General features: G+C 69.8%; 50 protein-coding genes and 9 pseudogenes (1 of these 59 only partly in view). 31 read left to right on the top strand and 28 right to left on the bottom strand.

What is annotated here, in order from left to right:
- Positions 1 to 359: pseudogene (locus ACFYPS_RS31640) on the top strand (PE family protein); the annotation flags it as partial.
- A 571-nt stretch (positions 360 to 930) separates the two neighbouring features.
- A complete protein-coding gene (locus ACFYPS_RS31645) occupies positions 931 to 2160 on the top strand; it encodes a hypothetical protein (protein WP_387329274.1) in 1230 nt (409 codons plus the stop codon).
- Between the two features lie 167 nt (positions 2161 to 2327).
- Here the strand turns inward: ACFYPS_RS31645 and ACFYPS_RS31650 are convergent, their stop codons facing one another.
- Complete coding sequence (locus ACFYPS_RS31650) at positions 2328 to 4052, bottom strand: hypothetical protein (RefSeq protein ID WP_387329277.1); 1725 nt, start codon at positions 4050 to 4052, stop codon at positions 2328 to 2330.
- Between the two features lie 364 nt (positions 4053 to 4416).
- Between ACFYPS_RS31650 and ACFYPS_RS31655 the strand changes: the two genes are divergently transcribed.
- Complete coding sequence (locus tag ACFYPS_RS31655) at positions 4417 to 4908, top strand: GDSL-type esterase/lipase family protein (RefSeq protein ID WP_387329280.1); 492 nt, start codon at positions 4417 to 4419, stop codon at positions 4906 to 4908.
- 870 nt (positions 4909 to 5778) lie between these two features.
- On the opposite strand, the pseudogene ACFYPS_RS31660 reads toward ACFYPS_RS31655, so the two are convergent.
- Positions 5779 to 5940 (bottom strand): annotated as a pseudogene (locus ACFYPS_RS31660) (winged helix-turn-helix domain-containing protein); the annotation flags it as partial.
- A gap of 928 nt (positions 5941 to 6868) precedes the next feature.
- Between ACFYPS_RS31660 and ACFYPS_RS31665 the strand changes: the two are divergent.
- Positions 6869 to 7495 carry a zinc ribbon domain-containing protein gene (locus ACFYPS_RS31665; protein WP_387329283.1) on the top strand — a complete coding sequence of 209 codons (627 nt, stop codon included), beginning with the start codon at positions 6869 to 6871 and terminating at the stop codon, positions 7493 to 7495.
- Between the two features lie 196 nt (positions 7496 to 7691).
- Positions 7692 to 8714, top strand: a complete 1023-nt coding sequence (locus tag ACFYPS_RS31670; protein WP_387329286.1) for a zinc-dependent alcohol dehydrogenase family protein — start codon at positions 7692 to 7694, stop codon at positions 8712 to 8714.
- Positions 8715 to 9181: 467 nt separating this feature from the next.
- Here ACFYPS_RS31670 and ACFYPS_RS31675 read toward each other — a convergent pair whose 3' ends face one another.
- From ACFYPS_RS31675 to ACFYPS_RS31700, 6 genes are all read right to left on the bottom strand, one after another.
- Positions 9182 to 11599 carry a low temperature requirement protein A gene (locus ACFYPS_RS31675; protein ID WP_387329289.1) on the bottom strand — a complete coding sequence of 806 codons (2418 nt, stop codon included), beginning with the start codon at positions 11597 to 11599 and terminating at the stop codon, positions 9182 to 9184.
- Positions 11600 to 12320: 721 nt separating this feature from the next.
- Positions 12321 to 12803: a ribonuclease E activity regulator RraA gene (gene rraA, locus ACFYPS_RS31680; protein WP_354967815.1), complete on the bottom strand. Its 483-nt coding sequence runs from the start codon at positions 12801 to 12803 to the stop codon at positions 12321 to 12323.
- 157 nt (positions 12804 to 12960) lie between these two features.
- On the bottom strand, positions 12961 to 13278 hold the full coding sequence (locus ACFYPS_RS31685; protein ID WP_354967816.1) for a universal stress protein: 318 nt from the start codon (positions 13276 to 13278) through the stop codon (positions 12961 to 12963).
- Positions 13279 to 13356: 78 nt separating this feature from the next.
- Entirely contained in the window at positions 13357 to 14859 is a 1503-nt protein-coding gene (locus tag ACFYPS_RS31690) for a tripartite tricarboxylate transporter permease (RefSeq protein ID WP_387329293.1), read from the bottom strand.
- Positions 14859 to 15587 carry a tripartite tricarboxylate transporter TctB family protein gene (locus ACFYPS_RS31695; protein ID WP_354967818.1) on the bottom strand — a complete coding sequence of 243 codons (729 nt, stop codon included), beginning with the start codon at positions 15585 to 15587 and terminating at the stop codon, positions 14859 to 14861. The genes ACFYPS_RS31690 and ACFYPS_RS31695 overlap by 1 nt, the downstream gene beginning before the upstream one ends.
- Positions 15588 to 15592: 5 nt before the next feature.
- Positions 15593 to 16600, bottom strand: coding sequence for a Bug family tripartite tricarboxylate transporter substrate binding protein (locus ACFYPS_RS31700; protein ID WP_387329296.1), 1008 nt, complete (start codon positions 16598 to 16600; stop codon positions 15593 to 15595).
- A 99-nt stretch (positions 16601 to 16699) separates the two neighbouring features.
- On the opposite strand from ACFYPS_RS31700, the gene ACFYPS_RS31705 reads away from it, so the two are divergent.
- The 6 genes and pseudogenes from ACFYPS_RS31705 to ACFYPS_RS31730 all read left to right on the top strand — a co-directional run.
- Positions 16700 to 18367, top strand: coding sequence for an ATP-binding protein (locus ACFYPS_RS31705; protein WP_387329299.1), 1668 nt, complete (start codon positions 16700 to 16702; stop codon positions 18365 to 18367).
- Positions 18364 to 19035, top strand: a complete 672-nt coding sequence (locus ACFYPS_RS31710; RefSeq protein ID WP_354967821.1) for a response regulator — start codon at positions 18364 to 18366, stop codon at positions 19033 to 19035. Before ACFYPS_RS31705 ends, ACFYPS_RS31710 begins: the two co-directional genes overlap by 4 nt.
- A 675-nt stretch (positions 19036 to 19710) precedes the next feature.
- Positions 19711 to 19917, top strand: coding sequence for a hypothetical protein (locus tag ACFYPS_RS31715; RefSeq protein WP_387329302.1), 207 nt, complete (start codon positions 19711 to 19713; stop codon positions 19915 to 19917).
- Positions 19918 to 19933: 16 nt separating this feature from the next.
- Positions 19934 to 20614, top strand: coding sequence for a YdcF family protein (locus tag ACFYPS_RS31720; protein ID WP_387329305.1), 681 nt, complete (start codon positions 19934 to 19936; stop codon positions 20612 to 20614).
- Positions 20615 to 21089: 475 nt separating this feature from the next.
- Positions 21090 to 21755, top strand: a pseudogene (locus tag ACFYPS_RS31725) (ISAs1 family transposase); the annotation flags it as partial.
- Between the two features lie 137 nt (positions 21756 to 21892).
- Positions 21893 to 22120, top strand: a pseudogene (locus ACFYPS_RS31730) (ISAs1 family transposase); the annotation flags it as partial.
- Positions 22121 to 22450: 330 nt separating this feature from the next.
- Here the strand turns inward: ACFYPS_RS31730 and ACFYPS_RS31735 are convergent.
- On the bottom strand, positions 22451 to 23575 hold the full coding sequence (locus ACFYPS_RS31735; RefSeq protein WP_387329308.1) for a TIGR03118 family protein: 1125 nt from the start codon (positions 23573 to 23575) through the stop codon (positions 22451 to 22453).
- Between the two features lie 397 nt (positions 23576 to 23972).
- Between ACFYPS_RS31735 and ACFYPS_RS31740 the strand changes: the two are divergent.
- Positions 23973 to 24382: pseudogene (locus ACFYPS_RS31740) on the top strand (transposase); the annotation flags it as partial.
- Between the two features lie 71 nt (positions 24383 to 24453).
- Here the strand turns inward: ACFYPS_RS31740 and ACFYPS_RS31745 are convergent.
- A pseudogene (locus ACFYPS_RS31745) lies at positions 24454 to 24582 on the bottom strand (MerR family DNA-binding transcriptional regulator); the annotation flags it as partial.
- A 231-nt stretch (positions 24583 to 24813) separates the two neighbouring features.
- Between ACFYPS_RS31745 and ygiD the strand changes: the two are divergent.
- The 5 genes from ygiD (at position 24814) to ACFYPS_RS31770 (ending at position 30802) form a co-directional block, all read left to right on the top strand.
- Complete coding sequence (gene ygiD, locus ACFYPS_RS31750; RefSeq protein ID WP_387329311.1) at positions 24814 to 25692, top strand: 4,5-DOPA dioxygenase extradiol; 879 nt, start codon at positions 24814 to 24816, stop codon at positions 25690 to 25692.
- Between the two features lie 98 nt (positions 25693 to 25790).
- Positions 25791 to 25973 carry a hypothetical protein gene (locus ACFYPS_RS31755; RefSeq protein ID WP_387329314.1) on the top strand — a complete coding sequence of 61 codons (183 nt, stop codon included), beginning with the start codon at positions 25791 to 25793 and terminating at the stop codon, positions 25971 to 25973.
- A gap of 18 nt (positions 25974 to 25991) precedes the next feature.
- A complete protein-coding gene (locus tag ACFYPS_RS31760) occupies positions 25992 to 26195 on the top strand; it encodes a hypothetical protein (protein WP_387329317.1) in 204 nt (67 codons plus the stop codon).
- Between the two features lie 347 nt (positions 26196 to 26542).
- Complete coding sequence (locus ACFYPS_RS31765) at positions 26543 to 28102, top strand: esterase/lipase family protein (RefSeq protein WP_387329320.1); 1560 nt, start codon at positions 26543 to 26545, stop codon at positions 28100 to 28102.
- A gap of 357 nt (positions 28103 to 28459) precedes the next feature.
- A complete protein-coding gene (locus ACFYPS_RS31770; RefSeq protein ID WP_387329323.1) occupies positions 28460 to 30802 on the top strand; it encodes a lysylphosphatidylglycerol synthase domain-containing protein in 2343 nt (780 codons plus the stop codon).
- A 114-nt stretch (positions 30803 to 30916) separates the two neighbouring features.
- On the opposite strand, the gene ACFYPS_RS31775 is transcribed toward ACFYPS_RS31770, so the two are convergent.
- Positions 30917 to 31081, bottom strand: coding sequence for a hypothetical protein (locus ACFYPS_RS31775; protein WP_354967832.1), 165 nt, complete (start codon positions 31079 to 31081; stop codon positions 30917 to 30919).
- Between the two features lie 118 nt (positions 31082 to 31199).
- Here ACFYPS_RS31775 and ACFYPS_RS31780 point away from each other — a divergent pair, with 118 nt between their 5' ends.
- Both ACFYPS_RS31780 and ACFYPS_RS31785 read left to right on the top strand, forming a co-directional pair.
- A complete protein-coding gene (locus ACFYPS_RS31780; protein WP_354967833.1) occupies positions 31200 to 32489 on the top strand; it encodes a low temperature requirement protein A in 1290 nt (429 codons plus the stop codon).
- Between the two features lie 878 nt (positions 32490 to 33367).
- Entirely contained in the window at positions 33368 to 33595 is a 228-nt protein-coding gene (locus ACFYPS_RS31785; RefSeq protein ID WP_387329404.1) for an integrase core domain-containing protein, read from the top strand.
- A gap of 327 nt (positions 33596 to 33922) precedes the next feature.
- On the opposite strand, the gene ACFYPS_RS31790 is transcribed toward ACFYPS_RS31785, so the two are convergent.
- On the bottom strand, positions 33923 to 34918 hold the full coding sequence (locus ACFYPS_RS31790; RefSeq protein WP_387329328.1) for a helix-turn-helix domain-containing protein: 996 nt from the start codon (positions 34916 to 34918) through the stop codon (positions 33923 to 33925).
- 126 nt (positions 34919 to 35044) lie between these two features.
- Between ACFYPS_RS31790 and ACFYPS_RS31795 the strand changes: the two genes are divergently transcribed.
- Complete coding sequence (locus ACFYPS_RS31795) at positions 35045 to 38761, top strand: S8 family serine peptidase (protein WP_387329331.1); 3717 nt, start codon at positions 35045 to 35047, stop codon at positions 38759 to 38761.
- Positions 38762 to 38893: 132 nt separating this feature from the next.
- Here ACFYPS_RS31795 and ACFYPS_RS31800 read toward each other — a convergent pair.
- Positions 38894 to 39064 (bottom strand): annotated as a pseudogene (locus ACFYPS_RS31800) (IS256 family transposase); the annotation flags it as partial.
- Between the two features lie 142 nt (positions 39065 to 39206).
- Here ACFYPS_RS31800 and ACFYPS_RS31805 point away from each other — a divergent pair.
- The 5 genes from ACFYPS_RS31805 to hypF are packed head-to-tail and all read left to right on the top strand — an operon-like array spanning position 39207 to position 43458.
- Positions 39207 to 39584 (top strand): helix-turn-helix transcriptional regulator, encoded by a 378-nt coding sequence (locus tag ACFYPS_RS31805; RefSeq protein ID WP_387329334.1) that lies wholly within the window; start codon positions 39207 to 39209, stop codon positions 39582 to 39584.
- Positions 39585 to 39594: 10 nt separating this feature from the next.
- Positions 39595 to 40209, top strand: coding sequence for an SIS domain-containing protein (locus tag ACFYPS_RS31810; RefSeq protein WP_354967839.1), 615 nt, complete (start codon positions 39595 to 39597; stop codon positions 40207 to 40209).
- Positions 40206 to 40448, top strand: a complete 243-nt coding sequence (locus tag ACFYPS_RS31815) for a HypC/HybG/HupF family hydrogenase formation chaperone (protein ID WP_354967840.1) — start codon at positions 40206 to 40208, stop codon at positions 40446 to 40448. The genes ACFYPS_RS31810 and ACFYPS_RS31815 overlap by 4 nt, the downstream gene beginning before the upstream one ends.
- Positions 40449 to 40503: 55 nt before the next feature.
- Complete coding sequence (locus ACFYPS_RS31820) at positions 40504 to 41169, top strand: SIS domain-containing protein (protein WP_387329337.1); 666 nt, start codon at positions 40504 to 40506, stop codon at positions 41167 to 41169.
- Between the two features lie 9 nt (positions 41170 to 41178).
- Complete coding sequence (gene hypF / locus ACFYPS_RS31825) at positions 41179 to 43458, top strand: carbamoyltransferase HypF (RefSeq protein WP_387329340.1); 2280 nt, start codon at positions 41179 to 41181, stop codon at positions 43456 to 43458.
- Between the two features lie 61 nt (positions 43459 to 43519).
- Here hypF and hypE read toward each other — a convergent pair whose 3' ends face one another.
- The 13 genes from hypE to ACFYPS_RS31890 are packed head-to-tail and all read right to left on the bottom strand — an operon-like array spanning position 43520 to position 53471.
- Positions 43520 to 44671 carry a hydrogenase expression/formation protein HypE gene (gene hypE, locus ACFYPS_RS31830; RefSeq protein ID WP_387329343.1) on the bottom strand — a complete coding sequence of 384 codons (1152 nt, stop codon included), beginning with the start codon at positions 44669 to 44671 and terminating at the stop codon, positions 43520 to 43522.
- Positions 44668 to 45795: a hydrogenase formation protein HypD gene (hypD, locus tag ACFYPS_RS31835; RefSeq protein ID WP_387329346.1), complete on the bottom strand. Its 1128-nt coding sequence runs from the start codon at positions 45793 to 45795 to the stop codon at positions 44668 to 44670. Before hypD ends, hypE begins: the two co-directional genes overlap by 4 nt.
- Positions 45796 to 45808: 13 nt before the next feature.
- Positions 45809 to 46081 carry a HypC/HybG/HupF family hydrogenase formation chaperone gene (locus tag ACFYPS_RS31840; protein ID WP_354967845.1) on the bottom strand — a complete coding sequence of 91 codons (273 nt, stop codon included), beginning with the start codon at positions 46079 to 46081 and terminating at the stop codon, positions 45809 to 45811.
- Between the two features lie 21 nt (positions 46082 to 46102).
- A complete protein-coding gene (locus tag ACFYPS_RS31845) occupies positions 46103 to 46204 on the bottom strand; it encodes a DUF6893 family small protein (RefSeq protein ID WP_387329349.1) in 102 nt (33 codons plus the stop codon).
- A 29-nt stretch (positions 46205 to 46233) separates the two neighbouring features.
- Positions 46234 to 46437 (bottom strand): hypothetical protein, encoded by a 204-nt coding sequence (locus tag ACFYPS_RS31850; RefSeq protein WP_387329352.1) that lies wholly within the window; start codon positions 46435 to 46437, stop codon positions 46234 to 46236.
- 14 nt (positions 46438 to 46451) lie between these two features.
- A complete protein-coding gene (locus ACFYPS_RS31855) occupies positions 46452 to 47066 on the bottom strand; it encodes a DUF5947 family protein (protein ID WP_387329355.1) in 615 nt (204 codons plus the stop codon).
- Positions 47063 to 47674, bottom strand: coding sequence for a hypothetical protein (locus ACFYPS_RS31860; RefSeq protein WP_387329358.1), 612 nt, complete (start codon positions 47672 to 47674; stop codon positions 47063 to 47065). Before ACFYPS_RS31860 ends, ACFYPS_RS31855 begins: the two co-directional genes overlap by 4 nt.
- Positions 47667 to 49466: a nickel-dependent hydrogenase large subunit gene (locus tag ACFYPS_RS31865; protein ID WP_387329361.1), complete on the bottom strand. Its 1800-nt coding sequence runs from the start codon at positions 49464 to 49466 to the stop codon at positions 47667 to 47669. Before ACFYPS_RS31865 ends, ACFYPS_RS31860 begins: the two co-directional genes overlap by 8 nt.
- On the bottom strand, positions 49463 to 50584 hold the full coding sequence (locus ACFYPS_RS31870; RefSeq protein WP_387329363.1) for a hydrogenase expression protein HypE: 1122 nt from the start codon (positions 50582 to 50584) through the stop codon (positions 49463 to 49465). Before ACFYPS_RS31870 ends, ACFYPS_RS31865 begins: the two co-directional genes overlap by 4 nt.
- Positions 50581 to 51120: a hemerythrin domain-containing protein gene (locus ACFYPS_RS31875; protein ID WP_354967851.1), complete on the bottom strand. Its 540-nt coding sequence runs from the start codon at positions 51118 to 51120 to the stop codon at positions 50581 to 50583. The genes ACFYPS_RS31870 and ACFYPS_RS31875 overlap by 4 nt, the downstream gene beginning before the upstream one ends.
- Entirely contained in the window at positions 51120 to 51476 is a 357-nt protein-coding gene (locus ACFYPS_RS31880) for a hydrogenase maturation nickel metallochaperone HypA (RefSeq protein WP_354967852.1), read from the bottom strand. The genes ACFYPS_RS31875 and ACFYPS_RS31880 overlap by 1 nt, the downstream gene beginning before the upstream one ends.
- A complete protein-coding gene (locus tag ACFYPS_RS31885; RefSeq protein ID WP_387329366.1) occupies positions 51469 to 52065 on the bottom strand; it encodes a hydrogenase maturation protease in 597 nt (198 codons plus the stop codon). The genes ACFYPS_RS31880 and ACFYPS_RS31885 overlap by 8 nt, the downstream gene beginning before the upstream one ends.
- A complete protein-coding gene (locus tag ACFYPS_RS31890; RefSeq protein WP_354967854.1) occupies positions 52062 to 53471 on the bottom strand; it encodes a hypothetical protein in 1410 nt (469 codons plus the stop codon). The genes ACFYPS_RS31885 and ACFYPS_RS31890 overlap by 4 nt, the downstream gene beginning before the upstream one ends.
- Before the next feature lie 194 nt (positions 53472 to 53665).
- On the opposite strand from ACFYPS_RS31890, the gene ACFYPS_RS31895 reads away from it, so the two are divergent.
- The 4 genes and pseudogenes from ACFYPS_RS31895 to ACFYPS_RS31910 all read left to right on the top strand — a co-directional run bounded on the left by ACFYPS_RS31895 (position 53666) and on the right by ACFYPS_RS31910 (position 54873).
- Entirely contained in the window at positions 53666 to 53800 is a 135-nt protein-coding gene (locus tag ACFYPS_RS31895; RefSeq protein WP_354967855.1) for a hypothetical protein, read from the top strand.
- 1 nt (position 53801) lies between these two features.
- Positions 53802 to 54110: pseudogene (locus tag ACFYPS_RS31900) on the top strand (IS5/IS1182 family transposase); the annotation flags it as partial.
- 11 nt (positions 54111 to 54121) lie between these two features.
- A complete protein-coding gene (locus ACFYPS_RS31905; protein WP_354967856.1) occupies positions 54122 to 54379 on the top strand; it encodes a hypothetical protein in 258 nt (85 codons plus the stop codon).
- On the top strand, positions 54355 to 54873 hold the full coding sequence (locus ACFYPS_RS31910; protein WP_387329371.1) for a hypothetical protein: 519 nt from the start codon (positions 54355 to 54357) through the stop codon (positions 54871 to 54873). Before ACFYPS_RS31905 ends, ACFYPS_RS31910 begins: the two co-directional genes overlap by 25 nt.
- 132 nt (positions 54874 to 55005) lie before the next feature.
- Here ACFYPS_RS31910 and ACFYPS_RS31915 read toward each other — a convergent pair whose 3' ends face one another.
- The gene (locus ACFYPS_RS31915) at positions 55006 to 55488 is read right to left on the bottom strand and encodes a transposase (protein WP_387329407.1); all 483 of its coding nucleotides are present in this window, start codon (positions 55486 to 55488) and stop codon (positions 55006 to 55008) included.
- Positions 55489 to 55545: 57 nt separating this feature from the next.
- Here ACFYPS_RS31915 and ACFYPS_RS31920 point away from each other — a divergent pair.
- Positions 55546 to 55698 (top strand): annotated as a pseudogene (locus tag ACFYPS_RS31920) (hypothetical protein); the annotation flags it as partial.
- 149 nt (positions 55699 to 55847) lie between these two features.
- Positions 55848 to 56294 (top strand): class I SAM-dependent DNA methyltransferase, encoded by a 447-nt coding sequence (locus ACFYPS_RS31925; RefSeq protein ID WP_387329374.1) that lies wholly within the window; start codon positions 55848 to 55850, stop codon positions 56292 to 56294.
- A 239-nt stretch (positions 56295 to 56533) separates the two neighbouring features.
- Here ACFYPS_RS31925 and ACFYPS_RS31930 read toward each other — a convergent pair whose 3' ends face one another.
- Positions 56534 to 57187 carry the 3' portion of an NADP-dependent oxidoreductase gene (locus tag ACFYPS_RS31930; RefSeq protein ID WP_387329376.1) on the bottom strand. It continues 258 nt past the right edge of the window, so only the last 654 of its 912 coding nucleotides appear in the window; the start codon falls outside the window, past its right edge; the stop codon is at positions 56534 to 56536.

Genomic DNA, 57187 nt, shown 5'->3' on the forward strand with positions numbered 1-57187 from the left:
TCGGCGGGCTCGGTGTCGGTGGTGTGACGGGCGATCTGGGCGGCACGGTGCATGGCGTGACCGGCCTGGCTGGCGGCGTCACCGGTGACCTCGGCGGGACTCTCGACGGCACGGTCGGCGGGCTCGGTGTCGGTGGTGTGACGGGCGATCTGGGCGGCACGGTGCATGGCGTGACCGGCCTGGCTGGCGGCGTCACCGGTGACCTCGGCGAGACTCTCGACGGCACCGGCGGGCTCGGCGTGAGTGGCGTGACCGGTGACCTGGGCGGCCCGTTGCACGGCATCGGCAGCATCGCGGGGGACCTCGGTGTAACCGGCGACGCGCATGCCAGCGTGGATGGCGGGCTCCTGGGCGCCTAACCGGAGGCCTGCTTTGAGCTGGGACTTTGAGTAATGCGGGGGCCGGGGTCGCGTTCCATCGCGCCGTTCCCGGCCTCCGCAATGGCTTTGCCGGGGCCTCGTTGACGTGCGGTGCGGCTGGCGGGCGAAACCCGGCCGGCCGTTCGCTGCGTCGGGCCGGCTCTCTACGACCCAGGGGCGTCACCGTACAGGTCGCCGCACACGTCCAGAACGTCAAGCCGCGCCTGGGCGATGCCAGCGCTCGTGTCCGGCCCGGGCGCTGCACTGGCCGCTCCCGCCACCATTACCAAATCCCGTGTCAAGCGTCCGTTTCGGCTGACAACCCCGGCAGCCAGGCGACTGTCCACTGGCTGGCAGTGATCGCTTGCGAAGGCAGCGCCCTCACGGTCGCGCGCTCGCGACCGTTGCGCTCGATCCGTCCACGCATTCTCCAGACCTTGTCGGGTGGTCGGGGCCACGAACGGGAGTCGCCTGCCGCCTGTTCGTGCCATCGGCCGGGTGGACTTTTGGCTGATGGTGAGTAAGGTCGGCTAGCTGTCCGCACCTGTGCCCTGCAAGGAGGCCGGCGACCGTGGCCGAGAAATCGACGGCTGGTTCGGCCGATGCGGCTGCCCAAGATCACGACGACGCGGCGAGTGTCGTAGACAGCTGGATCTCTCGCCAGTCGCGGCTGGCAGTAGGTGAACCCGACTCCTTGGACAGGCGGCAGGAGGCTGCCGCGCCGCAATGCCATGAGGAGCTGCCGGACGAGTACGAGGAGTCGTACGGTCCCGCGGACACGTACCAGGAGCACGAAGCGCGACACGCAAGGCACCGGGCAGACCCGCAGTACGAGGGTGAGTACGAGCAGTACGACGCGGCCTACCCTCAGCACGAGCATGCCTACCAACCGTCAGACCCGCTGGGCTACCCCGAACCGGCCTACGACGAGCCCGACCATACCTATCTGTCCGACGGACACGACCAGGCCCATCGGGAAGAACGCCGGGCCCAAGAGCCGTACGAACCGACGGATGCCACTTCGGTCCACGAGGACGCGCGCGGCGCGCAATTGGAAAGGTATGCCGCACCGGGTGCGATCTACCCCCACGGGCAGTACCCCGACCACGATTACGCCGGCCGCAACGGGTATCACCGCGAGGAGTCCGACCCGCAGGACCCAGGGGCGAACGAGGGGCGGCCGCGAAGGAGGCACCATCGGAACGTTGCTGCCCGCTCACGGCGGGCCAGCCGGCGGCGGCGCTGGCTGATCCCGGTCGGAGGGCTCGCGGTGGGGGCGCTGCTATGCGTTCTGGCATTCACGTGGGGGCCGGGCCGGCCGCCGGCAGGCACCTTGCCGATATCGGCGGCCACCACCCCGTCGGACGCGTTCGAGCAACCGATTACCCTCTCGGAGATACCGTCGACGGCGCCAACCTCCGCGGCACCCCGCAGGTCCTCCGCGACGCCAAGCGCCACGCCGTCGGTCACGCCGTCCGCCACCCCCAGCGCCACACCGTCGGTCACGCCTTCCGCCACGCCGACGTCCACCGCGGCCACGCCGACACCGACCCGCAGCTCGGGCCCAATCCTGCTCGGCCCCTCGAGCAGCCGCGGGGTGGCGAACATGGCCCAGCGGTACTGCGATCGGTACACGGGAGGCTCAGCGGACCTCCGCAATGACGGCCGTTGGCAATGCGTGGGGCTTCTCTCCGCGTCCCTCGTCGACATGGACGTCGCCTGCCGCGACACGTACGATTCGGGCGCCTACGCACGGACATCGAATCCCGGTGATCCGTACGCCTGGCGATGCTACCGCTGACCTGGCCATCCGCACTGGGGACTCCTGCCCGATCTGTGACCGGCGCCGGTCATGGTAGGACTGTCAGCGGGGCTGACCGCAGGAGTGCGAACTTCATGATCAAGCGCCGTCGGGAAGCCGAACACACCTCCTCGGTATCAGCTACGCGGCCTAGGAGTATTAGTTGATCAGGCCGTTGAGGATCTTTCCGTCAGGACCGACCGGCCTCGGCCGACTGGGTGTTCGACCGACGCCGGATGGTCTCCGAGTTCGGTCGCGGGTCCCCGTCGTCTCACCGGGGCCTGCCGCGCTCGCGACGCTGGTCTTTGCTCGGTGGCCTTCTCTACCGCGTCGGGGGCCGCGACGGGTGGTGTGGTGCGGCTCGCTGCGGTGTTTACCAGATCCGGCAGGTCCCGCCCGGCCACCAGGGGTAGCTCTCGCGTGACATCCGCAGTCGGCCCCGGCTCGCCCGCCAGGTCGGCGCCTCGGGCGACACCTGCCCGCCCCGTCGCGGTTCGCGGCATCGGCGCCGCGCGGCGGGTCGTTGCCGGCGGCGCGTCGGCCGGCTCCGCGACGGAGCCTGGCGCGTCCGTGGTCGACGGCGCTCCCCCCCGGCTGGTGGCCGACCGGCCTGCTGTGTTGCGCGGCGTGCGGCGCGGTGGGGTTGCCGGCAGGAACGGGGCGAGTTCCGCTTGCAGCGCCGCCCAGTCCGAGGCGCGGGGCGGGTCGGGCTGATCCGTGGTCGAGGTGACCTGGCCCGTGCCTTCTGACCGCTCCACCTGCCGGTCGGTACGGTCCGGCGTCATCGACCGGTGCCGCTCCGATCCCGAGCCCTTGGCACCGTCTCCCGCCTGCTGCACGGCGTCTCCGGCAGACTCTGGCCGCACTGAGCCGCCGGAGGCCCCGTCCGCCGCAGGGGCTACGGGGGCCGCGTCCAGGAGCGGCTCGGGGGCGTGGGCCAACAGCCGCTCCGGCGCGTCGGCGAGCAGCCGCACGGCCGAGGCTAGTGAGACGGGGTCGGGGTGCCCGGCCCGACGCCACCGCCGACGGCGGCCGCCCGCCGGCAGATTCCCGGCCAGCACACGCGCAGGTGCCAGATCGGCGGCGATCAGCGCGGTGAGCCCGTCGTAGTCCGCCTGCTCGGCCAGCCGCAGGGCGATCTCGTCGAGGTCGTACACCGCCAAGGCGATGTCCGCGGTGGTGGCGTCCAGTGCCCGGCTGATCTTGCGGCGCAACACCTTACTGAGCGCCACCTGCCGCCGCTCGGCGCGAATCTGCGCGCGGGCCGCGTCGAGCGAACCGTACAGCCCAAGGCCGGGATCGGCCTTGGCCAACGAGCGGGCGCGGCGGGTCAGCCACGGGTGTCGCAACCAGTGCCCGACCGGTTCGTACCCCGGCGTCGTGGGTGGCAGCTGCTGCCTGGCGCGCAGCCGATCCCGCCGCTGATTCTCGCTGCTCATCAGCCACACCAGATAACCGAGCAGCGACATTCCCGCGTAGAAACCGCCTTCGAGGTGGTTACTGTGAGCCAGCCAGTTGAAGGCGACCGCGGCGGTGGCGATGCCGGCCGACAACACCCGGGACAGCACCGCCCCTTCGCCCAGTCGACGGCGTACGTCAGCGTTCGCGAGCACCACGACGCCACCCAGCTCTAACGCCCCAACCGCGGGAAGGGCGACGTACCACGGCATGCCGAGCCCTTCCATCGCCCCGGACACCTGGCCACCGAGCGCGATCAGCAGCACGACAACGTAGAACCCGGTGCGCAACACGGCAACGTGCCGCATCGCCTTGGCCAGCTCCGCGTCCCACACCTCCGGCGGCCCGGCGCCTGACGCCCCGCCCTTGGCGCCTGAGGCCCCGCCAATGGAGTTTCCGCCGGTCATCCGAATCTGGTCCGGTTCCTGGAACACGCCGAGCAGGTTCCTCTCTCACCCCGGCCCCGGCCTGACCGGCGCCGCGGCCGCCCAACCCGGCGGTGCCGCCCGCCGAGTCGTACCAGAGCCGCGCTCCGGCTGCCGGCCGTCGTCCGTCGCATGCTACAAGGTTGCGGGCCGAATTGGAGTTTCTCAGATACCACGCCGAGTGCGTCGGGTCGCCCCTCCCGCGCCACACCGATGGCGACCCGAGCGGGCACCAGGTCACGCAGCACCCAGGCTGCCGCCCCGACACCGGGGTGACCATGGGCGGCCGTCTGCACCACATTTTCGGACGGCATAACGCGAAGCTCGCCGTCGGCGCTGTTCGGTCGCCCAGCCTGGACCGACCAAACTCGGCGTGGCCAACAGCGGCATCAGCGGCAAACGGATCCTGGATAGCAGCACCGGCACCGGGATCGGTGGCCCGAACGCGTTCGCCCGTCTGTCCCGGGACATGCTGACCACGTCCGGGGCGCGCACGGTCATCCTGCTCGAGGGCGTCAACGACATCCTCAACCTCGAACACCCCGACCCGGAGACTCTGAAACTCGCCCTGCGGCACATCGCCGCCCAGGCACACGCGAAGGGGCTGCGGATCGTCGTCGGAACCATCACGCCGATCAAGGGATGGCGCTCCTACACCGAGGAACGGGACAACGTGCGGCAGGCCGTGAACGAGTTCATCCGCACGAGCGGCGACTTCGACGCCGTCGTCGACTTCGACGCGGTGGTGCATGACCCGGCCGACCCGCAACGGATCAACCCGCCGTACGACTCGGGCGACCACCTGCACCCGTCAGACGCAGGCTACCGCGCAATGGCCGAGGCCATCGACCTCGGTGCACTCTGAGTGTTGGGCTGAGTGCAATGCCGTTGCTTTGGGCCTGGCTGACCGACTGGGTCGAGGAGGCGCCAAGACGTCGAAATCGCCACCGTGCTTGCCGCCGTCGCCCTCCCGCTGTCAGGGGGACCAGCTGGATACTGGCCACCTCCGCGTGGTGGGCGGCCGGAATGATCGTGCTCGTCTTCGTTGGCCTGGCCGTCATGCGACTGTCACCGCGATCGGCCTCCGCTGCGTGGGTCGCCGGACGGCCGGAGCCTTGTCAACACCGCCTCAACCGTGACCACCGTGGTCCGGCTGAAACTGAACAACCTCGGTTTGGTTGATCTTTAGTCGTTGGTTTGGTGGCCGCCGCAACTGCAGCTCAACCACAACCCTGATCACGTAATTGAGGTGCAGCTCCCCGGAGCCGTACTCCATGTACATGATCGAGTCCAAGGCTCTGACCTGGCGAGTAGTCGCGAAATGTCTGATCGCGAGGTCTGCAGGGGTGCGGACTCGCAGCCCGAGGTCACTCTTCCGAGCCCTTCCGGTTCTGGCGGGCCCCGATCACGAGTCGGCGCTGGACCGTGCCCCGTCGATTTCGTCTCGGCTGTAGTAGGTAGGGGAGTTGCTGCAGAGCTGGCAGGCGAGAACCAGTGGCTGACCGGCTCGCCCGGGCGGCTTCTTACCGCAGTCGGTCTCGGGCTGGTGTTCCGGGTGCGGCGAGCGGCCATCTTCGTGTCGGAACATTGGACCGTGCCGGCCTTCGACGAATGTCAGCCAGACCGGTGCGCGGGGGAGTCATTTTTGGGCCTGGTGGCGCATGCAGAGCAGGCGGAGCAGCTTTTCGCCGCCGATGCCGTGGGGGCGGTCGTTGGCGAGCCGTTCGCGGGCGGATCATGAGATCTGGTACCCCACGCCCGGCACCGTCTCCACCACCTGCGGGTCACCGAGCTTGCGGCGCAGCTTCATCACCGTCACCCGGACCACGTTCGTGAACGGGTCGATGTGCTCGTCCCAGGCCCGCTCCAGCAGGTCCTCGGCGGAGACACCGCGCCCTCGGCCCGCGCGTAACCCACCTCCCCCGGATCGAGGGCAGATTGTCGCTAGTGCGGTGTCCACTAACGTTTGCCGGGTTGGCGGCCGGGGGTTTTGTCGTACCGATGGTGTTGGCTTTGGTTGTGCCTCGTCGTCGGGATCCTGCCGCTCCTCGGGTGGTGTATCGCACCGCGCGGGTGGCGTTGCGGGTGACGCCCGGGCAGCGGCGGCGGTGTTTCGGGTTGCTGCGTTCGGCTGGTGATGTCTGGGCGTGTGTGCTGGAGCTGAACGCGTGGCGGCGTCGCCGCCGGGACGCGCCGTTGTCCGGCTATCAGGAGTTGTGTCGGGAGTTGGCGGCCTCGGGGCCGGGCACGTTCGCCGAGTTGGACTCGACGGGGGCCCGGTCGGTGTTGCGCCGGTTCTCCGACGCGTGGTTCGCGGCAGCGAAGCGGCGTAAGGACGGTGACGTGTCGGCGGGGTTCCCGCGTCGGCGGCGGGGGTTGGTGCCGGTGCGTTGGTATCACGGCACGTTCGCCCTGCACGGGCGTCGGGTTCGGATTCCGATGGGCAAGGGCGCGTCGCCGTTGTGGGTGAGGTTGGCGCGGGAGGTGCCGTACCCGCTCGAGCAGGTCCGCTCGATCACGCTGCTGTGTGAGGGCGGTCGGCTGTTCTTGGACGTGAGTGCCGAGATTCCGATCGCGACCTATCCGGCCGGCGCTGGACCGGACCCGGGCCGGATCGCTGGGGTGGACCTGGGGATCATCCACCCGTATGCGGTGGCCGGCCCAGACGGTGCGGGGTTGCTGGTGTCGGGACGGGCGATCCGCGCGGAGCACCGCATGCACCTGGCTGACACCAAAGCCCGCCGCCGGGCGGTCGCCCGCCGGGCGCGCCGAAGCCAGGTCAGCGGGGTTCGCGGCGGTGGCGCAAGTACCGGCGCCGCGAACGCATGGTGCAGGGCCGGCACCGGCGCAGGGTCCGTCAGGCCCAGCACGAAGCCGCCCGTTCGGTCGTGTCGTGGGCGGTAGAACAACGTGTCGGTGAGCTGCGGGTCGGGGACCCGCGTGGGGTGCTTGACATCGAGGCGGGGCGGCGGCACAACCTGCGGTTGCGGCAGTGGCAGATCGGCCGGCTCTTGCAGGTCCTCACCGACAAGGCCACCCTGGCCGGCATCACGCTGCGCCTCGTGAACGAACGTGGCACGTCCTCGACCTGCCCTGCCTGCCAGCGGCGGGTACCGAAACCGCGTGGGCGGACCCTGTCCTGCCCCCACTGCCGGTTTTCCGGGCACCGTGACCTGGTCGCGGCTGCCACCATCGCCACCCGTATCCCGGGCGGCGGACCCACCACCCCGACAGCCGTTGTGCTGCCGGAGGTGCTCACGCACCGTCGAGCTGGACGGCACCTTCCCGGTGCCGGCCAGTCCCGACGTGACCCCCGCCGCCCACGGGCGGCGCGAGGATCAGTTGGCCCCCGCAGGCCCGCCCCACCACCCGGAGGGGAGTCGCTCGCCCACAAAGCGAGGATCCACAACCACCACCGGACACCCGGTGAACGTTCGTGGACACCGCACTAGGTGACTAGAGACCACCTGGCGACAATCTGCCCTCGATCGGCCGGAGGCTTTTGAGCGGCGGTGATGGTGTGGAGGATTTTGTGCGGTTTTGGTGGAGGTTCAAATCTTCTGGGTGGGCCCGGATGGCGGCATCATCACGGCCTGCCCGGGTAGGCCGGAGAAAATGACAGGCCGGTCCTTCGGAGAGGAAGAACCTATGCGTGGTGTTGTCATGCATGCCCCTGGCGATGTGCGGGTGGAAACGCGGGAGAATCCCCGGATCATGCTCCCGACCGATGCGATCATTCGCCTGTCCGCGACCTGTGTCTGCGGTTCGGACCTCTGGCCGTATCGGGGCGTCGAAGCTGTCAAGGGGCCGTCCCCGATGGGCCACGAGTACGTCGGGATCGTCCAGGAGGTTGGCAGCGAGGTCAAGAACGTCAAGCCGGGCCAGTTCGTCATCGGCTCGTTCTTCGCCTCCGACAACACATGCCCGATCTGCCGCGCCGGCTACCAGTCGTCGTGCATCCACCGGGAGCCGGTCGGCGGGCTCGGCGCCCAGGCCGAGTACCTGCGTGTTCCGCTGGCCGACGGCACCCTCGTCGCCACGCCGGACATTCCCTCGGACGACCTGATCCCAAGCTTCCTTGCCGCCTCCGACGTGCTCGGCACCGGCTGGTTCGGTGCCGTGGCGGCCGAGGTCGGCCCGGGCAAGACCGTCGCGGTGGTCGGCGACGGTGCGGTCGGTCTACTCGCCGTGCTGGCGGCCAAGCAGCTCGGCGCGGAACGCATCATCTCGATGAGCAGGCATGAGCCGCGCCAAAAGCTCGCAGCGCACTATGGTGCGACCCACATCGTCACCGAACGCGGCGACGACGGCGTCGCACGGATCAAGGACCTCACCGACGGCCTCGGGGCGCACTCGGTCATCGAGGCGGTCGGCACCCAGGAGTCGATGATGCAAGCCATCAGGGCCACCCGTGCCGGCGGCCACGTCGGCTACGTCGGAGTCGCCCACGACGTCGAACTGCCCGGTGAGGAGCTGTTCTTCTCCCACGTGCACCTGCACGGCGGCCCCGCCCCGGTACGCCGTTTCCTGCCCGAGTTGATCGACCTGATCGGGACCCGGCAGATCGACCCGGGCAAGGTCTTCGACCTCACCCTTCCCCTCGATCAGGCCGCCGAGGGGTACCGGGCGATGGACGAGCGCCGCGCCATCAAGACCCTCCTCAACCCCTGACGAGCTGCGCCCCCCGGCAGGCACCGCCCTGGCAGCGCACACACCGCGCTGAGTGAGCTCAACCCGGAACGAACCAACGATGGACAGGACGGCCGGCGGCAGCTTCACGGGCAGGGTCGCATTCGTGACGGGTGCGGCGAACGGGATCGGTCGCGCCACCACGCTCGCATTCGCACGCGAAGTTGTGCCGGTGACTCCGCGACGGCGTACGCAGGCACGGATGGCTTCCCGCCAAGGGGAGGGCCAACGCCCGGCCTCGTCGTCGAGTTCGGCGAGGGTGCCGGTTGGCGCGTCCTGGGGCCGCATCGAGTGCTGCACCACGTGATCGGCTACGCAGCCGGTGTCGCGCAGCAGGTCGTTGCGGCGCCGGTCGAACCATGCCCAGCCCAGCCCAGCCGGCGTGCTGCCGGCGCAGCTAGACGTGACGTCGTCAACGAGCACCGGACGGTCTCCGACATGGCTCCGGGTTACCTGATGGGGTTGGCGGGCCGCGCGTCGGTCAGGATGCTCGATGGTGGCGGCTCGTGTAGCCGTCGTCGTAGCTCGGCGGCGCGGTGGGAGTCGGTCATCATGACGGCGGCGGTGGTGGCTGTCAGGATGGTCAGTGCCCACAGCGGTGGCAGTGGGCTGGTCATCGGCGCGAAGATTGCCACGAGCAGGATTCCGGTGGCCCGGATCCAGCGGATCTCGCGCTGGGTGCGCCACCAGAATGCCTGGTTGGCGAGGAGATAGACGAGCACTCCGGCGAAGAGGGTGGCGTGCCCTAGCGGGGTGCGCGCTGGTCCTGACGGGTCGCTGATCACGTCGAGGGTCTTCCGCAGGCCGAAGGCGAGCAGTATCAGTCCGACGATCATGGGCAGGTGCAGGTAGGTGTAGGCGTCGCGGGCCAGCGCGGCCCGCTGGTTGCCGGTGCGGTCTTGCATGACGCGCTCTCCGACGATCGCGTCCGTGTCGAAGTACGCCCACCAGAGTGTGGCCAGTAGGACCATGCTGGTGGCGATGGCGACGATGACCGACCAGGAGATCGCGCGGCCGAAGACGGCCACCCCTGCCGAGATGATCGATTCGCCCAGTGCGACAAGGATGATCAGGGCGTACCGGTCGGTCCAATGCTTGGCCGAACTCACGCGCCAGAACTGCCGGACGACGAGGTAGCCCCCGGCGAGGTCGACGACGATGGCCATCAGCCAGAGGCTTGCCACGAGCTGGTTCAGCCCTTCGGGGGCATGCGGCCGCGAGGATGCCAGCGAGGCGAGCAACAGCAGGACGAGCGCCGCCACGGTCGCAATGCTCGCCCGCAGCAGTTGGGCCTGTGGTAGCCGGTCCGGGCGGACGACCAGCCGAAGCGTGCTCAGGTGCAGCACGCGCAGCACGATATAGCAGAGCACGACGATCATCGGGCCGGGCAAGCCGTCGGGTACCACGTCGAACGCCTGTGGGATGGCGATGCCGATCGTCAGGGTCAGGGCGACGACCAGTAGGACGCTCAACCGCACGGGGATGGACTCGCTGCGAAGGACATTTCCCACCTGGGTGTAAAGGGACCAGGCGACCCAGAGCAGGGTGAGCACCGCCAGGGCCTGGGCGACCCCGACCCCGGTGGGGTGTCGGGTCATCAACACGGTGACCTGGATGAACGTGTAGACGACCACCAGATCGAGGAACAGTTCCTTTGGTGTGACTCCGGTAGCGGCGGCGCGGACCGACGCCTCCGCCGCCTGCCTGTGCAGCACATGATGCCGCTGGCGGAAGACGGTGAGGTCGGCCAGGACCATGCTGGTGAGAACGGCGGCGAGCAGGCCCACCGCGCCTACCGGCGGTAGGCGGACCGCAACCGGAACCAAGGCGGTCACCAGGACGATCCCCAGCAACGGGCTACGACCCAGCAGGCGGATGGTGCGGTGCTCGAGCGCCACCAGACCGAGTAGGTAGAAGAGGACACCTCCGTAGAGGACGAACGTGCTCAGTTGGTCCCACCGGTACGCGGTGGCGGGCTCGACGGAACTGAACGCGCGTTTGAGCCCCAGCGCGATGAGGACGAGACCGACGATCATGACAACGTGCAGGACGCTATACGCGTCCCGGCCCAGTCGTGATCTGGTGGCTGTCGGCTGGTGCTCCAGCGCCTGCTCCGCGGCGAATCCGGCGATGTCGAAGTAGCGCCACCAAAGCACGGCCACGACGACGAGGCCCAGGGCGGAACCTCCGATGACCGACCAGGTGATCGGAGGGTCGCCGATGAGGCCACGGCTGGTGCCGATCGAGATGATTGTCTCGCCAAGCGCGATGAGCATGATCAGCCGGTGCCGCTCGGCCCAGTGCGGCACGGACGCGATCCGCCAGTTGCCAGCGCCGAGCGCGCGCACGCCGATGAAGTCGACGACGGTGGCGGCGAAGAAGAGGGTCAGTCGGACGGTCCCATCGTCGACGTCCGGCGGCAGGTGGAGAGGGAGCAGCGCACCGCACAGCAGCAGGACGGCGCCGCCGGAGAACGGCAACCATGCGCGTAGAAGGGGTCCTCGAGTCCCGCCTGAAATGGTGTACGTCAAACTCATCAGCGCGCCGAACTGGGCCAGCAGGAACGCGACGACGAAGATCAACGGCCCGAACAGGCCACCTGGCCGATCGGCGAAGATCACCGGCGCGGCAATCCCGATCACCAGGATGGTCGCGGCTGCCCCGAAAATGAGTGGCCGCATGAATCCCCGGTCCAACCTGACGACGTTGCCGAGCAACGTGTAAGAGCTCCAGCACCGCCAAAGCAACAGGACCACCAGCACGCCCTGGAACAGGCCCTCGATTCGGAAGTTCTCCGCCATGAGGTCCGTCACGCTCAGGAACGCGTATACGAACACCAGGTCGAGGAACAGCTCCAACCGGGTCACCCCGACGCCCCCGGTGGATAGCTGAATGCCTCCGAAGAATCGCGCAGCCACATGCAACGCCGACCGACCCCTGGTCACTCCTCACACTGTGCCATCCGGTCCGAGCCGGAGGACGGGTTTCGTCCGCCGGCTGCAGGTGGCCGGGATCGCATCCGCCAGGTACCTGCACAGACGTGACAACGCTCGCCCGCGCAGACGAGCAACATCAGATCCGACTCGGACGGGAACTCCAGCCCTCGCACGTCAGGTCCAGCTCTCCCACGTGCAGCTGATTTTTCGACCGTCGCCACGCCGGCCGAGGTCGAGCTGCTCCTCGCCGGGCTGCCCCGGCCAGTCCAGGACCTCGTACCCGATGCTGCGCAAGCAGGCCGAGGCGTCCTTCGCCGCACTCCGCGCCGCCTGAGCGACCATCCCCCACGGCGGGGCGCAGGCCGCGTCCGTCGACGTGAACGAGGAGCAATGACCGACGACATCGGTTTCGTGGTCGGACGACGCCCTGCAGGTGATTCTAAAAGACGACTCGGATCGGGTGCCGTTCGGCGGGGCGTCCATCGTGATGTGTCGGGTCGGTCAAGATCCTGCCCGTCTTAGGGCGATGTGCCCCCGCGGTCTGACAAACCGCCCCTGACCCGGGGATCGCTGCCGGGCTGCTCGCGGTCGAGCAGGGCTCCGACTGGAGGGGCCCCGATGATCGAGTCACTGGGCACCTGGCCCTTCAGGCCTACGCCCGCCGGCCCAGGGGCAGGACGACGATACCGTCGTCGTCACTGTGAACCGCGGCGCCGGGATCGAAGGTGCAGTTTCCGAATGCCACCGGCACGTCCCGCTCGCCGGCCCCGGTCTTGGCGCTCTTGCGCGGGTTGGTGCCAAGTGCCTTGATGCCGATCGGAAGGGCGCGCAGGGCGGCGACATCGCGGACGGCGCCGTTGATCACCACACCCGCCCAGCCGTTCTCCGCCGCCATACCGGCGATCACGTCGCCCATCAGAGCCGTGTGTACGGACCCGCCACCATCCACCACCAGCACCCGCCCCTCACCCGGTGCGGAGACGACCGACTTCAGCAGGGCATTGTCCTCAAAGCACCGCACGGTGACTGCCGGTCCGCGGAAGGCGTGGAAGCCGCCGAACTGGCGCAGCTGCGTGTCGCACGAGCCGAGTTCGTCCATGTACCGGTCATAAAGGTCCGCGGTGGGCGTCCGCATGGTTCGTCCTTCCCTCACTTCGGGTATCGGATTCCGGGGCGGTGAACGGTCGTAGGCCGGTGGCGGCGACGGCCGCTGGTGCGGTTCGAGGCTGGCACGAGGGCACCCTTCCGCTCCGGCTGGTTCGGGAAGGTGCCCCCGTGGACGGCAGGAGACGTCACACCCCGTCGATCTTGACGGCGAGCACCGGGCAGCGGGCGCCGAGCAGGATCTCCTGCGCGGTGGAGCCCATGATCAGCTTGCCCACCGGCGTCCGGTGCCGGATCCCGATCACCACCAGCGACACGTCCTCGGACTCGGCCAACTCGACGATCTCCTCGGCCGCGTCACGGCCCCGCACCAACTGCCGGACGCTGTGCCGCACGCCCAGCCCGGTCAGCTCCCGGCGGACACGCTCGAGGTCGTGGTCCTGAGCGAACCGCGGGTCGACGTACGCGTCCCCCGCGCGAGGTGTTGACCACGAGCACCGGCTCATCGCGGAACCGGGCCTGCTCAACCGCCGCGCACAGGACCGCCTCGCCCAACTCCGACGGCACGTACCCCACCAGCACGGTCATCCGGTCGCCAACCTTTCACGAAGCGGTCGTACGAGGAACCGGCCGAGCAGCGGCCAGAGCAGCACCACCAGCACGGTGGCGTAGATCAGCCAGGACACCCAGCCACCGAGCAGACCGGAGAGGTCGCCACCGGCGAGCTGCAGCGCCCGCCGGCCCTGAAGTTCCGCCCGGGGGCCGAGGATCACCCCGACGATCAGCGGCAGGATCGGCAGCCCGAAGCGCCGCATCCCGAACCCGATCAGGCCGAGGGTCAGCAACAGGAACAGGTCGAACGGCTGAGCGTTGACCGCGTACGCGCCCATCGAGGCGAAGAAGATGATCCCGGCGTAGAGGTACGGCCGCGGAACCCGCAGCAGCCGGGCCCAAGCGGGCGCGAGCGGCAGATTGAGCACGAGCAACAGCAGGTTGCCGACGAAGAGGCTGGCGATCAGGGTCCAGACCAGGCCGGACTCCCGCTCGAAGAGCAGCGGACCGGGCTGGATGCCGTACTGCTGAAAGGCAGCCAGCATGACCGCGGCCGTGGCATTGGTCGGCAGGCCGATCGCCAGCATGGGCACCAGCGTCCCGGCGGCGGAGGCATTGTTGGCCGCCTCCGGCCCGGCGACACCCTCAATCGCGCCCTTACCGAACTCCTCCGGGTGCTTCGACAGTTTCTTTTCGGTCGCGTATGACAGGAAGGTCGGGATCTCCGCCCCGCCAGCCGGCAGCGCCCCGAACGGGAACCCATACGCGGTGCCGCGCAGCCAGGGCTTCCAGGACCGCTTCCAGTCCTGCCGGCCCATCCAGGGGCGGCCCACCGGGATCACCTCGGCGGCCTTGCGCCGCAGGTGCGCGGCGATCCAGAGCGCCTCGCCGACGGCGAAGATGCCCACCGCGACCACCACCACGTCGATGCCGTCGGCGAGTTGCGGGATACCGAAGGTGAGCCGCTGCTGGCCGGTCTGGTCGATCCCGATCACGCCGATGGCCAGGCCGATCAGCAGCGAGGCGAAGCCGCGCACCCGGGACGCGCCGAGCACCGCGGTCACCGCCACAAACGAGAGCAGCATCAGCGCGAAGTAGTCCGGCGCGCCGAGACTGATCGCGAATGCCACCACCGGCGGGGTGACCACGACCAGCAGCAGGGTGGCGATGGTGCCGGCGACGAAGGAGCCGATCGCGGCGGTGGCCAGCGCCTGCGCGGCCCGACCCGCCTTCGCCATCTTGTTGCCCTCGATCGCGGTCACCACGGAAGACGACTCGCCGGGGGTGTTCAGCAGGATCGACGTGGTCGAGCCGCCGTACATGCCGCCGTAGAAGATGCCGGCGAACATGATGAACGCCTGCGTCGGCTCCATCCCGTAGGTGACCGGCAGCAGCAGCGCGACCGTCATCGCCGGACCGATGCCCGGCAGCACACCGACGGCGGTGCCGATGGTCACGCCGAGCAGCGCGATCAGCAGGTTCATCGGGGTCAGCACATTGGCGAACCCGTCGAGCAGGTGGCCGAAATTGTCCATCAGAGGATTCCTTGCAGGACGCCGGCGGGCAGGTTGACACCCAGCCCGATGGCGAACGTGTAGAAGGTGATCAGCGACAGGGCGACGGCGATCAGCAGGTTGCGGATGTAGTGCCGGTTGCCCAGCGCGAATGCCGAACCCCAGAACAGCAGGGTGCCGCTGATCACCCAGCCGAGCCGGTCGATCAGCACCGCGTTGACCAGGAAGGCACCGATCAGCAGGAGGACCGTCCGCCAGTCGATCGGGCTGCTCAGGTCGACGTCCTCGCCGGCCTCCGGCTCACCCGCGCCGCCGCGGGCCACGTCCACCGCGTAGATCGCGGCGACCACCAGCAGCAGTGCGCCGAGCAGGATCGGCACCGGCTTCGGCCCGATCGGGTCGGCGCTGCTGATCGCGTGCCCGATCCGGATCGCGTCGACGATGACAAGTGCGCCGACCACGGCGAGGACCGCACAGACGCCGTACTGCGCCCGGTCCGGCTTCGCCGTCCGCGCCGCGCCGTGGAGGGCGTCCGCAACCGGCGGCCGGTCGTCGGCCGCTGACGGCCGCGCCACCGCAGGCAGGTCCGGCGTACGCTCTGCGGTCGTCTCGGCTTCCCTTGCGGGAGACACCGGATCGGCAGCCTCCGCGGTCGGCTGCGTCGGGATCGGCGGTACGACGGAAGCGCTCGCCTCCGGCGCCGCCGGGCGGGGCGGCGGGTCGCCGCCCCGGTCCGGTCGGGTCGTCATGCCGGTCACGCCAGCCCGAGCTGCTTGAGCAGGTCGGCCACGGACGTGTCCTGCTCGGTGAGGAAGGTGGCGAAGGCGTCACCGGTCACGAAGGCGTCGCTCCAGCCCCGCTTGGCCAGCTCGGCCTTCCACTCCTCGGATTCGTGCATCTTCGTCAACGCGTCGATCCAGACCTTCTTGTCGCCGTCACCGATGCCGGGCGGGGCGACGATGCCGCGCCAGTTCGTGAAGACCAGGTCGATTCCGGAGGCCTTGAGGGTCGGCACCTCCTTGAGCGCCGCGATCGGCTGCTCGCTGGTCACCGCGAGGACGCGGAGCTGGCCCGCCTCGACCTGGTCGAGGAACTCGCCGAAGCCGCTGGCGCCGAAGGCCACCTTGCCACCGAGCACCGCCGGCAGCAGTTCACCGCCGCCGTCGTATGAGACGAAGTTGACCTGGCGCGGGTCGATGCCGACCGTCTTGGCGAGCTGCATGGGCAGCAGGTGGTCCGGGCCGCCCGGCGAGGAACCGCCGCCGACGGCAATCTTCTTCGGGTCCTTCTTCCAGGCGGCGACCAGATCGCCGATCGTCTTGTACGGCGAATCCTTCGGCACCACGATGGCACCGGCTTCCTCGATCATCTTGGCCAGGGGGGTCGTCTGGGTGAGCGTCGCGGACGACTTGGAGGTGTAGGAGGCACCGACCACGCCCAATCCCATCTGCATGGCGAGCTTGCCGTTGCCCTTCTCATTCACCATCCGCTGGAGGCCAACGGTGCCGCCCGCACCGGGCAGGTTGAACACCTGCACGCCGGTGGCGATCTTCGCGTCCTCCATCACCTTGGCGGCGGTACGGGCTGTGGTGTCGTACCCGCCACCGGGGGTGTTCGGCACCATGATCCGCAGGCCGGCGACAGGCTTTCCGTCATCGCCGGACCCGCCCTCGTTCTGTCCGGCGGTGGCGCCGCAGGCGCCCAGCGCCAGCGCCGTCGCGGCGGCGACCCCCATGACCAGCACGTTTCTCCGAGTTGCCATTATGTTTCTCTTTCGTTTCGAAGGAGTCCGGCGGCAAGATGATGGCCTCCGGGCGGACTCCGTGTCTGCCTTCTGTCACCAGCGGAAATTGAGGTCTTTGTGGTCGCGATCACTTCCCGCCGCCGCTCCCTGGCCGGGCAGTTGCTGGTCCTCCAGCTCGCGATCATCGTCGTGGTGCTGCTGGCCGTGGCCGCCGTGTCCCTGGCTCAGTCGGCGGCGACCTTCAACCGGGTGGAGGGCCGCCGCGTCGCCGCCCTCGGCGAGCAGCTCGCCGGCAACCGGCTGCTGCGCGACCGCCTCACCCAGCCGGCGCCGGCGGAGACGATCGCGCCGCTGGTGCAGAACGTGCTGACCGAGGCCGCCGTGACCACGGTCAGCGTCGCCGACGCCCGCGGCCGGGTGGTCAGCTCCACCAACCCCACCCTGGTGGGCGCCGCGGTAGTGCTAGGCGATCCCCGAGTAACCGACGGCCGTAGCTGGTTCGGCGAGCTGGAGGTCGACGGATCGCGGGAACTGGTGGCCCAGGTTCCGGTGCTCGGCGACCGCAAGGAAAACCTCGGCCGCTACCTGGGTGCCGTGGTGATCGGTGAGGCCTCACCGACTTGGTCAGAGCGAATGGTCGGCGCCTCCTCGTACCTCTTCACCTATCTCGGCATCGCCAGCGCTCTCGGGGTGGTCGGGTCCTGGCTGCTGGCCCGGCGGATCAAGCGGCAGACCCTGGGCCTGGAGCCGCGAGAGATCGCCGGGCTGGCGGAGCACCGAGAGGCGCTGCTGCACGGCATCGCCGAGGGCGTCATCGCGCTGGACCCGCAACTGCGGATCACCCTGGTGAACGCCGTCGGGCGGCGGCTGCTTGACCTGCCCGAGCACTGCCTCGGGCGCAGCCTCGCCGACCTGCGCATCTCCGGCCGGCTGCGGGACGTGCTGGCCGGCACCAGCGACGGTCCGGAGGCCCGCGACGAGGTCGTCGTCCGCGCCGGCCGGGTGCTGGTGATGAACCGGATGACGGTCAACAAGGACGGTCGCCGGCTCGGTTCGGTGACCACGCTGCGGGACCGCACCGAGCTGGCCCGGTTGGAACGGGAGATCGGGTCATTCCGCAGCACCGCGGAGCTGCTCCGCGCGCAGACCCACGAGTTCGCCAATCAGCTGCACACCATCTCCGGGCTGATCCAGATCGGCGAACACGACGAGGTGGTCCGGTACGTGGACGCGCTGAGCCGGCACCGGGCGTCGCTCGACCTGACCGTGACCAGCCGGATCCACGACACCGCGGTCGCCGCGCTGCTGATGGCGAAATCCGCGGTGGCCGCCGAGCGTCGGGTGGAGCTGCGGGTCTCCGAACGGACCAGCCTGGAGCGGATGGAGCCGGAGATCACCGCGGACGTCGCCACGGTGCTGGGCAACCTGGTCGACAACGCCGTGGATGCCGTCGCCGCCGGCAGGGACGCCGGCCCGGCCGGCGGCGGCACCGGTGCGGCGGACGGACCGGCCTGGGTGGAGGTTGAGCTGCGCCAGGACGCCTCGTCCGTGGAGATCATCGTCCGGGACTCGGGGCCGGGGATCGCCCCGGAGCTGGCCCAGGAGGTCTTCACCCAAGGCTTCACCACGAAGGCGGCGCAGGGCGGCGAGCGCGGTATCGGGCTGGCGCTCACTCGGCTGGTCTGCAACCGGCGCGGCGGGGAAATCGCGGTGACGAACACCGAGGAGGGCGCGATGTTCACCGCCCGGATGTCGGTAGCCACCATGCTGGAGGGAGTTCGTTGATCGACGTCCTGGTCGTCGACGATGACTTCATGGTCGCCCGAATCCACCGGGGGTTCGTCGAGCGGATGGACGGGTTCCGGGTGGTCGGTACCGCGGGCACCGGCGAGCAGGCCGTCGCCGCGGTCGACGAGTTCCGGCCCGACCTGGTGCTGCTCGACCTTTACCTGCCGGACATGTTCGGCCTCGACGTGGTGACCCGGCTGCGCGCCGCACGGCACGACTGCGACATCCTGGTGATCAGCGCCGCCCGGGAGGCCGAGGCGGTCCGCCGGGCGGTCCGCTACGGCGCGGTCAACTACCTGCTCAAGCCCTTCGGGTTCGACGAGCTGCGCACCCGGCTGGAGCAGTACGCCGCACGGCGAAACTCGCTGCGTGCGGCCGTGGTAAGCGACCAGGCCGACGTGGACCGGGTGCTGTCCCGCAGCAGCTCGCACGTCACCTCCGCCCTGCCCCGGGGTCTCAGCATCGAGACCGCGGAGCTGGTGGAACGCGCACTTCGGGAGAACTCCGGCACCCTCTCGGCAGCAGAATGCGCGAACCGGGTGGGAGTCTCTCGAGTCAGCGCCCGTCGCTACCTGGAGCACTTCTCGGGTACCGGGCGGGCGGCGGTGACGCTGCGCTACGGCGCGGCCGGCCGGCCGGAACGCCGCTACAGCTGGGTCGGCTGACGGCCGCTGCGGGCGGCCTGTCGCCTGGTGAGTGCCGGCCGAATCGGGCGGCGTCGGCCAGCAGCGCGGGGTGAACGGCTGCACCCAACGGTAGACAGAGACGTGGTCGACCTCGACGCCGCGCGGTGGTGGTGGTGGTTGCTGCCGGCCCTGCGCCTGATGCCGAGGCCGGTTCGCTGGCACAAAGTACGGAGCATGGAAGCCATGCGCGCGCTGAAACGGCGACTGTCCAACGTCATCTACGCCCGCATGGTCGCCGACCAGAAACGCAGGCAGGCGGCGGATCCGGGAGGGCACTCGGGGACACCGCGACCGACCATCTCGGGGTAGAGGTGTTCAGTGGCGCGTTGGTCACCGCCGCCGCCGCCGGCCGGCTCACCCAGGCCGGGCTGATCACCGTGACTGCGAACGACATCTCCTGCTGCTACGCCCGCCAGAATTTCGCCACCGGCCAGAGCCATTCTCGTATCCTTGGCGATGGCTGGGTGCTCGGGAGCGGTGGGACCGTTCCGGCCGATGGCGGACGCGGTGCTGTGACCGTGGACATGCGCTCACGTCTGACGGGCGGACGCGCCGGTGCTTCTTGGCTCGCCGCCAACGGTCTCGTCTCGACCAGTGGATCTGGTGCGTGGAGTCAGCGCCGCCCTGCTGCCTCCTTACCTCTACGCTGGCGGTATGAGGGAACCCAGCGCGGACCCGACTTACGCCACGCCTGACAACCTTCCGGTATCGGCCGTGCTGCCTGAACTGCTGCGGAGTGTGCGCGAGGGGCAGGTCGTCTACCTGAGTGAGCTGGACGTGTCGGTGTCCGCCGTCGTTCCACTGGAGGTGGCGAGGACGGGGCTGGTGGCCCTGGGATGGCCTGACGAGGGGACCCGGTGACTGCCCTGTCTGGTAGGTGCTGATGAACCGGCATGCGCCGGCGCCGGTCGAGGCGATCCCTGACGAGATTCGGGCCGACGTGGAGACGTTGTGGCGCTACCACGACATGCACCACCAGTTGCGCCCGTGCGACGTGGGGATCGGGCTGGGCAGCCACGACCTCGGCGTCGCGGTGATCGCGACGCGCCTGTTCCATGAAGGCCTGTTCCCGTGGATCGTGTTCACCGGTGCGAACGCGCCGACGACCATCGAGCGATTCCCGCGCGGAGAAGCGGTGCACTACAGCGAGTACGCCATCGAGCAGGGCGTGCCGGCGGAGTCGATTCTCGTGGAGCCGCGGGCGACGAACACCGCCGAGAACCTGGAGCACTCGCGTCAGCTGCTGGGTGAACGGCGTATCTCGGTGCAGTCGGTGCTGATCATGTCGCGGCCTTACCAGCAGCGACGGGCCTACGCCACCTGCAAGCTGATCTGGCCGGAGGTCGATGTGGTGTGCGCGTCGAATCCTCTGGACCTTGACGACTACGTGCGCAGCATCGGCGACCCACGGCGGGTCGTGAACATGCTGGTCGGTGACACGCAGCGGATCGAGGTGTACGCGGAGCGTGGATTCGCGATTCCGCAGGAGATGCCGGACGAGTTACAGGCGGCCTTTGGTCGCCTGGTGGCGGCCGGCTATACGACCCGGCCGATCTGAGCCCCAGCTACCAGCGAGGTCCTCCCGACCGGACGCCCATCCGTTCGCTGAGTTGGACAGCCAGTCGGGGTGGCCGCGGGCGGGTGAGGACGTCCCGGACGAGGTCGCGAGAGAGCTGGTGGTAGCGCACCTGGTCGGGCCCTATGATCTCCGCGTTCAGGAGGGCGGCGAGGGCCTCGTCCCCATTCACGGTGAGCGGATCATGTAGCCCAAGCGGGGGCGGATGCAAGGGCGCGAGAGCGCTTGGCTGCGCAGCCATTGGTGCAGCCAAGCCGGCCGACAAGCATGCGTGATGAGCGACGGCTCTTTGCAAGGCAGGGGCGGTCCAGGGTGATTGCGTAGTCGGTCGGCGGGTGCCCTGAGCTGGGAAATCCATGGGATGAGTGGCCTCTGTGGAGGCAGGAAGAGCGGGTGAGGCCGCATCGGTGATCATGGAGTTCTCTACGCTTCACGACCCCGAGGATCTCACCCGCCGATGTCATCATGCCCGATCCGCGCACTGTCCGGCCTCGCCGGCAGCCCTGACACCAGACCACGGTTGGTCACTGAGAGTGAGACAACGGGACTGCTTCACGCCTTGGCGGCGGTCCCGGATCCTCGAGATCCACGTGGAGTGCGTTACCCGCTGTCGGGCCTGCTCGCGGTCGCGGTGTGCGCCGTCCTGGCGGGTGCGTCGTCGTTCGCCGCGATCACCGACTGGCTGCATGATCTGGACGAGCAGGCCCGCGACCGGCCCGGCTTCAGTCGTCAGGTGCCCGCGGGTACGACCGTATGGCGGTTGCTGACCCGCCTCGACGATCAGCTGCTATCCACCGTCCTCGCGGGCTGGCTGAAGGTCCGCGCCCGGCCGGTCACACCCCTGCCACGCAGGTATCGGACGGTGATCGCCGTGGACGGCAAGACCCTACGTGGTGCCCGCCGCCGCAACGGCGGCCAGGTTCACCTGCTCTCCGCTCTGGACACCAGCACCGGCATCGTCCTGGCCCAGGTCACCATCACCGCGAAGAGCAACGAAATCCCCGCGTTCAAGCCGCTGCTCGACGCGGTCGAGAACGTGCTGGGCAGCCTGACCGGCCTGCTGTTCATCGCCGAAGCCCTGCACACCCAGACCGCCCACGCCGACGAGATCGCCGCCCGCGGCGCCCACCTGATGATCCCGACCAAAGGCAACCAAACCACCCTGTTCAAGCAGCTCAAGCACCTGCCCTGGCCAGACGTCCCGACCGCCGCCGCGACACCGGCCACGGCCGCCACGAGACCCGCACCGTCAAAGCCATCACCGTCGCCACCCCCGGCGGAATCAGGTTCCCCCACGCCCAGCAGGCCGTCCGGATCACCCGCACCCGCACCACCAGCAACGGCAAGACCAGCCGCGAAACCGCCTACTACACGGTGTCCCTACCCGCCGACCAGGCCCAACCCGCCGACCTGCAGCACTGGGCCCGCCTCGAATGGCACCTCGAAAACCTGGTCCACCACGTCCGCGACGTCACTTTCCGTGAAGATCTCCACCAGGCCCGAACCGGCACCGGACCTGCCGTCCTCGCCACCCTGCGTAACACCTCGATCGGCTACCACCGCACCAACTGCCGACACCAACATCGCCCGCGCCGCCCGACGCGCCAACCGCCGCCCACACGACCTCATCACCGCGGTGACCAGCGATTACCCGACAACGCAATGACCCTGCGATTGGGCCAGGCTCAATCGCCAACTCGACCGTGTGCCCGGCGGGGTTGCGACGGTCCGAATAGACCGTACCGGCGGTACCCGGCGGGGCCGGAACAGCGGTACGCCGCGCCCCGCGAAGCTCGGGGCGCGGCGGATCCGCGGCAGTTACTTGGTCGTTGGGATCAACTGACCAACCAGTCCGTGCTGCTCGTCGTCCGGCCCGGCACTGAACCACAGAGTCTCTTCACCACCGGTGGTTTCGGTGCCCGGCAGGAGCGCCCACAGACCGTCGATGGCGATCGTCTTGCCGTCCTCGTCCCGCAGTTGGCCCTCGAAATCCTTGCCGTCGAACACGTTGATCCGGCCGTCGCCAAAGTTGCCGACCAGCAAGTCGCCGGTGAACTCGCCGAAGCCTTCCGGCGCGATGGCGAGACCCCACGGTGCGTTCAGCGTGCCCTCGCTGGCGATCCGCCGAACCTCCGTCCCGAAGTCGGTGAACAGGTTGACGAAACCGAGACCGGGGCCTTTCACGTCGTCCTCAGCGTCCGCATCCTGCTTTGCATAGGTGACGTAGACCCGTTCGCCTACCGCCAGTACGTTGAACGGCGCGAACCCGTCGGGGATGTTCGTGTCCCGGAAGAGGGAGTCCGGCAGGTCCGCCTTGTCGAAGTTTTCGTCGAACACATCGATGCGTGCGTTGTGGAAGTCGGCGGCGAGCAGGAAACTGCCGACGTCGGTCTTCAGTAGGGTCACACCCTTGTAGATCGCACGGTTCGTGTGCGCCACCACGACCGCCGTGGTTTCCGCGTTCGGGTTCCAAGCGGTGATGTCACCGCCCTCGCTGACGAAGATGAAGCGTGCCGGTTCGTCACCGCCCGGCCCGGGCACCTCGAAGCCGTCGGTGTCGTTAAACACCGCCCCGGTCGGCGCGCCGCCGGGGATGTCAACGGTGAGGTCGACCTTCTCGACCGAGGCCCCGTCGACTCCGCCACGATAGACGGTGGCGGTGTTCGTGCCGTTGTTGGCCACCCACAGCGGTGTCGTCGGCCCCAGGGCCAGCCCCCACGAGTTGACAGCGTCCGGGTCGACGACCGCGGGATCTCGTTCTTCCTGATCGGAGACCTGGTTGATCACTTTGAACCGCGGGTCGCCCGCGTGGTGTCCGCCGCGGTCCTCGCTCCCCGCACGGTCGTGACCGCCCCCATCTCCCATTGCCGCCGTGGCAGTGACCGCCACCGCTGCGCTTACCACAGCCGCGACGGTCCACAGCCGCCCATGCCTTCTGATCACCTGACGCTCCTTCCATAGGCAAGTTTCCAAGCCTGGTCCGGTGGCAAACCCGACGGGTCGCCATATTGGGGATACAGACGCTCCAGGCACCGCTGGCCTCCGGAAACGGATGACACGCAGGCATTTCCCTCATTGGGGCGCCAACTAGTGCCTAGTACATGAAACATTCCCACAACGTCGGCAGCGGTCGGTCGCTTTTGCGATGTTGGGCCCGTTTTGTACCCGGACGGGTGTGACCCTGGGCACCGACTCGACGCCGCCGTCGGCGTGGTCCGTGACCGGTTCGACTCGTCCGCGCTGGGCTGGCACGGCGAGCCGCTGCTGGGCCGGCCGCCGGCTGCGGGTGCCTGCACGCAGCGGGCAGATCCTGCCGTACGGAATCAGGGTCGGCGCCGCGATGCTGGTGGACGACCTGCGAACTGGTCTCCCGCGACGCGACGAGCGGTTCGACCTGATCGACGTGCAGTGGGCGGTGCTGGAGCCGTTGCTGCCAGCGCCGAAGGGGCCGGGTCGATTGTCGTTGTGGAGCAGGCGGCAGTTGATCGACGGGATCCGGTGGCGCATCCGAGTAGGTGCCCCGTGGCGGGACGTGCCACCGCAGTACGGGTCCTGGTCGGCGATGTATGCCCTGTTCCGCAGGTGGCACCGTGACGAGACCTGGAAGAAGGTGCTTACCGCCCTGCAGGCCCTCGCTGATGCGGCCGGACGGATTACCTGGGACGTGTCCGTGGACTCGACCAGCGCCCGCGCTCACCAGCACGCTGCAGGGGCCAGGAAAAGGGGGATCTGCAGGCTGAACCACCCGGCGACCTCGTCCAGGTGATCCCGAGCCGCTGCGCGGTCTTGATCACCCGCAGGACCGTGACCGTCTCCGGCGGGTAGAGCCGATGCCCACCCAACGTCCGATCTGGCTCGGCCACCAGACCTCGCTGCTCGTAGTAGCGCAGCGTCTGCTGGTTCACCCCCGCCGCCTCCGCTACCTGCCCCGACCGCAACCCCAGCTTCACGCGCCGTCCTGGAGCCCGGCGCGTGTGGCGAGAGCGTCGAGTACGTCGACGTGACCCGCCGGCACCGCGACGTCCAAGGCGAGCTGCCCGCCGGTCGCGGTCAAGGTGAACCGCTACGACAAGGACGAAGCCGAAGTGCGGTAGCCGACAGGCCGTCCGCACTACGCTGATGGCCTGCCTGCAAGCGACGCCCCGCCGTCGGATGAAACCGCGACCCGAGGAGGGCCCGACGTGCCCGCAGACAACCTCAACGCCTCAGACGCACTGATGCCCGCAGCGTTTATCGGCCACGGCAACCCGATGAACGCCCTCGAGGTCAACCGCTACACCACCGCATGGAAAGCCTTCGGCGCGGCGTTACCCCGCCCACGCGCCATCCTGGTGATCAGCGCGCACTGGTATATCAACGCCACCGCCGTCACGGCGATGCCCAGACCGCGGACCATCCACGACTTCTATGGCTTCCCGCCGGCACTGTTCGAGGTGCAGTACCCAGCGCCCGGGCTGCCCGAGCTGGCCGCAGAGGTCAGTGATGTCGTTCATCCGACCTGGGTCGGCGCCGACGTCGACAGCTGGGGCATCGATCACGGCACCTGGTCAGTGCTGACGCATGCCTTTCCCGACGCCTCGATTCCCGTCGTGCAGCTCAGCGTCAACGCCGACAAGCCGTTCGACTACCACCTTCAGTTCGGCGCCAAACTCGCCCCACTGCGGCAGCGCGGAGTGCTCATCGTCGCCAGCGGCAACATCGTGCACAACCTGCGCGGGATGAACTGGAAGCTCACCGACGACGGCTATGACTGGGCACAGCGCTTCGACGAAGACGCCAAGTCTCGCATGCTGACCGACCCGACCGAGTTCGCGACACTCGACGCCCACCGCGACTTCGGCAACGCCGTACCGACAGCAGACCACTTCATCCCCGCGCTCTACCTCGCCGGCCTCGCCGGCGCCACCGAAGCATCCGACACCGAAGTTCTCGTCGACGGCTACGCCTACGGGTCATTGTCGATGACGGCCTACACCCTCGGCCTGTCCTGCCCCAACGCCGGTGACGGCGGATCCTCACAACCGCCCGCCGACCTCCCACCCGACGGCTCCAACATCTGACCCCTGGCCGGCCGCTGTACTGCAATCCGTGGCACCGGCGCGCGGCCTGACCAGATCCACGCGGGAAGCGCCGACCCGGCCGCGGGCCGCCGCCGTCCGTGCCGTCGCCGACCCTACGGGTCGCACCCTGCGACGACAGCCTGTTCCCCGGCGCCCGGCAAGTCTTCCGACTACGCCGCGACACCGGCGGACTCGACGGCATCCGCACGAGCAAAGAAATCATCCACGGCATCGTCAGCCTGAACGCCGACCCGGCCAGCCCGCACCACCTCAACGCCTAACCCCGGGGGCATTGGTCCGTGGAGAAACGTCTGCACTGGACCCGGGACGTGACCTTTCGAGAAGCCGATTCCCAGCTCAGGACCGTTGCCGCGCCACGAGCCCTGGCCAGCTTCCGCAACCGGACCCTCAACACCTTCCGCCTCGCCGGACGCGCCAACATCGCCCATGCCCGCCGCGACCTACACGACCGCACCGACGCCTTCGCCGTCTACGGCATCTAACAAACCGTGATCAAACCGGACACTCCCGAACAACGCCGGGGCCGTGGAGCCGATCCGACGCACGGGGAGAGCCAGCCCACGTCCGCGGGCGCGGGCTGCTCCACCCGAACCGGCCGGTCCTCCTGCCCGTCACTGGTGTCCCATCCATTGGACGGAGAACACGCTCGGACTTACCAGTCACACCACCGCGCAGGTACCGCCGCCGAAATCGGAGGAATGTCCTGCAGGGAAGCGGGTACCCGGCGACGCCAAGTTTGGGCCGAACAGCGAGGTGTGTGATGCGATCAGCACGGCTACTCCCACTTCTCGCATTGACCACCTTGGCGGCAGCGGCGGAGGCAGGGGCGATGAACGCGGCCGGCTTCGAACGCACCAGGGCGATCGCACCTCAATTCGCCACTATCTGGCCGTACGGCATGTTCCACGACCTGCGTTGGGTATTGGTCTACCACGACAGCTGGTTCAGTTTCGGCATCGGGCTGGCCTGCGCGGTCATCGTACGAGGGCTGTTCTGCGCTGGATGCGTCGCGCTTGCCTGGCCCACGGCAATCCCGCGGCCGCCACTACGCCGGCTCATTGGACGTAGCCTGCTCTTCGCCGTGTTCATCGCCGTGATTCTGCTGCCCTGGGCCGCGGTCGCGGTTGCCACCGCCCAATTCGCGTTGGCCGGGATCCTGTTCCTCGAACTGCTGCCAGTGCTGATCCTCGCCCCGCTCGTTGCCCGCGGCGGAATCGTGCCCGACTGGTGGCGTGGCCTACCCACGCTCCGACTGGCCGGCTGGTCGCTGCTCACCTTCACGTTGCTCACCGTGGGTGGCGCCGAAGTGGCTGCCACTCCAGGCTGGAGCGTGGTGGCAACGGCAGGCGCGGTAGGCGCGATCAATGGTCTACTTTGGCGACAAATGGTTCACGCCGCCCTCCGTCAGAAGCCAGTGCACTGGCGACTGGCGCCGGTAGCTCCGCTCGTCGCCGTCCTGGCAGTCGGCTGTTTGTATGCCGTCGATATTGCCTCGACGCGGTTCAGCAGCAAGCGGCCCCCCGTACCGGCATCGTCGCTGCCCGACCTACCTGCCGTACCCCAGGCTGTGATCTACCTTGCTGGCTTCAACTCCGCCTACCCCGGTGATCCCGCGCCACCGACCGGACCGGTGATCCGCTTCTCCTACCGGGGCATCGATGCCGACGGCCGGGCTCGGCCGTACGGACCCGTCGACACCCATCAGTCGATCGTCGACAGCGCCCGCCTCCTTGCCGAGCAGGTGGACCGGGCCCATGCCATTACAGGCCGCCGGGTGGCACTTGTCGGAGAGAGCGAAGGGGCAATGGTCGTCCACTACTACCTCCGCCGACTGCGGAAGCCGGCGGTGACAAGCGCCGTCCTCACCGACCCGTTGATCCGGGCCGGCCGCACCTACTATCCACCGCCGGACGCCGAAAGCGGGTGGGGAATCGCTACCGGCTGGTTGATACGCACCTTGCTCGCGGTGCCCGGCGGAGCCAGCTCGGGCGCCCCGGACCAGCCGTTCCTGCGTTCACTTCTGGACAACGCGCCGCTGTTTCGCAACCACCTGCTCTGTCCGGTGCCTGGGGTAACGACAATCGCGTTCCTGCCGACCATCGAAACGATAGTCCTCCCGCCCTCGGGACGGAGCGTTCCGCAGATCCCCCTACTCGAGGCCAGCGGTATCCACGGCCAGCTCACCAATCGGCCATCCGTGCAGCGCGCCATCGGCGCCTTCCTCAACGGCCAGCCACCGGTCGACCCACAGCTGCATCGCTATCGCCGCGCCCGACTGGACTTCTTCGTAGCGTGGCAAGCCCCAGCCCTCCCGCTGAGACTGAACCCGATGTGGCGGACGCAGGCCCGCTCTGACGCCCTGTTCCAGCCGGCGGGCTGCCAGTCCTGACACATGCCACGACGACACCGCACCGCACGATCCGGTGCAGCGTTTCGAGCGCCGCCGCGAACACCAAGGCCCGCAGCGGCCCTGCGGCGTGCGCTGCCAGCCCGCCGATCAGGATCGCCGTCTCGCCTGGTACGACCAGCCCGAGCAGGGTCGAGGACTCCAGGGCCGGCAACACGAGCACCAGGGCCAGGACGAGGCCCGGCGGTAACCGGTGAGCACCGCGATTACTTTGTCCACCTGCTGATTGTCGCCCCTAGCGGGTTGATTTTCGGGCAAGAACCGATCCGCCCGCGGGCGGTCCGTAGGGTTCGGACCGACAGCGGGAATCGAGCCGGATGAGGGGTCAGCCGAGGATCGGTGGTAACGCGGAGGCATCGCCCGGCGCCGGCGCTGCTGGTCAGCCTGGCCGTCTCGGCCGGTCTGCTGGTCGTCGTCAGCGTCTTGGTGCGGCACCGACCCGTAGCGCTGTGGGAGCGGGACCTGTTCGCCCTGATCAACCACCTACCCTCAGGGCTGACGCCGGTGCTGGTCGTCGTCATGCAGGCCGGCTCGTATGCGGCGGTGTTCGTCGCCGCCGCGACGGCCGTCATCCTGCGGCGCACCGGCGTCGCGTGGCGTTTCCTGCTGGCCGGCAACCTCGCGTACTGGCTCGCGCTCGCCGTCAAGGCCGCGGTCGCCCGGCAACGACCGGCGGCGCTGCTGACCGAACTGACCCTCCGGGACACGATCACCGGAGCGCTCGGCTACCCCTCGGGGCACGTCGCTGTCGCCACCGCCCTGGCCCTCGTCGTGGCGCAGGCCGGCAACTCCCGCTGGCGCCGCCTGGCCTGGGCGGTGATCGCTCTGGTCGCCGTAGCGCGGATCCACGTCGGCGCTCATCTGCCGGTCGACGCGGTCGGTGGGATCCTCGTCGGTTGGCTCGCGGTGTGCCTGACCCGGCTCGCCGTCGGCGAGGTCGGACCGCAGCAGTCCGCCCGCGATCTACGCGAGACGCTGCGGCGATGCGGATTCGACGTGCGGCGGCTGGAACCGATCGGCGGTGACGCCCGCGGCTCCCACCCGTGGCAGGCGGTCACCACCGATGGACGGCGGCTGTTCGTGAAGGTGACCGGCGGCCAGCAACGCGATGCGGACTGGGCCTACAGGCTCTACCGGAGCCTGCGCTACCGGCACGTCGCCGACGCACCGCCATACCTGAGTCCCAAGCAGCAGAGCGAACACGAAACCTACCTGACCCTGCTGGCCGAACGCGCCGGCGTCCGAGTCCCGGCCGTCGTCACGACCGCCACCGCACCCGGCGGAAACGCCCTGCTGGTGCAGGAGTTCATCGACGCGGCCCCCCTCGGCGCCGTCGTCGAGCCGGTCCCGATCGCCGCCGTGCGGGACGCCTGGGGACAGGTGGCGCTGCTGCACGGGGCGGGCATTGCGCACCGCGACCTGCGGGCCGCGAACGTGCTCGTTGACGGCGACCGCGCGTACCTGGTCGACCTCGGGTTCGGCGTCGACGACGCCCCGGCCGACCAGCGGGCCCGGGACATCGTCGAACTGCTGGTCGCCCTCGCCAGCCGGGTCGACTCGGCGAGTGTGGTCGCAGCCGCAGTCGACCGACTCGGCGCCGAAACGGTCGCGGACAGCGTCCCGTTCCTGCAGCCGCCGGTGCTCTCCCGCGCCGGCCGCAGCGTCCTACGCGCCCACCCCGGCCTGCTGGAGTGCCTCCGCGAGGAGATCCTGCGGCGCTGCCCGGACCGGGAGCGGCCCCCGGCCAAGGTGGTCCGGGCAGTGCCGCGGGACATCCTCCTGCTGGTGGTCCTCGGGCTGATCGTGCTCCTCCTGCTCCCGCAACTTGGCGAAGTACGCACCGCAATCCACCTGATGGTGCACGCGAATCTGGTGGCCGTCGTGGCAACGCTGCTCGGCTCGGCCCTCACCTACCTGCTCAGCGCCGTCGTGCTCCGGTTGGCCACGGCCGGCCGGGTACCGCTCGGCGAGGCCACTCTGGTGCAGGTCGCAGCGTCGTTCGCCAACCGGCTGGCCCCCGGCAGCCTCGGCGGTGCCGCGCTCAGCCTGCGCTACCTGCACCAGAAAGGACTCGACACCGCGGCGGCGGTCACCGCCGTGGTCGTCTCCCGCACCGCCGGCGTGGTCTCGGTCGTGGTGCTGCTGCCGATCCTGCTGCCCTTCGCGCGGCAGCCCGCCCGGACCCTCACCCACGGCGCGACCAAGGCGCTGCCGCTGCTGCTGGGCGCCCTCGTCGCGCTGCTCGTCCTCGCGGCCGTCCTCGCCGCACCCCGGATCCGGTGCCGCGGACGCGCGGCGGCCGGCCGCGTCATCGCCGCCCTGCGCACCTTGATTCACCAGCATTGTCTCCGGCGGCTCGTCGCCGCGTCCGTGACGCTCACCCTCACCTACGGCCTCTGCCTCTACCTCGCGCTACTCGCCACCGGCCAGCCCGTCGACATCGCGCTACTACCTCCGGTGATCCTGGTCTGCGTCATCGGCGAGGGCGTCGCCTCCGCCGCGCCCACCCCCGGCGGGCTCGGTGCCACCGAGGCCGCGCTCGTCTCCGGCCTGCTGCTCTACGGAGTGCCGCTGGACACCGCCGTCGCCGGCGTCCTGATCTACCGTCTCGCGACCTTCTGGCTCCCGGTGCCGCCGGGCTACCTAGCCCTCCGCCACATGACCCGTCACCGCTTGCTGTAACCGCGACGGCGCAGAACGAGACGACGACCAGCGCTACGGCCCACACTCGACGGGAGCGGACCACCAAGGGCACACGACACCAAGGCAACGTTGCACATGGTGCGATGTCCGGGTTCAGTGGCCGCGGCTGTAGCGCACGGCCACCCGATCGGCTGCGGCGAACAGCCACCCGTGGTGCGCGTCGTCGGTCTCCTGCCGCGCCCGGTGGTGCATCTTCTCGAACACCCGCGGCACGGCGAGAATGAACGTCGGCTGATATTCGCGCAACTGGTCCAGCACCCCGTGACTCCCGGATCAGCGATGAACACGAATACGAGACAGTTGGATTACGCGACCCTGCCAGTCCGTTGTGTGGCTTCCGCCGCCGGGACGGGCGGGGGCTGCCAGACTGGGCGGCATGAGCACCGGCCACTGGCGGGGTCGGATCCTGCCTGCCGCGCCGGGGTCCCGCGTCACTCGCCTGGAGTTGTTCTACGACCTGGTGTTCGTGCTCGCGTTCCTCAACGTCACCACCCTGCTGTCGGCACACCTGCACGTACGCACGCTGCTCGCGGGGCTGGTGGTGCTGGCCCTGCTGTGGTGGTGCTGGGTCTCCTTCGCCGCCCTCGGCAACATGGTCCGCACCGACCAGGGGGTGCTGCCGCTGATCGGCGCGGTGACGGTGGTCGCCCTGTTCGTGCTCAACCTGAGCGTGCCGGAGGCGTTCACGAACCGACCCGGTGGGCCGCCCGGCCCGCTCATCTTCGCCGCCTGCTACCTGGTCATCCGGGTGGTTCAGGTGCTGGCGCTGCTGACCCGCGCCGACGCCCCGGGCCGCGCGGCACTGCGGTCTGGCCTGCCGCTGCTGGCCAGCGTGATGCTGATCCTGGTCGCCGGGGCGCTGCCCCACCCGCCCCAGGTCGGAGTGACGTGGCTGCAGCTGGCGCTGTGGGCGGCCGCCGTGGGCATCGAGTTCACCGCCGGGGGCCTGGTCCGCAGCGCCGGTCTGGCGGTGGTCTCCGCCGCCCACTTGGCGGAGCGGTACGCGCTGATCCTGCTCATCGCGCTCGGCGAGTCGATCATCTCGCTCGGACTGGGAACCAAACCGGCCGCCGGCCTGCCGCTCAGCTGGGCGGTGATCGTGGCGTCGGTCCTCGGCGTCACCACCATCGCGGCGCTGTGGTGGATGTACTTCGACACCCTGACGCTCGACCTCGAGCAGAGGCTGCACGGCACCCGCGACCCGGACGCGCGGGCCGCCTACGCCCTTGACGTCTACGCGTACCTGCATCTGCCGTTGATCGCCGGGATCATCCTGTTCGCCCTCGGCCTGAAGCGCTACCTCGCCGTGATCGCCGACCCGCACGGTGACCCGTGGCGGGTGCGGGCGCTCAGCCTGGACTACCGGGTGCTGTTCGCCGGCGTGATCATCTACATTCTGGGTCTGCTGGCGTTGGGGGTGCGGGCCAGCCACCGGGTGCGCCTGTGGCCGACCGTGACGGTGGTGGCGCTGGCCGTCGTGCTGCTGCCCGCAGGCCGGTTGCCGGCGGTCGCCGGCCTGGCGGTGCTCGCCGCGGCCTGCGTCGCGCTGGTGCTGGCCGGGCTGCGCGCCAGTGACCCGCTGCGCCGCGAGGTGCGGCAGGTCGCGCTGCAGGAGCAGGTCGCCGCCGAGCAGGAGCAGTCCGAGTGGCGCCGCCGCCACCTGTGAGCCGAGGGGCCGGCCCTTGAGGATCAACGGCCGGAAATCCGGCGCTGTGCCCACACCCCCCGCCGACAACACCCCCCCGGATCATACGTACGTGTGCGTGTGGCTGGACGACCCGCCGCGGGACCCCAAGGGCTGGCTGGTCACCGTGGCCGCCGTCCTGCGCCGGCAGAACCCGAAACCGCGCCTGGACTGGGCCGACCGGGCGGTGCTCGCGGCTCTGATCAGGCTCCTACCTCGACCGTTGAAGACGCATCGGCTCGTCACCCCGGCCACGGTCCTTGCCTGGCATCGGCGGCTGGTGGCGCACCACTGGACCTATCCGAATCGGCCCGGCCGGCCACCCATCGACCCAGCCATCGCCGCCCTGGTTGAGCAGATGGCCCGGGACAATCCCGGCTGGGGCTACCTACGCATCCAAGGCGAACTACTCGGACTCGGCCACCGCGTGGGTGCCTCCACGATCCGCCGGATCCTCAAACGACTCGGCTTACCACCAGCGCCGCTGCGCCGCGACCACACCATCTGGCGGCGGTTCCTGCGCACCCAGGCGTTGACCATGCTGGCCTGCGACTTTTTCCACGTGGACTGCACACTTACCCTCCAACGCCTGTACGTGTTCTTCGTCATCGAGGTCGACAGCCGCTACGTGCACATCCTCGGCATCACCACCAACCCCAACGGGCCGTGGACCAACCAGGCGGCCCGTAACCTCCTTATGGACCTTGGTGAACGCGTCGACCAGTTCGAGGTCCTCATCCGTGACCGAGCCGGCCAGTTCACCGTCGCCTTCGACGCCGTACTGGCCGATGCCGGCGTGACCGTGTGCAAGGTCCCCCCCGCAATGCCCGCGGGCGAACGCGCATGCGGAACGGTTCGTCCTGACCGCCCGCAGCGAGGTGACCGACCGCATGCTCATCTTCGGCGAACGACATCTACGCCGAACACTCGATCAGTACGCACGTCACTACAACGGCCACCGTCCGCATCGGGCCCTGCAGTTGCAGCCCCCACGGTCCGACCGTCCCGTCGTTGACCTCACGCATGAGCGGATCAAACGCCGACCAGTCCTCGGCGGGCTGATCAACGAGTACGAACGAGCCGCGTAGAAGTCCAGCTCGGGCCCCATGACAGGGATTTGGCACCCCACAGGTCAACGAGTGCTACGCACAGGAGGCACTCGCAGAGGCGCGGCGAGCTCTTCGGCCGGGAAGCATGACCGGCTAACTGGCAAGAACGCGGCGGATCTCGTCACGCAGGCTGGCGGGGTGCGCGGCGCAGCGCTCAAGTTCGGCGATCACCGTCCGCTCGCGACAATGAATCTGCCCGGAACCTCTGCGAACAGACAGGATCAAGAGGGGACCAGCAGGTCGATAGGCAGCAGCGCGAGCCAAATTCCTCGCGGACGGACCGCCTGGCCGCACCAGGTCGCCCGCTCACAGCCAGCCGCGGCGTTCCGCCAGGCAGCCTGCTTGGAACCGGCTCGACGCTCCGAGCTCGGTCATCACGCGCTGGAGCCGGCGGTACGTCGTCCGGGTGCTCCAGCCGTTCACGCGCGCGATCGCCGTGTCGGTCAACCCCGCCATCATCATCGTGAGCAGTGACCGGGTTTCCTCGTCCGGCCGAGTGAGGCCACCAAAAGCACTCGGCGTCACCGCGGACGCGTCGAGCGGGGCGGCCTGGGCCCATTCGCCCTCGAACAGAGCTTCGAGGGCGGTGAGCAGCGGGGAGCGCCGGACGAGGTAGGCGACCTGCAGGCCGCTCCGGCTGAGGTCGAACGGGATGAGGGCGTCCTGGTCGTCGCGGATGATCAGCTTGATGGGCAGGGTCCGCCGGGTCCGGGCTTCTTCGCCGCCGCGTACGGCGGGCAGGATGTCCGTTTCCAGCTTCTGGGGCCAGGTCACCGCGTCCAGGCTGTAGATCACGCGGTGCGCCACGCCGTCGTTCTGGTGGCGGGCGATCTGCGCCTGGGTGTTCCTGGCGGCGCCTGCGCCCCCGGGCACCTCGTAGTAGGGCGGCGTGTCGAACACTCGGACCTGCTGGTGCGCCTCGGATTCCAGGTGGGCGACGGCCGCGGCGATCGTTTCCCGGTCGGTCAGCTGCTCGATCACGAGTTCGGGGCTCGTCCGGTGCGCGCTGCGGTGAATTTCCGAGAGCGAGTGCACCTTCGCGCGCGCCGCGCTCAGTTCGCGCTCCCGCAGCTGCACGAGCTGGTTGATCGCGATGTCAGGGGGAGCGGCCAGGTACCGCGCCGGGCTCCCACTACCGGCCGCCAGGTGCTTCGCGTTGAGGGCGGCAAGGGTCCGCTGCACCGGGCCCGCCGGGGTCGACAAGTGGTCGGCGAGCGCGGCGACCGTCGACCCGGGCAGGGCGACCAGCGCTTCGTAGACCCGCTCCTCGTCAGCGGACAACCCCAGGACTGCGAGCTTCATTGTCGAGATTGTGCCAGCTGGCAGTAAGCAGCCACGAGGGGATCTTGCGGCGTTGATCGACGGCTGGCACTGTTCGGCCGCAGTGGCGCCCGTTGAGCTGCGCCCGCGCAGGAAGGAACCCCACCGTTGAGAACTTCACGCACGCGTCGGGCCATCGCGGCGGCCGCATGCCTCGCGTTGTCGCTCAGCTCGATCGTGGTCGCCGGTTCGGCGTCGGCCGCTCCCGGCGGATCATCGGGGCGCACCGCCCCGCAGACCCACACTGTCACCCTGATCACTGGTGATGTCGTCACGGTGAACGCGACCGGTGACGCCGGTGACAGCGGAGGGACGATCTCGGTCAACGGACCGGACGGCGGACCCGCCGACGCGAGGATCTTGGAGTCGGCGGGAGACGTGTACGTCTTTCCGTCCTCGGCGCTGACCTACCTCGGCAAAGGCGTGCTCGACCGGCGGCTCTTCAACGTCACGGACCTGATCGCCGACGGCTACGACGACGCTCATCGCGCCGACCTGCCCCTGATCGTCTCCTACGCCACCCAGTCGGCGGGGTTCCGCGCGAACGCCACGCCACGGGGATCGGCGCTGGTCCGCCCACTCACGAGTGTCGACGGTGCCGCCATCACCGAGAACCGCGTGCAGGCGCGCGATTTCTGGGCCGCGGTGACGGCAGGCACGCCGTCGTTCTTCGCGGCGGGTGAGGTGACCCCGGCTTTCGCGAACGGCATCAAGCAGATCTGGCTCGACGGCAAGGTGTACGCGGACCTGGCCGAATCGGTCGCGCAGATCGGCACGCCGGAGGTCTGGGCCGGCGGCGACACCGGGCAGGGCGTCGACGTCGCGGTCCTCGACACGGGTGTCGACGAAGGCCACCCCGATCTGGCGGGACGCATCGTCGAGACCCGCAGCTTCATCGCCGGCGAGGACGTCCAGGACGTCCGCGGCCATGGCACCCACGTCGCTTCCACCATCGCCGGCACGGGCGTCGCGTCCGGCGGCGCCGAGAAGGGTGTCGCCCCCGGCGCTCGCCTGCACATCGGAAAGGTGCTGGCGAACTCGGGCTCCGGCAGCGACTCCCAGGTCCTCGCCGGCATGGAGTGGGCGGCGGTCGAGCAACACGCCAAGATCATCAACATGAGCCTGGGTACGCAGGAGCCTTCCGACGGTACGGATCCGTTGTCGCAGGCCGTGAACCGGCTCAGCGCGCAGACCGGCGCGCTGTTCGTGATCGCGGCGGGCAACACCTCCGGCCCCGGTACGGTCAGCTCGCCAGGTGCAGCCGACGCGGCCCTCACCGTGGGCGCCGTGGACAGCGGTGACCACCTCGCCGATTTCTCGAGCCAGGGTCCCCGGGTCGGCGACGGCGCGCTCAAGCCGGAGATCACCGCCCCCGGCGTCGACATCCTGGCCGCGCGGTCGCAGTACACCGCCGAAGGGGAGGGCTTTTACCAAACGATGAGCGGCACGTCGATGGCCACGCCGCACGTGGTCGGCGCTGCCGCGCTGCTCGCCGCGAAGCACCCCGAACTCACCGGCGCCCAGCTGAAGGACCTGCTGACCAGCACCGCCAAGCAGACTCCCGACTACACCGCGTTCCAGGCCGGCAGCGGCCGCGTGGACGTGGCAACCGCCGGCCGTGCCGGGATCTTCGCTTCGGCCACCGCCTCCGCCGGGCAGAACGAAGCCGGCCCGATCCGCCGGCCGGTGACGTACACCAACCTCGGTGGCACGCCGACGACGCTCGCACTGTCGGTCGCGGCCTCCGGCGTACCCGAGGGAATGTTCCGGCTCTCGGACGACCGGGTCACCGTGCCCGCGCACGGCACCGCTACGGTCACCGTGACCATCGATCCGTCGGCCGCGCCCGGCGGGTCCAACGGCTTCAGCGCCCAGATCCTGGCCACCGAACCGGACGGCGCGCTCGCCGCGCACACCGCGGTCTCGGTCGGCGCGCCGGCGCACCTGCTGACCATCAACGTCAAGGACGCCGCGGGCAAACCCGCGTCGGCGTTCGTCATCGTGCTCCGGGCGGGCGATCCAAACCCGATACCGGTGCCGGTCGACGGCACGGTGAGCTTCTACACACCGGACGACCAGTACTCGGCGCTCGGCTACCTGGCCGTGCCCGGGGTCCACGGCCCGAACTCACAGGGGCTGGCGCTGCTCGGCGATCCCGACTTCACGTTCACCCAGGACCGCACGATCACGCTGGACGCCGGCCGCGTCCGGCTGGTCGACGAGACCACCCCGCAGCCCGGCGTCCCCACCTACCTGCGGCTCGAGTACTCGCGGATGGTCCACGAGGACGGCCGCTGGCACGACTTCGTTCTCGCGAACGAAAGCGTCGACAGCCTGTGGATCCAGCCGCAAGGCAAGGTGACGCACGGCGACTTCATCGTCGGTGCGCGGTGGCGCAAGGAACAGCCGGCGCTGACGGTGTCCGCCCGGGGGACCGACTACACCGACGTCCTCCGGCAGCGGGGCGTCACCGCACTGCCCGACGGAACCCGGACCCTGCCGTTGGTCTTCGCGGGTGCGGGGGCGCCGTCGGACTACGCCGGCCTCGGCGCGAGGGGCAAGGCGGTGATCATCCGGCGGTCCGCGTCGGCGACCCCGTCCGCGCTCGCAGAGGCGGCGGCTGACGCGGGCGCCAAGCTGCTGCTGGTGGCCAACGACCGGCCCGGCCGGCAGAGCCTCTACTTCGGGACGGACTCGGGGCAGCCGAGCCCCGTCGACGTCGGGCTCCTCAGCTCCGACGAGGGCGAGAAGCTGATCGCCCAGGCCCGGCAGCGCAACGCGCTGCGCACGGAGTCGCACCCGGCGCCGGCCTACGTCTACGACCTCATGCACACCTGGGACAACGAGTTGCCCAAGAGCATGGTCGTCCGCGCTTCGAGCAAGAACCTCGCGCGCATCGACCAGACGTTCGCCGGCGCCGTCCCCGCTGGTGCGGGCGAGGAGTGGCGGTACGACTTCCCGACGTACTCGGAATGGGGTATCGGGAACTACGTCGCCATGGCCGCCAGCGGCCGCCGCACGGACTGGGTCAGCACCGACGGTGCGAACCGGTGGGGCCACGAGGTCTACGACGGCCTCCTGGGCCAGTGGGGCGTCCGCCGGTCGTACAAAGCCGGCACCGTGTCGGACGACGAGTGGTTCACCCCCATCCAGCGGCCCTACCTCAACAACAACTACCTCGGGCCGGCGCGTACGGAGAACGAGATGCGGATCGACGTGCCGGGGTACGGCAACGCCGACCACACCGGCGCGATCTCGGACTTTCAGCACGCGAGTCAGACCGTGACCCTCTACCAGGGCGACACCCAGCTGGGCACGTCCAGCAACGGGCTCATCATGTACCCGACGGCACCCAGCGCCGGGCCGCGGCAGTACCGCCTGGTCGTCGCGAACCAGCGCGACGCGTCCGTCAGCCCCTACTCGTCCTCGACCACGACAGCATGGACGTTCACCTCCGCCGCCCCGAAGGTCCCCGGCCAACGGGACCTGCTCCCGCTACTGCAGATCCGCTACGCCGTTGACCCGGACGCCTCCGGATCCGTGCCCCGCGACTCGACGTTCGGCGTCACCGTCGAACAACGCGCCCCTGTCTCAGTCGGCCTGACCGCGGTAACGGTCGCCGGCGGCGGCACCCCTCGCTCGCCCGGCGTCGAGGTCTCCTACGACGACGGCGCCACCTGGACCCGCCTCCGCGACGACCACCGAGGCGCCTACCGCCTGGACGCACCGAAAAAGGCGCACTTCGCCTCCCTCCGGGTAACCGGCACCGATTCCGCCGGTAACTCCGTCACCCAAACAATCCTTCGCGCCCTCGGCCTCCACTAACCCTTAACCCCTTGCGGCCCGCCCCAAGGGCGGGCCGCAAGTACGCGAACCTCAACGTTCTTTCGCGGTCACTTGCCCTGTGGGGTGCCAAATCCGGGGCTGTCTCGCTAACGGTGTTTCCGGCGATCTTGGTTAGTAGGTTTCAGCGGCCGGGAAGCGGTCGCTGAAGGTGATGGCGAAGGCGTTCAATGCGGGTTTCCAGCGCATCGTCCATCGGGTTCTGCCTGCTCCGGTGGGGTCCAGGGACCGGGTCACCAGGTACAGACACTTCAACGCGGCCAGCTCGTTGGGGAAGTGGCCGCGGCCCGCGGTTCCGGATGTTCGATCCGGCCGCGGCCGCGGCGCTGCTCATGGTGCGAGCCGAACCGGGCATTCCGCCTCGTTTGGGAGCGAAAGTGTGTTTAGCTGTTGAAAAGGTGGCGCGCTGCGCCGGGAAGGGATTGGCATGCACGGACGTGAGCTGCGTGGTCTGCTGCATCCGTTCCTCCTGCTCCTGATCTTCGAGCGGCCCGGTCACGGGTACGACCTGATCGACCGGCTCCGGGACCTGGGACTGACCGATGTGGAACCCGGCCATGTCTACCGCGTGCTGCGCGGCCTGGAACGCGACCGGTCGCTGGTCTCCGGATGGGAGACCGCCGAAGCGGGGCCGGCCCGCCGGTGCTACCAGCTCACCGCCAAGGGCCGCGACGATCTCCGGTCGTGGACCGTCCAGCTGGCGCAGCTCGACCAGGTCATCGGCGCCTGTCTGCGCCGCTCGGCAGGCGCCTTCCAGAGCGCGGATCCCGGCGGCGCTGACCGGTACGTCGCTGCCCGACCCTGAACGGAGGAGCATGGAGTCGTCTGTCCTGCCGGCCGTTGGCCGCGCGTTCGCCCGCCGGGTGGCACCGGCGCAGGCGCTCGCCGGCGACGCGCCGCAGATCGCCCGGGCCTGCTACGAGATGGCCGTACGCTTCCATCGCGGCGGAAAGCTGATCGTCTTCGGCAACGGCGGGCCGGCGACCGACGCCCAGCACATCGTGGTGGAGTTCGTTCACCCGGTCATCGTCGGCAAGCGAGCCCTGCCGGCGATCTCGCTGACCAACGACGCCGCCACCCTCACCGGGATCGCCCGGGCGGAGGGCTTCGACGAGGTGTTCGCGGCTCAGCTGCGCCTGCTCGCCGCCCCGGAGGACATCGCGCTCGGCCTGTCCGCCGATGGCCGGTGCACCAACGTGCGGCGCGGTCTGGTGACGGCCCGCGACCTCGGTCTCCTCACCGTCGGACTCCTCGGTGGCGATGGCGGTGACATCGCTCGGGACGCCATCGCCGACCACGTCGTCGTCGCCCGCTCCGAGGACCCGTGCATCGTCAAGGAGGTGCACGTGACGATCTATCACATCCTGTGGGAGTTGGTGCACGTGTTGTTCGAGCAGCCCGGACTGCTGGAGCCGGAGCTGGTCCGGTGAACCCGCAGCCGGTGACGACGACCCGGGCCATGCCCGAGTGCCACGACGACGTGTGCATCACCTGTTCCGATGCGGCGGTCGCCGTCCGGGTACGGGAGGTGCTGGCCGGCGGCTTGGCGATGGTCGACACGGACGCCGGGCCGGAGGAGGTCAGCGTGGCCCTGGTCGACGCGGGACCGGGCGACGTAGTGCTGGTGCACGCCAAGGAGGCCATCGCCGTCGTGGAGAAGCGGTCGTGAGCGCGAGGAGTGAGCCGGATCTGCGAGCCCCGCAGCCGCGAACTGAGGTGGCCCCGTGAGCGCCGGGGTCGAGGGCGCGATCGGGGCGCTCTACCCGTTCCTGGACACCCGGCCGACCGACGTGGACGCGGTGCTCGCCGAGGTGGCGCAGTCTACCGCGGCGAAGGCGGCGGAGATCGTCGCCCTGCGCGAATCCCTTGTCGCCGAGCACGGGCAGCGGCTGGTCGACTGCGCCCGCCGGTGCTCCGCGGCTTTCCGGGCCGGCGGCACGCTGTTCGCGTTCGGCAACGGCGGCAGCAGCACCGACGCGCAGGACATCACGCAGTTGTTTCTGCACCCACCGGCGGTCGCCCGGCCGTTGCCGGCCATCTCATTGGCCCACGACGTCGCGTTGATCACCGCACTCTCCAACGACGTGGGGTTCGAGGTGGTCTTCGCCCGGCAGCTGGCGGCGTTCGGTCGGGCCGGGGACATCGCGGTGGGGCTGTCCACCAGCGGCGGATCGAACAACGTGCTGCGCGCATTCGAGGAGGCTTCCCGGCGCGGCATGCTCACCATCGGGCTCGCCGGGTACGACGGCGGCCGGATGGCCGAGTCCGAGTACCTCGACCACCTGTTCGTGGTGCCGTCGGCATCGGTGCACCGGGTCCAGGAGGCGCAGACGACGGTCTACCACGTGCTCTGGGAACTCACCCAGCAGGCGCTGGCCGACGAACTCTGACCGGTCGTCATGGACCTGGCCAGCGTGCGGCGGGTGCACGTCCGCGTCGAGGGCATCGTGCAGGGGGTGGGCTTCCGGCCGTTCGTGCACGCACTCGCCACCGAGTACGACCTGGCCGGCTTCGTCGGCAACGACACCGCGGGCGTCTTCGTGGAGGTCGAAGGGGACGGGGAACGGCTGGCCGCCTTCGTGGCCGACCTCAGCCGGCGGGCGCCGACCCTCGCCGAGGTCGAGCGGCTCACCACCGAGCCGGTCCCGCCGACCGGCCGGCCCGGCTTCGCCATCGTCAGCAGCGTCACCGGCGCCGGCCGGGACGCCCTGATCTCCCCGGACACCGCCACCTGCCCGGACTGCCTCGCCGAGCTGGCCGACCCGGCGGACCGGCGCCATGGCTACCCGTTCACGAACTGCACCAACTGCGGCCCGCGTTTCACGATCGTCGAGGACGTCCCGTACGACCGCCGCACCACCACCATGGCCGGGTTCCCGCTCTGCGTCGAGTGCACCGTCGAGTACGCCGACCCGGCGAACCGCCGCTTCCACGCCGAGCCGGTGTGCTGTCCCGCCTGCGGTCCCGCCCTCCGGTTCGTCACCGCCGACGGCGCCCCGGTCCCCGGTGACCCCCTGAACACCGCCGTACGGTGGCTGCGGGACGGCCGGATCGTCGCGGTCAAGGGCCTCGGCGGCTACCACCTGGCCACGAGAGCCGACGACGATCGGGTCGTCACGGCGCTGCGCGCCCGCAAGCACCGCGAGGAGAAGCCGTTCGCCGTGATGGCCGCCGACCTGCCGACGGCGCGCACCCTGGTCGACGTGGCGCCGGCGGCCGAGGCGGTGCTCACCAGCGCCCGCCGTCCCGTGGTGCTGCTGCCCCGCCGCGCCGACGCCCCGGTCGCCGGGTCGGTGGCGCCGGGCAACCGCGAGCTGGGGGTGCTGCTGTCGTACACGCCGCTGCACCAGCTGCTGCTCGGGCGACTGGGCATGCCGATCGTGTTGACCAGCGGCAACGTCTCCGACGAACCGATCGCGCACCGTGACGACGACGCCCGTCGGCGGCTCGCGCCGATCGCCGACGGATTCCTCGTGCACGACCGGCGGATCCACGTCCGGACCGACGACTCGGTGGTCCGCGTGTTCCGCGGCCGGGAACTGCCGGTACGGCGGTCCCGCGGTTACGTGCCCGCCCCGATCACGCTGCCGTGGCGGTTCGACCGGCCGGTGCTGGCCTGCGGCGCGGAGCTGAAGAACACCTTCTGCGTGGCGAAGGGACGGCGCGCGTTCGTGTCGCACCACATCGGCGACCTGGAGAACTACGAGACGCTGCGGGCGTTCACCGACGGCATCGCGCATTTCACCCGGCTTTTCGACGTCCGGCCGGCGGTCGTCGCCCACGATCTGCATCCCGAGTACCTGTCCACGAAGTACGCCCTGCGGCGCGATGACGTCGAACTGCTCGGCGTCCAGCACCACCACGCCCACATCGCGTCCTGCCTGGCCGACAACGGCGACCCCGGCCCGGTGATCGGCGTCGCCTTCGACGGTCTCGGGTACGGCCCGGACGGCACCCTCTGGGGCGGAGAGTTGTTCGTCGCGGACCTCACCGGGTTCGAGCGGGTCGGTCACCTCGGCGCGCTGCCGATGCCGGGTGGGGCCGCGGCGGTACGCGAGCCGTGGCGGATGGCGGCGGCCTATCTCGACGAGATCTACGGCGACGCCGTACCGGAGCTGCCGGTGCTGCGCCGGCACGAGCGGCAGTGGCCCGCGGTGGTGGCGCTGGCGCGGACCGGGACGAACTCGCCGCGTACCTCCAGCGCCGGCCGGCTCTTCGACGCCGTCTCGGCGCTTCTCGGCCTGCACGACCGTGTCACGTACGAGGGGCAGGCCGCGATCGCCCTGGAGCAGCGGGCCCACCGTGACGAGCGGGGCGGCTACCCGGTCGAGGCGGGCGGCCCCGTGCCGCTCCTGGAGGCCGGGCGCGGGCTGGTCCGGTGCGTGGTCGACGACCTGCTCGCCGGCGTGGATCCCGGCCGGATCGCCGCGCGCTTCCACCATGGCCTGGCGGACGCCGTGGTCCGGTCGGCCGGAGCCGTCCGGGAGAACACGGGACTGACCACCGTGGCGCTCTCCGGCGGGGTCTTCCAGAACGTGCTGCTGCTCGACCTGGTGGTGAGCGGGCTGGAGCGGGACGGCTTCCGGGTGCTGGTGCACTCGCGGGTGCCACCCAACGACGGTGGCATCTCGCTCGGCCAGGCCGTGTTGGCCGCAGCGCGGGCCGTACCGGCCGGCTGACGGCGCGATCAGCGGTGGCCGCGGCGCGCGCCGTGCCCGCCGGCTGGCCCCGCGACCGCCGTCAGCAGATGCGGGGGAGTGGGTCGCCGACCAGCATGTCGACCACCCGGGTGCCCCCGAACGCGGTCCTGAGCAGCACCATTCCGGGCGGGTCGGCGGCGACGCGGCCGATCACCGCCGCACCTTCGCCAAGCGGGTGGCCGCGCAGCGCCGCCAGAGCGGCCTCCGCCTGCGTGCCGTCCACCACGGCCACCAGGCGTCCCTCGCACGCCACGTAGAGCGGGTCGATGCCGAGCAGCTCGCAGGCGCCGGTCACGGCCGGACGCACCGGTACGGACGCCTCGTCGACGACGACGGAGACCTGCGCCGCCTGCGCCACCTCGTTGAGGACGGTCGCCACACCGCCGCGGGTGGCGTCGCGCAGCAGCCGAACCCCGGGAGCCGCGTCCAGCAGGGCGTCCACCAGCCCCGGCAGCGCCGCGGTGTCCGAGGCGAGGTCGGCGGCGATGTCCAGTTCACCGCGGGCGAGCATGATGGTGACTCCGTGGTCGCCGATCGGCCCGGAGACGACGACCGCGTCACCCGGGCGGATGTGCGCGGCGCCCAGGCTCAGCGGCCGCTCCAGCACCCCGACGCCGGCCGTGTTGACGTAGCAGCCGTCGGCCTTGCCCCGCTGCACCACCTTCGTGTCGCCGGTGACGACCTGGACTCCGGCGCGCGCCGCGGCGGCGGCCATGGAGGCGGTGATCCGCCGCAGGTCGGCGACGGGGAAGCCCTCCTCTAGGATGAACCCGGCCGACAGGTACAGCGGCCGGGCGCCGCTGACCGCGAGGTCGTTGACGGTGCCGTTGACCGCGAGGTCGCCGATGTCCCCGCCCGGGAAAAACAGCGGCGACACCACGTACGAGTCGGTGGTGAACGCCAGCCGGCCGGTGCCCACGGAGAGCACGGCGGCGTCTTCGAGCGCCTCCAGCGTCGGGTTGCGGAACGCCTCGACGAACAGCCCTTCGACCAGGCTGTGCGTCGCCTTCCCACCCGCGCCGTGCGCGAGCGTGATCCGGCTCTCCCGGATCTTCGGCGCGCGCTGGCGGGCCCGTTCGATGCGCTTCAGCACCTGCTGCTCCGGCGACAGCCGCCCCGGCTCGCGCTCGGTCGTCGCCTCCGCCTCGGCCACCGCGCGCTCGGCCCACCCGGCGGTGCGTTCGGTCGTCATGCCCGGACCGCCTCCGTCAGCCGCTGCCTCGTGAAGCGGCCGAAGTTGTAGTAGGCGGCGCACGCACCCTCCGAGGAGACCATGCACGTGCCGATGGGGGTCTCCGGCGTGCACGCGGTGCCGAACACCTTGCACTCCCAGGGCTTGAGTACCCCCTTGAGCACCTCGCCGCACTGGCAGGCCTTCGGGTCGGCCACCCGTACCCCGGGCACGTCGAAGATCCGCTCGGCGTCGTACGCCGCGTACTCGTCCCGCATCCGCAGTGCGGAGTGCGAGATGAAGCCGAGGCCGCGCCACTCGAAGTACGGCCGCAGCTGCATGACCTGGCCGATCGCCTCTAGCGCCCGCAGGTTGCCGTCCCAGGGCACCACCCGGGTGTACTGGTTCTCCACCTCGCAGCGCCCCTCGGCGAGCTGTTTGAGCAGCATGAAGACCGACTGCAGGAGATCCAGCGGTTCGAACCCGGCACACACCAGCGGTTTGCCGTAGTCGCGGGTGATGAACTCGTACGGCCGACAGCCGATGACGGTGGAGACGTGCCCGGGTCCGAGGAAGCCGTCGAGCCGCAGGTCGGGTGAGTCGAGGATCGCCTTGATGGCCGGCAGGATGGTGACGTGGTTGCAGAACACCGAGAAGTTATCGATGTCGTCGGCGGCCGCCCGCAGCACGGTCATCGCGGTCGACGGCGAGGTAGTCTCGAACCCGATCGCCATGAAGACCACCCTGCGGTCCGGGTTGGTCCGGGCGATCTTCAGGGCGTCCAGCGGCGAGTACACCATCCGGATGTCCGCACCGGCCGCCTTGGCGTCCAGGAACGAGCCGTTCCCGCCCGGGACCCGCATCATGTCGCCGAACGCGGTCAGGATGACGCCCGGCTCGTTGGCGATGGCGATGGCGTCGTCCACCCGGCCCATCGGGATGACGCAGACCGGGCAGCCCGGCCCGTGCACGAGTGAGACGTTCTCCGGCAGGTAGTCCTCGATCCCGTGCTTGTAGATGGTGTGCGTGTGCCCGCCGCAGACCTCCATGAACTTGTACTGCCGTCCCGGCTCGCACAGCGCGGCGATCTGGGTGGCCAACGCCTGGGCCTTGTCCGCGTCGCGGTACTCGTCGACGAAACGCATCTGGTCGCCCCCTCTAGGTGATGTCAGATTCGGCGAGCGCCTGCAGCTCGTCGGTGTACGCCTGCCCGAGGCCGGTCAGCAGCGCCAACGTGGCGGCCGCCTCGGCTTCGTCGATCTTCGACATGGCGAACCCGACGTGGACCAGCACCCAGTCCCCGACGCCGATCCGGTCCGCTCCGAGCAGGCCGATGTTGACCGCCCGCCGGACGCCCACGACGTCCACGACGGCCAGGTCGTCGTGACCGGCCTTGATCTCGACGATCTCGCCTGGGATCCCAAGACACATCGATTTGCTGGTCCTCTCCGGTCACATCTTCTCGATCTTGATGTAGCGCCGCAGTGCGGGAAGTTCCTTCCAGAACACCCCGACCACGGCGACGCCGGCCAGCAGCGCCAACAGCTTCCGCACAGCTCACCTCCTTCGGACCCGCGCCGGGCTCAGCCGGGCGGCAGGTTCGGCATGGTCGGCAGGATCGGGCCGTGCTTCTCGGGCCGGATGCCGGTCGAGCGGCGGCCGTCCACCGTCCCGTCCGCGTTGTGGCCCGCCTGCTTCTTTCTCCGCGAGTTGCCCTCTTCGACGCCCTTGGTGTGCGCCGGCGCGTCGAGTTCGATATCGGGATCGCCCACCCGGATCTCGCCCATTACCGCCCCCTCCATCAGTTGTCGCCGGACGGCCCACCGTGCCGCCGCCCGAGATCGTCGAAGAACCCCGCGATTTCCCGCCACACCGCGCTTCCCCCGGACATGCCCGTCCAGTGCCGGCGGATGAGCGCCACGAGCCGGAAACAGTCGTCGACCGGCACCACCCACTGCTGGCCGCCGCCGCGCGGCGTGCCCGTCCACACCAGGAACGCCTCGACCCGTGGCGCGAGTTCGGCCAGCGCGGGTGATCGTGCCTCGATGGCCCGCCAGGCGCCGGCATCGATCTCCGACTCGGTCGTGCCGAGCGGGCTCGGGTAGCGCCCGAGCACCCGGCCGTCCCGCTGCTTCACGAAGAACACCAGGCCGACGGGCACGCCGAGCTCGTCGGCGGACAGCCGGGTCAACCGTCTGCCCTCGGTGGGGACGAGCTGGTACCGGCCGCCGCCGGCCGCCTCGCGGTCGAACAGCAGGGAGCACGGCGTGCAGGAGCACATCAGCTCCCCGTCCTGCTCGTCCCAGACGTGCCGGTGCTCGGGGCCGACCGGCTCGGCGCACATGCCGCAGCGCTCGACCGCGGCCGCGCGCTCCCCGGCGCGGCGGATCGCCCGCTGCAGCGCGCTTGCCGTCATGCCGGGCCACCCAGCGCCACCGGCCCCGCAACGCGCCCCGCCTCGCGCATCGTCGCCACCTCGGGCCGGTCCGGCCGTTGCCACAGACTGGTGACCGGGATCAGCGGCGGAGCCGGCGCGGGTGCTACCACGTCGACGGCGGACAGCTCCGGCGCGAACGTCAGCACCTGCTGCTGCACCAGGTCCCGCAGGACGGTGCCGCCACCGCCGCACGACCTCGCGGACAGGCTGATCCGCGCCACCTCGTCCTGGACACCGATCAGCGCGATCTCGGCACCCTGCGCCTGCAGCTGCGGCCGAAGGTCGTCCACCGCACGGGCCACCCGCCGGTCCAGCGGATCCGGATGGATGCGGTGCAACAGCAGCAGGTGCCGCAGCAGCTCGTCGCCGGTCAGCCGGTCGAGCGCGCGAGGGTCGTCGGCGGCGAGGTCGGTGACCCGGGCCAGCGCCTCGCCGTACACCTCGGTCAGCACCTCGACGGCGTTCAGCGCCAGCTCGGCGGTGCGGCCGGGGGTCTGCTCGAGCTGGGCGAGCACGGCGTCCAGGCGGGCCAGCCGCGGCTCGACGGCGGCGTCGTCGAGCCGCGGGACGTCCGGCGGCTCAGCCATGCGACGCGCCGAACATCGGCGAGTGGATCTTCTTGAGGGTCTGGCCGCCGCCGACGTACATGTGCACCCCGCACGGCAGGCAGGGATCGAAGCTGCGCACCGCCCGCATGATGTCGACGCCCTTGAAGTTGTCCGGGCCGTTCTCCTCGAAGATGGGCGTGTTCTGGATCGCGTCCTCGTAAGGCCCGGGGGTGCCGTAGCTGTCGCGGGGACTGCCGTTCCACGGTGTCGGCGGGTACGGTTGGTAGTTGGCGATCTTGCGGTCGCGGATCACGATGTGGTGCGACAGGATGCCCCGGACGGCCTCGTGGAAGCCGCAGCCGATGGCCTCGTCCGGCACCTCGAACTCGGCGAAGACCCGCATGTCGCCGGCGCGCATCCGCTCCATTGCCCGCTCCAGGAAGTACAGCGACATCGCCGCGGCGTACGCGATGAAGTAGGCCCGCGAGCGGTCCCGCTCCAGGGCGTTCGACCATTTCGGGATCTTCCACTCCAGCGTCATCTCGGGCAGCTGCTGGCTCTTCGGCAGCGAGATCAGCACGCTGTTCCCTGTCGACTTGACGTACGGGGTGTCGACCATCTTCGCCAGCGCCGTGGTGTACAGCCGGGCGAAGCAACCGCCGCCGGTGTCCAGGGCGAGGTGCTCCCCGCTGCTCTTGTCGAACCAGCGGGGGCTCATCACCCAGCTGTACTTGTCGCTGAAGTCGCGCTTGCCGGGATCCGGGAGGGTGGTCTGGTTCCAGGGGTGGCGGATGTCGACCGGGTTGCCGAGCGGGTCGTACTTGACGAACGGATCCTCCTGGCCCGCCCAGTCCTTGTAGTAGGAGCTGCCGAGCAGGATCCGAATGCCGAGGTTGATGTCGACCAGGTCCGTGGTGAGCAGCTTGCCGTCGACGACGATGCCGGGCGTGACGTGCATGGCTCGTCCCCAGTTCGTCATGGTCTCGTAGCGGTAGTCGACGACGTCGGGGTTCTGGAACGAGCCCCCGCAGCCGAGCAGGACTCGGCGGCGGCCGACCTCCTCGTAGCCCGGCAGCGCCTCGTACCAGAAGTCGAAGATGTCGTCGTTCATGGCGACGGCCTTCTTGACGAAGTCCAGGATGCTGATCAGCCGGCTCAGGTAGTCGGTGAACAGCGACGGCTGGGGCATCGTGCCGACGCCGCCGGGATAGACCGTCGACGGGTGGACGTGCCGGCCCTCCATGAGGCAGAACATCTCCCGGGTCGTCCGGCTGACCTTAAGCGCTTCCTTGTAGACCTCGCCTTCGAACGGGTTGTAGGCCCGCATGATGTCGGCGATCGTCCGGTAGCCGTGGATGTCCCGGCCCGGTGCCGCGGTCTTTTCGGCCAGGGCGAGCACGCTCGGGTTGGTCTGCTTGACCATCGCCTCGCAGAAGTCGACGAAGACGAGATTGTCCTGGAAGAGGGTGTGGTCGAACATGTACTCGGCGGCCTCGCCGAGATTGATGATCCACTCGGCCAGCGGCGGGGTTTTGATGCCGTACGCCATGTTCTGCGCGTACACCGAGCAGGTCGTGTGGTTGTCGCCGCAGATGCCGCAGATCCGGCTGGTGATGAAGCCGGCGTCCCGCGGATCCTTCCCCTTCATGAACACCGAGTAGCCGCGGAACAGCGACGACGTGGTGTGGCATTCGGCGACCACGCGGTTCGCGAAGTCGATCTTCGTGTAGACGCCGAGGTTGCCGATGATCCGGGTGATCGGATCCCACGCCATCTCCACCAGTTCGCCGGGTTTCTGGCCAACGGCCGGCTTCGGTTCCGTCGCGGTCACGACTTGTTCCTTTCCATTGCCGCCTGTCGACGGGGATCTGCCGGAGCGTACGGGCGCCACCGGGGGTTGTAGCCGCTGGTGAGTTCCGGACCGTTGTGGTGCCACTTCGGTTCCTTGTTTGCGGTCGCGTTGGTGATGCTGCGCAGGCGGCGGATCAGGGCGCCGTACGGCTTGATCATCAGCGTGGAAAGGCTGCCACCGGGAGGCATGTCCATGAACGGCATGAACTTGTCGGGGAAGCCCGGCATGGTGCAGCCGATGCAGATGCCGCCGACGTTGGGGCAGCCACCCACGCCGCCCATCCAGCCGCGCTTCGGGACGTTGCAGTTGATGACCGGCCCCCAGCAGCCGATCTTCACCTGGCACTTGGGCGAGTTGTAGTCCTTGGCGAAGTCGGCCTGCTCGTAGTAGGCGGCCCGGTCGCAGCCCTCGTGCACGGTCTTGCCGAACAGCCACTGCGGCCGCAGCATGTGGTCCAGCGGCGGGGGCGGGGCCGAGCCAGCGGCGTGGTAGAGCACCCAGGTCAGGGTCTCCATGAAGTTCTCCGGCTGGATCGGGCAGCCGGGCACGTTGACGATCGGCAAACCGCCCTGCGATCGGAAGTCCCACCCGAGATAGTCGGCCAGGCCCATGCACCCCGTCGGGTTGCCCGCCATGGCGTGGATGCCGCCGTACGTCGCGCACGTGCCGGCCGCGACCACCGCCCACGCCTTCGGCGCCAGCTGGTCGAGCCACCAGTTCAAGGTCAGCGGCTCACCGGTGTGCTCGTCATTGCCGAACGAGGTCCAGTACCCGTCGCCGTTGATGTTCTCGTTCGGGATCGAGCCCTCGATCACGAGGATGAACGGCTCGCGCATCTCCCCACGGGCCGCCTTCCGGTATGGCGCCAGGAACTCCTCACCGCCGGCGGTCGGCGACAACACCTTGTTGTGCAGGTTGACCTTCGGCAGACCGGGAACGAGCCCGAGAACGACGTCCTCGATCGCCGGCTGAGCGGAGGCCGTCATCGACACGGAGTCGCCGTCACAACTCATGCCCTCGGAGATCCAGAGGATGGTGACCTCGTCGAACCCGTTCTCCTGCGGGATCACCGCGGTGTCGCGTACGCCCTGTGTCATGTGCGTGGCCTCCCTTGGATCCGATCCCGCAGCCGGTCGTAGATGGCCGCCACCGGCACCGCGAGGGCCAGCGCCGGCGGCTTGTCCGGCGCGTGCGGGTGCGGGCGCGTCGGGGCCCGCTGCTTGCCGTGGTCAATCTCCTGGCCCAGCTCGCGGAGGGCCTGCTCGTCGGCCCGGACGCTCAGCTGCGGCATGAGCTCGTTCTCGTCGTCCTGCACATGCCGTGCGACGGCGGACGCCAGCCGCTCCATCAGCTCGTCCTGCGCGTGATCGCCGGTCCGGCAGCGGTCCAGCTCGAGGAGCAACTCCTTGATCGGCCGGTGCCCGGAGAGGTGCCGGTCGACCTGGCCGTCAGCCAGGACCTTCGCGGCGAACGGGTAGAAGAGAACTTCCTCCAGTGCGGCGTGCTTCGACAGCTCGCGAATGAGGATCTCCACGACGCCGCGGCGCTGCGCGTCCGATTCCGCTGCCTGATAGTCCCGAAACAGCTGTTCCACCACGCGGTGGTCGTGCCGGAGCAACTCCGTAGCGTCCATCAGACCGCCCCCCGTCCGGCGCTGTCCACCGTGATCGATTCCAGTACGACGTCGTCGCTGCCGGTGACGTCGATGTCGACGCCCCCGCACTGCGGGCAGGACACCATCGCGAGGTGGTCGTCGACCGGCCCGCTGCGGCCGCAGCCGTGGCAGGCCACCGTCATCGGTTCGAGCACCAGGTCGACGGCGGTGTCCGCGGCGACCGTGCCGGCCGCGGCCAGCTGGATGCCCTGCGTGACGACGTCGCGGTCGACCGGATGGCCACCGATCCGCACCCGCAGCCCGGTGACCCGGCGGCCGGCGGCCCGCCGTACCGCCGCCGCCACGATCGCCTCGGACAGACCTGTTTCATGCATGCGTGCTCACCCCCCGTTCGCTGCCGTCTGCGGGCGTGCCTGGTGCCGGCCCGTCGCCGCGCCCCAGCCGCGCGGCTTCCTCCCGTACGATCCCCGTCACCGTCCGGACCGCCTCGTCGAGCGCGGCGGCCACCGGAGCCGACAGCCCCATGCGCTCGTCGAGGACCGCGGGACGGCAACCCACCACGAGGACCCGGTCGACGCTCCCGCCCAGGCCGCGCAGCAGGTGCAGCACCGACTCGGGATCCATGCCGTGCGCGTCGGCGGCCGGCGCGTCCAGCACGTCGGCCGGCCGTAGCGTCCAGCCCGGATCGTCGAGGTCCACCTGGAGTACGGCCAACGTCCCGGGCGGTTCGTCCAGCGGCAACGCGTCCACCAGGACCAGCACGTCGTGGCGGCCGTCCAGCAAATCGTAGGCCAGGTGTATCCCCCGGATGCCGTAATCGGACACATCCACCCCCGGTGGGAGGACCGCGTCCCGCAGTCGCCGGACGACCTCGACGCCGAACGCGTCGTCGCCGAGGAAGATGTTGCCGATGCCGGCGACCAGGATCCGCCCGCCGTCGGGGCTGCTCACGGCGCCGCTCACGGGGTCGCCACCTCTCCGGTCAACGGCTCGACCTCCTCGGGACGGAAGTGACGCAGCCGCCCGTACCACTGGTGCAGCTCCGCGCCCGGGTCGTCGTCCACCGTCACGGCCAGGAATCGTGACCCGTCCACGTCGAGCAGCACCTGCTCCACACGGGCGGTACGGCCCTCCAGGAACATGTCGTGGGCGTCCGTACCCCGCCGGCGGGGCCGTAACCGGACCCGGCTGCCCCGCGCCAGCAGAGCGCCCGCGACCAGCACCGTCTCGGTCTCCGGCGCGATCCCGTCATCGGCGCCGGGCTCCCACCATGGCCGTTCCGGGTCGGGGGCGGCATCGCCACCCCGGCGTACGGGCGCCAGGGCCCGGAAGGCGCCGTGCAACCGTTCGAACACCGCGGGCGGCATGGCCTCGACCCGGTCGACGATCGCGGCGGCCCGGGGATCGGTGGCCCGCGCCTCCCGCTTCTCGGCGTCGGAGAGCGTGAGCGTCCGCAACGAGAGGATCTCGTCGATCTCGGCCGCGTCGTGCAAGTCACCCGGGCTCTCCGGCGCGATCTGCGGGTGGTCGTAGAGGATGATGGGCGACGAGAGCAGCACGTCGGCGCTGCCAGGTTCGCCTGCGAGCACCGGGAACGTGTGCACGTTGCGGCACTCCCGGGCTGCGCACGCCGCCCACTCCGGCGGGTCGAGCAGGGACAGGAACCGCCCCCGGCTGACCGTGGCCAGCGTGTGGGCCGCCAGCAGGCAGTGGCGCAACGCCTCGTCCCGCGGGCTGTCCGGCGGGATGGTCCCGTCCGTGTTCTCGACGCGTATCGCGAGCCGCAGCAGGGGGAACGGCGCTTCGGCCGGGGCGGCGGAGACGGTGACCGACGCGGACAACGGCCAGCGCCGGCGCACCACCCGCCCGACCGGCTCGCTCCGGCCGTCGACCAGCGGCTCGACGTCGTCCCCACCCGGTAGCCGGACGTCCAGCCGGCGGCCCCGCCGCAGGTCACCCACCGACGCCTCGATGTCGAACTCCCGCGGCACCGCCTCGTCGAAGCTGAGCTCCGTGCGGCCACCGGCCTCGATCCGGTCGACCGGCCGGTACCCGCCGGCCGTCCGCTGCTCGGTCAGCTTGCGTTGCAGGTGCAGGAACCGCAGCCGGATTCGGACGTTCGCCGGGTCTGGCGCTTCCAGCAGGCACTCGGTCTGCTGCCACGGCGACTCCGCGGAGCCGGCCACGCCGCTGTCGACCAGGCCGTGCGCCGCCGCCCAGGTCGGGGGCACCAGGACCCCGAACTGCCAGCGGACCCGGTTCTTTCCCGATGAGCGCCGATAGGGATAGAGCAGGTAGCCCTCGTACAGGATCGCGTCCGCGACCGCCTCGGCGCGGTCGATCCGGGAACTGGGGCGATCGGTCGGCACGGTACTCAACCCCCTTCAGGGCCTGCTCGGAACCCGCTGCGGCAAGCGGTCACACTGGTCTAACCCGTCCCACCAGGCGGCCGTAAGTGCGTGCCGCCGGTACGTGCCGAGCGCACTCACCGGACCAGGTGACCCGGCAGCAGGTGTGCCCGCGCCGTCGCCGGGTACCCCGACGACCGGACAAGGAGGCGTCGATGACCCAGGAAGCACCGGACCACTTCCGGCCGGAGGGCGGCATGGTGCTCACCCAGCTGCTGATCGTCCGGGACGTGGACCGGTCCCGTGAGAGGGTGGTTCGGTTGCTTATGCCCATTGTGGGCTTGGCTTGACGCGTCGGTCACGGACAACGCGATCGGCGTGGGACTGCTGGACTCCGTCCTCGCGCACACCCCTTCGGTGACCAAAGGCATGGGTGGACGCCGGGTTTAGAGACGACGTCGCGATCCACGGCGCCGTGCGCGGTATCGACGTCGAGCAGGTCAACGCAGCGACATGGCGGCCGGGTTCGTGCCGGTCAAGCGCAAGAGCCGACCCGCCTCGGCGGTGTCTCGCACCTGGTGGGCGTCCACAGCGAACCTGATCCGCCGGCTGACCGGCACCACTACCGCGTCCTGGCGCGACCCAGACCACCAGCGGTGACCCGGCCCTCGGTGCTGGACCTGCTCACCGAAGGCGAGACCGCCGCCGGCATGACGGCCGAACGGCTCCGTGAACAGATCGCCACGCTCACCGAGCAGCTCACCGCGGCCGGGACCGAGCTGGCCGAACTCGCCATCACCCGCAAGACGCTGCTGCGCCTGACCGGCCACGCCGTGTACCGTGCCAAAACTCATCGCACCTGGTGTGAGCTGATGTTTCGCGTCCCTGGCACAGGATGGGGGGCGTGTTGGTTCGGTTGCTGTACTTGAGCGCGGTGCGCGTGTTCGGCTGGCTGCGGCAGGCCACGCGGAGCGAGGCCGCGATGGTCGCGGAACTGCTGGTGCTGCGCCACGAGGTTGCTGTACTGCGACGCCAGATCGGCCGGCCGCGGCTGTCGTGGCCGGAACGCGCGGTGTTGTCCGCGCTGGTCCGGGCCCTGCCACGAGAACCGTGGAAGCACCGCTTCGTCACCCCGGCGACTCTGTTGGCCTGGCATCGCCGACTGGTCCGCCGACGCTGGACCTATCCGAACCAGCAGGGACGGCCACGGGTCAGCGACGAGATCCGTGACCTGGTGCTGCGCCTGGCCCGGGAGAATCCCGGCTGGGGGCACCGGCGCATCCAAGGCGCCTCATCCCGCCGCCGTCGCCGCCGCAGCGAGCGCCAAGACGACCGCAACCGGATGGTCCCAGCCCGGCGACGACCGTTTTCCGAGGCCCCGCTCCTTCATGCCATCAAGAGGCGGCGAGGAGTGGTGTTCTAGGCTGGGGTTCGGCGGGTCCGGGAAGTGACTGTTCCGAAGTGTTGACCCTGGGGTTCGGGTCAGCCGCGCTGGATTGAAGAGTCGCCCCCACGTGTCCTCCCGGGCCCGTCTCGGCTTTCTTGGCGTCTTTGATCATTTGCTTGTAGACGATGTCGGACAACCGTCGCTTGAGTGCGCGCATGGCCTCCATCGGTGTTTGCCGGCGGCGAGTTTGCGCCGGTAGTGGGCACGGCCTTCGGTGTCGTGGCGTAGCTGGACGACGGCCATGATGTGCAAGGCACGGTTGATGCGCCGGTTCCCGGCCCGGGACAGGCGGTGGCGCCGCTGGTCACCGGACGACGCGTCCAGGGGTGCGGTGCCGTTCCAGGACGCGAGGTGCCCGCGGGTGGCGAATCGGCTGATGTCGCCGATGTCGCCGATCAGGCGGGCGGCGCCGGAGGGGCCGATGCCGTTGAGGTCCTGCAGGCTGCTGCCGGTGGTCTCGACGAGCTCGGTCAGTTCCTTGTTTGCGGCCTTGATCTTCTTGTCGACCTGGACCAGTTCGGTGATCAGCTCGGACGCGAGCCGGCGGCGGGTGCGCCCGACCAGACCACGCGGCCGGACCGTGTTGAGCAGGGCCCGGGCCTGATCCTGCGACGCCTCGACTGCATCCTTGAGCCCGACCGGGAGGCGGTGCGCGCGCTGGCGGCGAAGTACGCTAACCCGAACCGGCTCAAGATCGAGGTCAAGAAGGCGACCGGCAGGCCGTTCTACAACACCTCGAACTACTCCTTCGCCAATCTGCTGGCTGACGCCGATGGGCTGGCGGACAACCTGGCCGACTACATCGACCGGTTTTCGCCCGATGTCGACGTGTTCCAGTACTTCGACTTCAAGAAGGAGATCCTCGCCCTGGACAAGGCGGGCTCCTGCGCGAGGTCATCACGTCCTTCAAGGCCGTCGACCTGCATCCGGACGTCGTTTCCAACGCCGACATGGGAGATGCGTTCGAGTACATCATCCGCAAGTTCAACGAGGCAGCGAACGAGACCTCCGGTGACCACTACACCCCGCGGGACCCGATCCGGCTGCTGGTCGACCTCCTTTTCGCCGAGAAGGACGCCGACCTCACCGAGGCCGGCATCGTCCGCACGCCGTACGACCCCACCGCAGGCACCGGCGGCATCCTCGCCCTGGCCGAGGAGCACCTGCTCGCACAGAACCCCGACGCGAAACTGAGCCTGTGCGGGCAGGATTACAACTCGCAGTCATACGTAATCTGCAAGTCCGACCTACTGGCCAAGGGCCACGACAAGGCCAACATCCAGGGCCTCGGCAAGATCGGCCCGCTACGCCACGCCGGACAAACCGACATCGCCAAAGCCCTACGCCACAGCGCCCGAAATCACCGCAGACCTCTGCCACTCCTTGGCATCACGTGACCAAACCGAGAAATCCCTACCTTGATCTTGCGGAGGCCCTGAAGGGGCGACCGCACCTGGACTATATGCATGATTCCGTCGAGACGTTCCAGGTCGGCCAGCACGTGTAGCCCGGTGATGCGGTCGCCGTCGATGGTCAGGGGCAGGGAGAAGGGCGGTGTGTCACGAAGGCGCTGGCCCCACATGACGCACGAACACCATCATTTCGGACGATCTGCAACGTGCTTCGACCGCGGACGTCAGAACTCGAGGACGTACTTGACCCCACCAGAGCGGCCGCCCGCGACCTGGTCCGCGATCGCGGCGCCGTCCTTGATTGGTGTCGTCTGGACGTCAAATCTCAGTTCGCCGGAGGCGGCGAGTGCCGCGAGTTCGCCGAGTGCACGTCCGTCGGGCTGCACGTAGAGGTCCGAGGTGGTGATTCCGCGAATCGGGTCGGGTGCGTCCGAGGTGATGGAGGTGAGGCGGCCTCCGTCGGTGAGCAGTCCGATCGCGTCCTCGGCGGTGCCTGTCGCGGCGATGAGGACGGCGTCGAATCGGCGGTCGCTCTTCTGCGCCCAACCGTCAGCGTGGGTGTCGATGACCTCGCTGGCGCCGAGGGCGCGGAGCTGATCGGCGCGGGCCGGCCCGGCACCGGCGACGATGTCGGCGCCCCGGAGGTGGGCGAGTTGCACGGCCAGTGACGCGGTGGGGCCGGACGCTCCGACGACGAGCAGGCGGGTGGTGGCGTCGACCTGGAGCTCGTCGAGGGCCTGCTGGGCGGTGAGCCCGGCGACCGGGAGTGCCGCCGCAATCTCCGGAGCCAGGTTCTCGGGCAGTCGTGCGACGTGCGCGGAACGGACTAGGACGCGCTCTGCCCAGGTGCCGCTGCCGCCTGGCAGGGGCGCCTCGTG

Source organism: Micromonospora sp. NPDC005087 (assembly GCF_042872965.1).
In the GTDB taxonomy this organism is placed as follows: domain Bacteria; phylum Actinomycetota; class Actinomycetes; order Mycobacteriales; family Micromonosporaceae; genus Micromonospora.

What these genes read in the sequence shown, in the direction of transcription:
- ACFYPS_RS31665 (WP_387329283.1), top strand. Translation starts at nt 6,869, where the DNA reads ATGGTGCAGGGCCGGCACCGGCGCAGGGTCCGTCAGGCCCAGCACGAA.
- ACFYPS_RS31670 (WP_387329286.1), top strand. Translation starts at nt 7,692, where the DNA reads ATGCGTGGTGTTGTCATGCATGCCCCTGGCGATGTGCGGGTGGAAACG.
- rraA (WP_354967815.1), bottom strand. Translation starts at nt 12,803, where the DNA reads ATGCGGACGCCCACCGCGGACCTTTATGACCGGTACATGGACGAACTC.
- ACFYPS_RS31685 (WP_354967816.1), bottom strand. Translation starts at nt 13,278, where the DNA reads ATGAGCCGGTGCTCGTGGTCAACACCTCGCGCGGGGGACGCGTACGTC.
- ACFYPS_RS31690 (WP_387329293.1), bottom strand. Translation starts at nt 14,859, where the DNA reads ATGGACAATTTCGGCCACCTGCTCGACGGGTTCGCCAATGTGCTGACC.
- ACFYPS_RS31695 (WP_354967818.1), bottom strand. Translation starts at nt 15,587, where the DNA reads ATGACGACCCGACCGGACCGGGGCGGCGACCCGCCGCCCCGCCCGGCG.
- ACFYPS_RS31700 (WP_387329296.1), bottom strand. Translation starts at nt 16,600, where the DNA reads ATGGCAACTCGGAGAAACGTGCTGGTCATGGGGGTCGCCGCCGCGACG.
- ACFYPS_RS31715 (WP_387329302.1), top strand. Translation starts at nt 19,711, where the DNA reads ATGAGGGAACCCAGCGCGGACCCGACTTACGCCACGCCTGACAACCTT.
- ACFYPS_RS31765 (WP_387329320.1), top strand. Translation starts at nt 26,543, where the DNA reads ATGAACGCGGCCGGCTTCGAACGCACCAGGGCGATCGCACCTCAATTC.
- ACFYPS_RS31780 (WP_354967833.1), top strand. Translation starts at nt 31,200, where the DNA reads ATGAGCACCGGCCACTGGCGGGGTCGGATCCTGCCTGCCGCGCCGGGG.
- ACFYPS_RS31790 (WP_387329328.1), bottom strand. Translation starts at nt 34,918, where the DNA reads ATGAAGCTCGCAGTCCTGGGGTTGTCCGCTGACGAGGAGCGGGTCTAC.
- ACFYPS_RS31805 (WP_387329334.1), top strand. Translation starts at nt 39,207, where the DNA reads ATGCACGGACGTGAGCTGCGTGGTCTGCTGCATCCGTTCCTCCTGCTC.
- ACFYPS_RS31810 (WP_354967839.1), top strand. Translation starts at nt 39,595, where the DNA reads ATGGAGTCGTCTGTCCTGCCGGCCGTTGGCCGCGCGTTCGCCCGCCGG.
- hypF (WP_387329340.1), top strand. Translation starts at nt 41,179, where the DNA reads ATGGACCTGGCCAGCGTGCGGCGGGTGCACGTCCGCGTCGAGGGCATC.
- hypE (WP_387329343.1), bottom strand. Translation starts at nt 44,671, where the DNA reads ATGACGACCGAACGCACCGCCGGGTGGGCCGAGCGCGCGGTGGCCGAG.
- hypD (WP_387329346.1), bottom strand. Translation starts at nt 45,795, where the DNA reads ATGCGTTTCGTCGACGAGTACCGCGACGCGGACAAGGCCCAGGCGTTG.
- ACFYPS_RS31840 (WP_354967845.1), bottom strand. Translation starts at nt 46,081, where the DNA reads ATGTGTCTTGGGATCCCAGGCGAGATCGTCGAGATCAAGGCCGGTCAC.
- ACFYPS_RS31850 (WP_387329352.1), bottom strand. Translation starts at nt 46,437, where the DNA reads ATGGGCGAGATCCGGGTGGGCGATCCCGATATCGAACTCGACGCGCCG.
- ACFYPS_RS31855 (WP_387329355.1), bottom strand. Translation starts at nt 47,066, where the DNA reads ATGACGGCAAGCGCGCTGCAGCGGGCGATCCGCCGCGCCGGGGAGCGC.
- ACFYPS_RS31860 (WP_387329358.1), bottom strand. Translation starts at nt 47,674, where the DNA reads ATGGCTGAGCCGCCGGACGTCCCGCGGCTCGACGACGCCGCCGTCGAG.
- ACFYPS_RS31870 (WP_387329363.1), bottom strand. Translation starts at nt 50,584, where the DNA reads ATGACACAGGGCGTACGCGACACCGCGGTGATCCCGCAGGAGAACGGG.
- ACFYPS_RS31875 (WP_354967851.1), bottom strand. Translation starts at nt 51,120, where the DNA reads ATGGACGCTACGGAGTTGCTCCGGCACGACCACCGCGTGGTGGAACAG.
- ACFYPS_RS31880 (WP_354967852.1), bottom strand. Translation starts at nt 51,476, where the DNA reads ATGCATGAAACAGGTCTGTCCGAGGCGATCGTGGCGGCGGCGGTACGG.
- ACFYPS_RS31895 (WP_354967855.1), top strand. Translation starts at nt 53,666, where the DNA reads ATGACCCAGGAAGCACCGGACCACTTCCGGCCGGAGGGCGGCATGGTG.
- ACFYPS_RS31925 (WP_387329374.1), top strand. Translation starts at nt 55,848, where the DNA reads ATGGGAGATGCGTTCGAGTACATCATCCGCAAGTTCAACGAGGCAGCG.